Origin of the sequence: Clostridium sp. UBA2485 (genome assembly GCF_002341865.1) — a bacterium.
Classification (GTDB): domain Bacteria; phylum Bacillota; class Clostridia; order Clostridiales; family Clostridiaceae; genus Clostridium_J.
Genome location: NZ_DDOV01000033.1, coordinates 58730 through 105430 on the forward strand (window position 1 = coordinate 58730; position 46701 = coordinate 105430).

Sequence of the window (46701 nt, forward strand, 5' to 3'; positions counted from 1 at the left end):
ATGTTATTCTTTATTTAGTTATAATTAAACATGCTAAGGAAAATAATTTACCTTAATAACAAGAAAAGACCTAATGCAATAGCATAGGTCTTTTAATTTATTTTTCATTCTTTTGTTCTTCTGCTTTCTTTTCTAAAGACAGTGACTTATTTACTTGATCATCCCACATATCTACATACTCACCAGTTGCCCATTCTGCCATTATAACAGTTTCATTTTCTTTTAGTTTAATTTCCTTAATAGGAGTCTCTTCTAATGTATTTCCCGCTATAGGGTAAACTTGTAGGCTTTCATCAGTAACTACAATAGACATATTTTTGTTCGGTGATGAAAATATATCTTTAGCCTGTGGTATTGATTGTTTTATTTGAGACCAAGGTGCAAATATAGAATCATATTTTAATAAACTTTCAGGCATCAGTGTAGGAATTTCAAAATCTCCATAATTATAAGATAAATTATCATTAGAAAAATTTACTCGTCCCTTCATTACCCATTTTCCATTCTTTCTTACAAGCCCAAAACTATTGAACTGCTCTGCATCCTTTAATTCAAATTTTTTATTGCTTTCTTTATTTTTAGTACTTCCTTGAATTGCTACTTTAAGAGCATCTACTCCTTTATCACCTATAGCCTCTGAAATAGTTATAGCACGATCCTCTCCAGAGTAAATCGTATCTATTGGTATAGTATTTAAAAGACTATACTGATATGCTTGAGCTTCATCCTTTTTATTTCCTTCGCCTTTTACATCTAAGGATACATAATCATTTGAAATAAAATTTATACTTTTTTCAGTATAAAACGAGCTATTATTAATAAAATCTTGTGAAGGTGTTTTGGCTTTTGAGGTCTTTCCTATAGGTGCTGCTGAAATCGAATCATAGAAATAGTTATCACCTTTTATCCGTTTAGAATCAACCTTCCAAAATCCATTTTTTCTTACCAAAAGTATATACGGCAATTCTTTTATTTCCTTTACTTTTCCATCATAACTAATCCATAATGTTCTATAAACAGGAGTCTTAGGCTTTTCTTCTTTATTCCCATAAGGATAGTTGTATTCTTCCTCTACATAAGATTTAAGCCCAATTATAACCCCACTTTGATATCTCTTAAATTTATTAGCGGTTATTACTTCACTAGGTTTTACAGTAACTCCTCTATTAAATTCGTGATTATTAACAATACCTTTATCATCGCTTCCTATCCTTGATAAATAATACAAAGTACTATTCTTCTCAAGAATGGCTTTATCCTCATTTAATAATATAAGCTCTATAAAATAATTATTTGAGCATACAATAGTAACTACTTGAATTTCACTTTCTTCTATTCCTAAATTTTCTGGAATAGTATTATATTTGTTATATATATATTCTAATGAATTCACAACTTTTAGCTTGTATTTAGGATTAATAAAAGTATCGCTTGGAGATATTATCATATCTTTATTAAATGTAATCATTTTATCAACCCATAGTTTAATTGAAGCATCTTCTGGTGCATCTGTATTTAAATATTTATATGTTTCAATCTTCCATTTTCCTAATATAGATGGCTCAATTTTAGGAGATGATATTTTATTAGTTGCTACAAATTCATTATAATTACAAGCTACCAAAGCTAACGCAATTAAACTTACTATAAATATTTTAAAGAATCTCTTCATAATCCCCTCCTTCAATCATTATCAATCTACAATGGCAAGGTTATTATAACTTCTGTTCCTTCACCTAATTTGCTTTTTATATCTAAGCTTCCATTATGCATTTGGATAATTTCATCACAAACAGATAATCCTATACCATTACTAGAGTTAGAATTTTTTCCTTTATAGAATTTTTCCTTAACTTTAGATATCTCATCCTGTGAAATACCTATTCCTGTATCTTTAATACTCATTATAATACTATTTTCTATAACATTGGTATTAAAAATAATTTCTCCTCCAGGGGAAGTAAATTTAATAGCATTATCTAAAATATTTATAAGAACTTGTTTTATCCTATTTTTATCTACAATTATATTAGTCAAATTTTCATCAACATTTACCTTCAATGTTAAATTTTCATTTTTAGCTCTTGGTGTTAATTGCTTTGATAGTGCTAAAATTAATGCTGTTAAATTTGCATTCTCTTTTTTAAGGGTTATTTTTCCTGATAATAGCTTTGAGAAATCTAATAAATCCTCTACTAAGTGAGTTAATCTATCTACTTCCTGCTCTATTATATCTAACCCTTCCTTTATTTCTTCTTCATCTTGAAAATCTGAAGCTTTCAGCACAATTGACCATCCCTTTATAGATGTTAATGGCGTTCTAAGTTCATGAGATACAGAAGCAATAAACTCATTTTTAAGCTTTTCATTCTTCATAATCTCATCTGACATATAATTAAGAGTATCTGCTAATTTTCCAAGCTCATCATCAAAGAACTTAGGTATCTTTTCACTAAAATCTCCTGTTGCCATTTTTTCTGCACCGTAACTTATTTTTTTTAGTGGCTTAGTAATACTATTCGATATAAATAAACTTACAATACTTGAAACTATTATAACAAATATTCCTACTAATAGTGCATATTTAGATGCTTTAGCTACAGTTTTATCAACTTCAGCAGTAGATGCTATAAATCTAAGCGCACCATCTATTTTATTATTATGATTAAGAGCAATAGTCATACTTATAGACGACTCTCCATTAATAGTTAATTTTTCTACTACTATTTTTTCTTTACCTTCTATAACATCCATTAACTTTTCTGGCAAATCAATATTTTCTATATCTATCCCTAAAGAGTCCATCAGTACTTTACCATTTTTGTCGATAATTTGCACTTCTGCACTAGTATTTTCCCAAAATAAATCTACATCATTAGCCGTATTAGCTCGTACTCCTTCAGAAGAAAGATAAGTATTATAAAAATTACTGGAAATAATTATTTGGTTCTTTAAGGTATCATTAAGTCCTGTGTAATAGTAGCTTTTAATTGCAGTTATTACTATTACCTCAACAATAACTATAGTTAACACTATAATAAGTAAATAACTGCCTGAAATTCTTCTCTTAATAGATACCAATTTAATTCTCCTTCCATCTATATCCTGTTCCCCAAATAGTCTCTATAAATTTAGGCTCCGATGGATTATCTTCTATTTTACTTCTTATTCTTCTTATATTAACATCTATAATTTTATTTTCTCCTATATAATTATATCCCCACACCATATCTAAAAGCTCGTCCCTACTAAAAGCTTTATTAGGATTTTCCATGAAAATCTTCATAAGCATATATTCCTTAGGTGTTAAATCAATTTCTATATCATTTTTATAAATTTTTTTACTATATAAATCTATTTTAAAATTACTAGAATATAGATAGTTGCCATCATGATTTTTTTTGCTATACTTAATTCTTCTAAGTAGTGAGTTAATTATAGCAATTAGTTCTAAAGGGTTAAATGGCTTTACTAAATAATGATCTGCTCCAAATTCTAATCCCATTATTCTATCAGTATCTTGTCCTCGAGCAGTTAACATTATAATACCTAACTCTTCGTACTCTTTTTTTAATATTTCACAGACTTTAAATCCATCTATTCCTGGAAGCATTATATCTAGAATAACTACATCTGGTGATTCTTCTCTTGCTTTCTTTATACCATCCTCTCCACTTGCTGCTTCTATAACATCAAAGTTCTCTCGCTTTAAACTTATTTTAAGAAATTTTCTTATAGAAGTTTCATCCTCAACTATTAAAATTCTAGCCATTATCTCGCACCTCCTAAATATCGTAAAAACATAACAATTATAAAACTATTTTTTCTCTTAATTATGTTATAGTATAATATTTTAAAATTAAAAACAAGACCACAAAACTGTGGTCTATTATTACTATTTATCTGACTCTTTTTTAGCGTCCTCATATTCAACATCAATAATGGTAGAATTACCATAATCCATATTATTATCCTTTGATTTACTATATGATGTATGAGAACTTGTAGTATTATGCGGATTATTAGTATATCCCTTTTTTTCCTTAAAGTTTTTATTAAACTCCTTTTGTGATTTATTAAATTTATATCTCCAATAAGCCACAGCTAAAACTATAACTAATAATAAAATCATAACTAATGTAAATATCCCACTTATTACAATGCCTAATACACTTAAAATACTAGGTCCCAATACAATAATTAAAACTATTGCCAATACAGCGTATAATATATTTTTACTATCCATGTCGTATTTTTCCCCTCTTTAAGTAATAACTTTTTCTACTAATTTAATTATAATATAATTTCTTTATATTTTCTCTTTACACTTAAAAGTTTAATGAAATTTTAATAAACCTTATAATATTGCACCATCTACATTTATAATTTGTCCTGTTATGTATTTAGACCCATCACCGGCTAGAAAAACTACTGCTTTTGCCACATCTTCTCCTTCTCCTAATCTCCCTAAAGGTATTTCATCCACCATTGAATTTAATTCTTCTTCACTCATCCAAGAATTCATTTCTGTATTTATAATTCCTGGAGCTACGGCATTAACTCTTATATTACTAGGTGCTAATTCTTTTGCTAATGCCCTAGTAAATAAGTTTACTGCACCTTTAGAAGCAGAATATATTACTTCACAGGATGCACCAACATTTCCCCACATAGATGATATATTTATAATATTTCCACTTTCCTTTGTAATCATGTATTTACACACATGATTACACATATTAAAAATCGCCTTCATATTTGTATTCATTATTGAATCATAATCTTTCTCATCCATATCTATAAAGAGACCAACTTTAGAGATAGCTGCATTATTAACTAATATATCAATTTTACCAAAGTCTTCGATAACTTTGGTTACTAAACTCTTACAAAAGTTATAATCTGAAATATCACCTTTTATTAATATGCCATATCCACCTATTAATTTAATTTCCTCTAAAGTTTTTTCTGCACTCTCATCATCATTTTTATAGTTTAAAATTACACTGGCACCTTCTTTCGACAATTCTAAAGCTATACTTTTTCCTATTCCTCTAGTTCCGCCCGTTATTATGGCTACCTTCCCTTTTAAGCTCATACACTTCATCTCCTACAACATTATTAATTTCTATTTTAAAGCACTTAGCTAAGTCTTTTCAATTTTAGATTACTTTAACTACGTAGTAAAATCTTCAAAATCTTACTTTTTTCTCTTTATTACTACTTATATTGCTAATAAATTAACAACTTGTCATTACAATTTTTTCCATTCATTATTAACATTTAAAATCTATTTTTTATATAAATATATATGAATCTATATAATTTTGAAATAGTTTTCTGAATTTTTTTCTATTTAATCCATATAAATCAATTATTTAAATATGTTATATTAATATTTTGAGGTTTATAATCAATAAAATTTAATAATTTAAGATTATTCTTAATTTTCTTAATATTACTTCTTATTTTGATTTAATTCAAAATATTTGTATAAATACTTTATTATTGTTAAAAGTTATGTTATTATATTGTTGAATTAGAAATAAGGGAGGGTTTTTGTTATGGCTTATAAAATAGTTGATGCTTGTATTAGCTGCGGAGCTTGTGAATCTGAGTGCCCAGTTAACTGTATAAGTGCTGGAGACGGATTATATGTTATAGATCCAAACACTTGTATCGAGTGTGGTGCTTGCGCTAGCGTTTGCCCAGTTGGAGCTCCAGTTCAAGAATAATTGAACATATAATATAAAAAGTACAAGCTATTAACTAAATTAATAGCTTGTGTTTTTTATTTTTAGAATAAAATTATGCAATTGAGAATTGAAAATGGANNTATAAAAGAGAAGTATCAATAATTCTCCATTGTCAATCGCCAATTCTCAATTATATAATATAGAAATTTAAATAATTAATAACATAATTATTTAAATATATAGATTAAATTTGAAAGTAGTGCATCTATATATTATTCCTTTAACTCTGTAAACCCATTGCCTAATATTTCATGAACATGATATGTTATAATAAATGCCTTTGGATCAATTTCCTTTATAAAATTCTTAAGTCTTAAAAATTCTTTTTTTCCTAAAACTGTAGTTATAATTTCCTTTTTCTCAAGTGTGTAAGCTCCCTTCGCATCGTATAAAGTTGCTCCTCTTTCTAAATCTTCGATTATAAATCTTTGAATTTCTAGTCCCTTTTCACTTACTATTTCTATTTTTTTAATTACATTAAAGCCTCCTATAACGTAATCAATTGTAAACCCATTGATAATAACTCCTAATAATGAATACATACCTATAAGTGGACCAAAAGCAGCTATTGCTAAAACTGTTATAATAAAATCAGTAATCAATAATCCTTTGCCTATATCTATATGTAAATATTTATTAAGTATTTTAGCTATAATATCTGTACCACCTGTAGAAGCATTCTGATTAAACACTATTGCCATACCAATGGCACTTATTAATATCCCAAAAACTAAATTTAAAAATATATCGTTAGCTATTGGTCCCTTCATAGGAATAAAGGTTTCAAAAGTGGAAATTAATCCAGCTAAAGTTAAGCTGCAATATATAGATTTAACCCCAAAACTTGCCCCTATAAATATGAAGCCTATAATATATAATATTGCATCTAGTCCAAGCATTATTATCCCTACATTTAGCATAGGTATATAGTTATTAATAATAATAGCTAATCCAGAAACTCCTCCAGCAGCTATTTTATTTTGCATTAAGAAAAAGTATAGTCCTGAAGCTAAAAAAATAAGTCCAATTGTTATAAATATAAATTCTTTTAAAAGCTTTTTCTTATTATTCACACTATTACTCCCTTTTTAATTTTAATACTAATTTTTATCATATTTCTATTTAAAATATGATGAAAGCAATTATAAAGTCCCATATAAATAAATTTTTAAGGTATTATATAATCTCTTTTCTTTTATTCACATATATTTTATCCATAAAAACTCCTAATAACCCTATGAATATAATAGTTCTAAAATTAATATATGTGAAAATAATTTATGCTTTTTAATATTTTAATCAGAACTATTAAATTCTCAATAGGCAGTTTACACCTTATAATTAAGGATTATATTTTAAACTAAATCTTTATAAAAATTAATCTGCATATATTTAATTTTATCATCAATTATCAATTAGTTAAAATATTTTTTTATTTTTCTTGCAATAATTTATTTTTTTAAATTTTGTTCATATATCTCTATATACTCTAAGTACAAATTTAGCCATAAAAATAAAAAGCTATGATAAGTTTATGAATTTACATAAATTTATCATAGCTTTTAAATACAGTTTTTAGGTATTCAAATAATACCTATGTTACTATTTTTATTTTAAAAATACATCTTTTATTATTGCAAATACATCTTTACCAATTTGAAGATATTCTGATATATTTTCTTTAGTATCAATAACATCTGCAGTAGTTGATGTAACTACCTCACTTACATCCTTTAGATTCTCAGTTAATGTAACCACATTATCCGATGCTTCTGGTAAAGAACTCATAAGCTTATTTATATTGTGTTCGTTGTTCCCAATAACGCCATCTATTTTACCTATAAATTTAATAGCTTTATTTAAAAATATTATAAGAAAAACTAGAGCAACAGCACCTAATAAGCTAAGTATTATAAAAAATAAATTTTCAACTGAAATATACATTAATATCACCTAGCTTAAATTATTCTTCTATTTTTTCTTCCGCTACTTCTTCTACTTCCTCACTGCAATCACAAGATTCTGTTACTTCTTCACAACAAGGCTTTTTACAAACTTTCTTTTCAGCTATATATTTAGATATTTTATCTTTAGCTTCAAGTGCATTTTCCTTTACTTCAACAGTTTTAACTTTTAAATTTTCATTAACTTCTTTAGCTTTTACTTTTATATTTTCTCTTGTTTCTTTTCCTGATTTAGGTGCTAGCATTAGTCCCCCAACTACACCAGCAACTGTTCCAACTGCAAGTTTTTTAGCAGTATTTAATCTTTCTTTTCTTATTTTTTCTCTCTTTTTTTGTTCTAATTTAGCTTTTAAGCTCATTATATATCCCTCCTAATGATCTTTCATTGCAACCCTTAATTTAATAATGTTTTATCAAATTTTTTAAATTTATTTTATGATAAAAACTTGTTTAAAACAATGAAGTATTTTGTTTATATAAGTATTTTTATATCATAAAAGATAATATTTTGTATTGTAAAAAAAAGACCTAATTATATTTATTAAAGAGTTCTGATGGACAATTACCATAAAATTCTTTGAATTCCTTAATAAAATGTGGTTGGTCATAATATCCATTTTCTAAAGCCAATTCACAAAGTGGCATTTCCTTTAAAGACGTAATATCTTTTAAAGTATTTTGAAATCTTACTATCCTGCAAAATAATTTTGGGCTTATCCCTATCCAATTATTATATTTACGAAATAAGGATTTGCTACTAATATTTAGATTATTGGCAACCTCATTAACAGATACTTGTCCTTTAGCATCATAAATATAATTTAAAGAATTTTGAACTATTGGATCCAATTTAAGGTCCATTTTATTTATAAGTAAACTTTTTATATAAGCCTCAATTAATTCTATCTTGTCATATATAAATATTTTTTTAGATAATTCATCATTAATCTTTAGTAGTATGTCTCCCCAAAAATATTTTAGTGGTATTGTTTTATCTAGAAATTCACTTGCCGGACAATTAAAAATTAGTCCACTAGTACCAGGATAAAGTCTTATACCAAAAAGTTCTCTATGATTTTTTATTACAAAACAAGATGGTTTCTTATTTAATCCTATTAATAGGCTATTATCATCGAAAGGTTTATTATAGTCACTAAATACTAAGTTAATACATCCATCTGGTAATACTCTTATATAATAATCTCCATCTATGTCTTTATTAGTTTTTAAATACCAATAGCAGCATATATAGGGTTTAAGTTCTTCGGAGGGTTTGTATTCTTTATATATAAAATCATTAAAGCCATCAACATTTAATAATGGCATTTGAATAGATTTATAATTATACATGTTCCTCCCTCCAATTACATAGATTAGTATAAATTGCTTAATAATTATTATACTACGTTTTTACAGGTAATTATTACAAAATAAAAACTTTTTAAATAATTAAAGACAAAAATCTCTAAATAAATTATAAAAATAATTAATTAAGATATGTTAAGCAAGTCATTTCTATGTATTCTTAATTTTTTTCCATTTTTATAATTTAAGCAATGGCCTTTTATTGTACAGTATTTACTATTTATCTTCATAAACCATATATAGGTAGATATAGTATAAACATAAACGAGTATCAAACAAATAACCATGCAACATGAGCTAAAATATTTTCTCTATTTTGGTTGAAATTTGTAATTTTTCATTGTACTATTTAAATATGCAGATATATCAAGTAAAATTTTAGATTATTTTACATAATAATTTATATATGGATAAACTAATTAAAAATCCAATATATAGACTAGCAGTTTACGCTATTAAATATTTATCTCTGCACTTTAATCAATAGAAAATTGAAACTAAATGACTTACATACATATTGATTATAAAGCGGAAATTATGAAGGAAATTAGTTTTAATTAAACTAATTTCCTTAATTAATTTTGATTATAATTATAAATTTTGAATTTATGATTTATATATTTAATAATATAGTCTCTTAAATACCTTACCTATGTTTTATTTTAATTTAATTAAAATTTCTACGATATTTATGTAAAGTAATTATTTTAGTTTGCTTTCTTTACAGAATAGCTCTCTTTGGTATATCTATATAATTACTATTGGAGGTGTGAAATGAATAAATTAAAGGTAATATTTTTATCACTATGTATAATACTCTCAAGCTTTAATATGGAAGTATTTGCAGCAAATGATACTAAGGAAATGAGGGCAGTATGGATATCAACAGTTTATAATATTGATTGGCCTAGTACAAAGAATAACGAATCTGCTCAAAAACAAGAATATATAAAATTATTGGACAAGTTTAAAAGCATTGGTATAAACACTGTTGTTGTTCAAGTAAGACCTAAGGGAGATGCCATATATTCCTCTTCTATAAACCCATGGTCAGAATACTTAACTGGAAGTCAAGGTAAAAATCCTGGATATGATCCACTTCCATTCTTAATAGATGAAGCTCATAAAAGAGGTATGGATTTTCATGCATGGTTTAATCCATACAGAATAACAACTAATTCTGCTGATCTTAATTCATTAGCATCTACTCATCCTGCAAGATTACATCCTAATTGGGTGATAAAATATAAAAATGGTGCTTATGATGCATTGATGTATAATCCAGGACTGCCTGAAGCTAGAAAGCATATTGTAGATACAGTATTAGAAGTAGTAAAAAAATATGATGTAGATGGAATACATTTTGATGATTACTTCTACAAAGATGGAATGAATGATGAGGCTGCTTATAATAAATATGGTAATGGAAAAAACAAAAATGATTGGAGAAGAGAAAACGTAAATCTTCTATTAAGTGATGTAAAATCCGCTATAAAAAGCGTAAATCCTAAAGTTGTATTTGGTGTAAGTCCAAGTGGAATTTGGAGAAATAAACCTAACGATCCAACTGGTTCAGATACAAAGGGAAATGAAAGTTATTCAAGCAGTTACGCTGATTCAAGAGCTTGGATACAAAGAGGTCTTGTTGACTATATTGTTCCTCAAATATATTGGACAATTGGATTTGGCATAGCAGATTATTCAAAACTAGTTTCATGGTGGTCAAATGAAGTAGCAAATACTAATGTAGATTTATATATAGGACAAGGTATCTACAGACAAGGTGGAAGCGATAGTCTTAATGTAGCTAAAGAAATAAAACAACAAGTAACTTTAAACAGAAAATATAAAGAAATTAAAGGTAGTATGTATTTTTCAGCTAGAGATATCATAAATAATCAACAACTTCAAAACGATATAAAATCACTTTATACAGATTCAGTACCTAATCCAGAACCTGTGCCTAAACCAGATCCTGTACCTAATCCAGAACCTTTACCTAAGCCAGAGCCTGTACAAAAAATACAAATGGTTAATACAGATTCTCTAAATGTAAGAAGCGGCCCTGGAACAACTTATTCTGTAATTGGCTCTTTAAATAAAGGTATTAAAGTAAAAGTATTATCTGAAGGTAATGGCTGGTCAAAAATTAATTATAATAATGTCATTGGATATGTATCTACTACATATTTGAGTAATATTAATACACCTTCAATACCTGTTAAATCACTTCAAGGTAATAATAGATTTGATACTGCTGTATCAATCAGCAAAGAAGGATGGCCAACTGGAGCAGAGACTGTAATTATAACAAGTGCAAATTCAATAATTGATGGAGTTACATCTACGCCGTTAGCTTCAGTTAAAGATGCACCTATTTTATTAGCCAATAAAAATAATATACCTAGTTCAACTGAAAATGAATTAAAAAGGTTAAAACCCAATAACATTATAATTGTTGGCGGAGATGGTGTCGTAGATAATACTGTATATAAGTATATTCAATCAATTCTACCAAATTGTAAATTAAATAGAATTGGAGGAATAAATAGATATGAAACTTCTCTTAGGGTAGCTAATGAGATATCAAAATATGTATCTATAGATAAGGTATATATTGCTGGTGGCAGTGGCGAAGCTGATGCATTATCTATCGCTTCAAAAGCTGGTTCAGATAAACAACCAATCATATTAACAGAAAAAAATGTTTTACCAAATAATATTTACAATTGGTTAAATGATAAAAATGTAAAAGACTCTTATTTTATAGGTGGAAATGGTGTTATATCTGATGCTGTAATAAATAAAGTAAATTCTATAACTACAAACAATGTTTCAAATAATAGAATTAATGGTGCCAATAGAGAAGAAACTAATTCGAAAGTACTGCAAAAGTTCTACCCAAATTCAAATTATGATTCTCTATTTGTAACAAAAAGCAATCCACTAATAGATGCTTTAACTGCTGGCCCTTTAGCATCAAAAAATAACTCACCTATAATTATACTTGGTGATAATTTAGCAAAGGAACAAGAAAGCATAATTAAAAATAAAAAATTCAGTAAAATATATAAAGTTGGTGGAGATATAAAGCAAGCTAGTTTTAATGCTTTATTAAATACATTAAATTAAAACAATAAAATTATAAGTAAAACCTATTTTCTATAAATTTATTTCAAATATGAAGGATACAAAAAATAAATTTATCCTATTAAAAGCTAGCATTTTTATGCTTAATATATAAGGGGCAAAACCTAGGTTTTGCCCCTTATATATTAAAGTTTTATTAAAATTCAGCAGTTCCTGTAGTTCTTGGGAAAGGTATAACATCTCTGATGTTACTTACACCAGTTACATACATTATCATTCTTTCAAATCCTAAGCCAAAACCTGAATGTTTTGTTCCGCCATATTTTCTTAACTCTAGATACCACCAGTAATCTTCTTTTTTAAGTCCTAGTTCTTCCATTCTCTTTTCAAGAATATCCAGTCTTTCTTCCCTTTGGCTTCCTCCTATGATTTCACCTATACCTGGAACTAATAAGTCCATTGCTGCAACAGTTTTATTATCATCATTTATTCTCATATAGAAGGATTTAATTTCCTTTGGATAGTCAGTAACAAATACTGGTTTTTTAAATACTTCTTCTGTAATATATCTTTCATGTTCTGTTTGTAAATCAGCGCCCCACTCTACTTTATATTGGAACTCTTTATCTGCTTTCTTTAACAGTTCTATAGCTTCAGTATAAGTTATACGAGCAAAATCAGAATTTACTACATTATTTAATCTTGGTTTTAGTCCTTTATCTATGAAACTATTAAAGAATTCCATTTCCTCTGGAGCATTTTCCATTACAAAATTTATGATATATTTTATCATGTCTTCTGCAAGGTCCATATCATCTTTAAGGTCAGCAAAAGCTATTTCAGGCTCTACCATCCAAAATTCAGCAGCATGTCTAGCAGTATTTGAATTTTCAGATCTAAAAGTTGGACCAAAAGTATACACATTTCTAAATGCTAATGCATAAGCTTCAGCTTCCAACTGACCACTAACTGTTAAATTAGTTTCTTTTCCAAAGAAGTCTTCATTAAAGTTTACTGTTCCATCTTCATTTCTAGGAATATTATCTAAATCCATAGTTGAGACTCTAAACATTTCTCCTGCACCTTCAGCGTCACTTCCTGTGATTATTGGAGTGTGTGTATAAACAAAGCCTCTTTCTTGGAAAAACTTATGAATAGCATAAGCTGTTAATGAACGTACTCTAAATACTGCTGAAAAAGCATTGCTTCTTGGCCTTAAATGAGCAATAGTTCTTAAGAATTCAAAACTATGTCTTTTCTTTTGTAGAGGATAATCTGATGATGATTCCCCTTCTATAATAATTTTGGTAGCTTTTAGTTCAAAAGGTTGTTTAGCTTCTGGAGTCAATACAAGTTTTCCTTCTACAGTAATTGAAGAACTTATGGTAAGTTTTGATATTTCTGCAAAATTCTCTAATTCTTCCTCAAATACTACTTGAATATTTTTAAAGAAACTTCCATCATTTACTTCTATAAAGCCAAAATTTTTAGAAGCTCTTAAAGTTCTAATCCAACCACTTATAGAGATCATTTGATCACTATATTTTTCTTTTTCTCTGTAAATTTGTTTTACTAATATTTTTTCCATACAGTTTTCCTCCTTTAAAATTTCATATAAATATAAAAAAACCCTTCATCCCTAATAGGGACGAAAGGTTAACTATTCCGCGGTACCACCCAGATTGTCATAAAATGACCTCTTTACAGTACAGATTATAATCGATACTGTTTAATTTATAACGGTTTAATTCCGTCTAAGCCTACTTTCATAACAATTTCGGTTAGAAGCTCTGAGATGTTCTTCAACATAAGTTTCATATTGACCTCCCACCACCGTCAACTCGCTTAAATTACCTCTCATATCTACTCTTCTCTTCATTGCTTTTAATTTACATTATTTATATTATATGCAAAAATTATTTTTAAATACTAGTAATTATTATATAGCTTAAATATATAGTTGTCAAATATTTTATAAAATATAAATGTAAATATATCTTGTCTTTTTTATAAAACATTATTCTTATTAATTTAAAATAAATTTTACCATAGAAAAAATTAATATAACTATAATATTTTTGTAGATTTTTTAATTCGTCTAATCAATAATTACTCCTATAAAATATATTGGACTTTATTAATCTACTTCAATATTAAGTAACCTATACTTTATAGTATATACAATCCTTCATAATAATTTACTAGTAAAAATAAATTTAATTTTTTAATTCTATAAAATCTTATATATAAAGTTAAGACCATAAGATAAAAATCCTATGGTCTTAACTTTTATTCACTGATCTTTAATATATCTCTTAAACTTTTGTCCTTTAATACTAATTTAAATACAGGTACACCTATTATAGTTACTACCACAAACTCACCTACACCAACTTGAAGTGCGGATAAAACTAATGGTAAATTAAACGCATAATAAAGCATAGCTCCTATCATTATCGCGTTTACTATTGTAGGATATAATGATGCTATAATCATATTTTTACTTTTACTCATAGCAAAAGTTGCTATAAAGGTTGCTGCAGTTCCTACAATTACATCTATAACACCAACAGGGCTGAAAAGATTAGCAATACCGCATCCTAAAGTAAGTGCTGGTACATATAACGGATCTATAAATGCTAACAAAGTCATTATCTCTGATAATCTAAATTGTATTGCCCCAAAGGATATCGGTGCTAAAACATATGTAATAACTGCATATATTGCTGCCACCAATGAAACCTTTAATAGTTTTTTAGTATCCATACCTTTTTCCTCCTAAAAAATATTAAATAATTTCAAAGCCTTTTAACATTAAACTTAACTGCGGCGCAATACTAATAAAGCTATTTATTTCAATAACTTTTCATATCCCTATTTACTTTAGAAATAATATTCCCAACTTTTCACTTTACAATTCACAAATTTCAATATTAAGATTATAAATATTTATATGAGTAAAGCTTTTTAATTTACTTTTAACAAAATAAAAATCATATCTTTATTTTTTAATATAAATTAAAATTAATAGCTAATTTAAAATTGTAAATTGTTTAAGTTATGTAGACTTTTAATGTAATATGCTTTCTAAAAAATAAAATAACGCTGTCATTAGGACAGCGTTTCTACTCTTTTGAGATAACTCTAATAATCCTAATAAAATGTTAGAATTAAAAAGATTGCTGCCGTAGTTTTATTTAAAGACAGGAGGCTTCCGAACTGTCTAATTAATTTTAACAAATAATATTATATATTATAAAACTTTATAAATCAAGGAGTATAGTCTATAAGTAATAAATTAACTTTTTAAAAACTTCTAACATTTTTATTAAATGTTATGTTTTCCGTTAGCAAATATGTTTGCAAAGCTGAAAGTATTTTACAATAACTATACTTTACTAATTCAAATTATAGATAAAAGCAGAAGACCTGATACAAATATTTAATGAATAAATCTTTTAATTAATAACATGCCATTTTATAAATAATACATATAATAAATTATAGTTAAATTTGAAATTAAGCTATAATTTAAAGGAGATTGATAAAATGTTTTATAATGAAGATAACTGTATCAGTATGGTATTTTCTATGACTAATGAATTAGATAATAGCGTTGTTGCCTTAATGAGAGATAGTATGGGAACTCTTTCTTGTCCAAAAGTTTATAAAACAGGAGGAAGCGGGACAGGCTTACAGCAAGTAGATCCCCTAGGATCCCAAGGTTCAATTACTTTATCATCTGATGGCCGGTTTCTCTTTGTAGTTAACGCTGGTAGTAATAGCATAAGCACCTTTCATATATGTGAATGGGGCCTTACTCTTGTTTCTGTAGTACCATCCGGTGGAGTTTTCCCTAACAGCTTAACTGTAAATAACCACAATCTTTATGTAACTAATTCTGGCAATCCGCCTCAAATTCCTGCCAATGTTACTGGTTTTCATATTAAATCAGATGGACACCTTAGTATTATAAGTGGTTCTCAAAAGCCATTAAGTTCAGATAATGCTCAATCAAAATGTATTGTTTCAAGTGTTTTCGGTGATAAACTTGTTGTAAGCGAAGGAGTAACCAATAATCTCAGCGTTTATGAAGTAAATCGCGATGGAAGTCTAGAAGGTCCAATTGTAAATCCTTCTAATGGTATAGGTCCTTTTGGCTCAGCTTATCTCAATAACAATCTTTTGCTAGTTACTGAGGTAACTACAAATGCATTATCATCATATAAGGTTACAGATAATGGTATTCTTAATGTTATTAGTGGTTCTGTCCTAAATAATCAATCAGCAACTTGTTGGGTTTCAGTTACTCCTAATGAGAATCGTGCTTATACCTCTAACGCTGGTAACGGTACAATAACTCTCTATAATATTAATCATGAAGGTGTTTTGACTGTTGTTGAAAGTATACCAAGTACACCTAATAGAACAGGATCTCCAATTGATAGTGGAATAGACCTATGTGGCCAGAACTTTTATGTTTTAAATGGTGGTGAAGGCTCAATCAGTGTATTTGAAATTGAGGAAGATGGACATTTAGTTCTATTACAAATATTCCAAGATACAAGACTACCAAAAATTGGTGCACAAGGAATGGCAATATTCTAGATATGAATAGTTAATATTTTGTCTGTTTAATATCTGACAATTATAACTTATTTAGATTTCCCGGCGAACATTGTTCGCCCCTACATAAACTATGCTTTATTCTATCTTAAATAATAATTAAACTATGTTTTTTAATGTTATCAGTGCATTTAATTTATCATTTGTTTCTTCTATTTTTGCTCCATTTTTTATCCAGATACTTTTAGACGCTATATTATCATCTTTTATAGTAGCTGATAGATATTTTATTCCTTTTTCTCTTGCCAAATTTAATACCTGAGAAAATGCATAACTTGTATATCCATTCCCCCAATATTTACTACTAATCCAATATCCTACTTGTGCCTTTTGTTCTTTAATATCTTGATAGCTTAATGATATTGTTCCTATTGCAATATCCCTTAAAACAATGGCAAATATTTCAGCATTTTTATTTTGACACCATTGTTTATTATAATCTATAAATTCTGATTTAGATATTTTATTTTCACTTGAATCCAAAGCATTTTTTAACTCATGATCATTGTTTAAAATATCTACAAGTTGCATTGCATAATCATCATTTATACTCTTAATAAATATATTGTTACATATTTTCATATAATTTCTACCCCTTTAATTCTACTATTTTTAATATAACAAATATAAATAAAAAACATTGTTTAGATTTAATTATAGCATCTTTATCTATTCTTCAATTCTTCTATAGAATACTTATTATTAATAATATTAAATTATTTTACCTTTATCTCTATTTGATTTATTTTTACTTATATGGTAAAATATCGTCAAAAAAGGGGGATTAATTATTATGTATAATAAAATATTAAGCTTTAAAATTGCTTGTATATGCGATACTGAAATAACTATTACAGAATCTAACTTTGATAATATTGTTGATAATGGGCTAACTTGTCCAGTATGTGACTATTCTCTAACTTTTGACGCTCAAGAAGTAATTTCTAAACTCCAAACATTTAACGAAGCATCAAAAGAACTTGATGAACTTTTAGAGGGATACCCTCAAGTAACTATTTAATCATTATTACAGTAGTCTTCTTGACTCTAGTATTTATATTATTTTAATGTTCTATTATTATATAAGTTAATAAAAACTCCTTTAAGCTATGCCTAAAGGAGTTTTTATTGGTTATATTAAACTACCACTACATTTTTTACATTATTTTTTGTTGCTATATTTTTTAATTTCTCCATGTACTCATTAGATGGAGTATAGGATTTAATCAAATCTTCTCTAACACCTAGCGCTCTATACTTTATAAGTTTATAAATTATATTAGGATTTAATTCTGCTATAAGCTTACTTCCCATTTCTACAGTACGTTCATTATTTAAAATTTCTGGTACTACTACTGTTCTTATTTCATAAATTTTATCCATTTTAGCTAATCTATTTATGTTTTCTATAACAGTTTCATTTTTCATGCCAGTAAGATATTTATTTTCATCGCTATCAAAGGCTTTTAAATCTATCATAGTTTTATCAGTAACCTCTAGAAGTTCTAAGTTATTATATATAGGAAGTGAAGCATTAGTATCTAAAAATGTAGTTAATCCTAATTTTTTAACTTCTCTAAAAAGCTCAATTAAAAAATCACTTTGCAATGTACATTCTCCACCAGATACAGTTATTCCAGATATAAAATATTTAGTTTTATTTAATACCTTTAATATATCCTGAGCAGTCATAACGCTAACTTTAGGACTACTATTGTGCTCGCAAACTGCAATACAACTATCACAGTTTACACATTTATCTCTATTATAATTGACTTTTCCATCTATTATAGAAAGAGCACCATATTCACAATAGCTTACGCATTTCCCGCAATTTATACAGCGATTTATTGTTTCAGGATTATGACAATAGAGGCAGTTATAATTACAACCTTGAAGAAATATGGCTGTTCTATTTCCCTCTCCATCTACTGTACTAAAAGGTATTATTTTATTTACTATGGCAGTTTTACTCATTATGTCTTAATTTTCTCTCTAGTACTTTTTGATTCTTAGCTGCTCCATATCCTAGTACAACTGTATCATTTAATACTTGCTGATTTTTTTCTAATCTTTCTATATCTGATTTCTTAACTAAATAACCTGTAATTCTTATAACATCACAGTCTTCACAGTAAACAGATATATATCTAATATTTAATTTAAAAGCTCCTTTTATAACATCAATTATAGCTTTTGGATTTCTCTTAGACATTTCATCAAACTTAAATATATCACCTATTCCTGATGGGAAGAATTTATGGAATGGAGCACTTTGTATTAAATGCTCATAAATTTCTGGTTCTTCACCTATAGGAATTCTACATCCTGGTGCTACGCCTTCATCACTGTCTAATCCTACTTGTGCATGTAAAAGATATTTTCCATCACTTGCTGAGCAGTGTTTATTACTATGATTATCAACTATTTCTTGCATCTTTTCTATTATTTTCATTCCTAAATCATTTGCATAATCAGAATATCCAAATCTATCTTCTTGCTTGTCTGAATTTATAAAGTAGTTAACAGCATTTGCAAGTCCTACCATACCAAACATAGCAGTAAAGTTATCTTTTGATAATAATCCTTCTCTTACTAAGAAACTTGATTCAAAGAAACCACTTTCTTCTACTATAAATCTTACTCTTTCATCCATAAGATCTATCATAAGCTTCATTGCATGAGGTAGTGCATTATTTATAAAATCTTCTGCATCTTTAGCTTTAGGTGCTAATTTAGCAAGATTTAATCTAACTAAAGTGTAACTTCCTCCACCTATTTTTAATCCATTATAACAACTTGCTATACCATAATTTCCAAGGTCTTTTGTGAACATTTCATGATTAGCAAAACTTGGTTTTGCACAAGATAATGCTGTTTGTACAGCTTCTGTCATAAGTTCTTCAGAAGTTTCATCGCTAACCTTTAAAGTTATATTTGGTGTTGAATTTTGAAGTTCTCTTTCTGCTTTTAATATTAATCTTGCTGCTTTTGTATCTACAGGACCAATATTAGCATGGCAGAAAGAATCTGTTACAGTTCTATCAATATGCATTAAAAATAATTTTATTGCATTATACGCTTCTTCTTCATCTTTTATATAAGGTTCTAAAAGAGTGTCAATATTTCCTACATATACAGGGAAAGTTGTTACAGATGGTACATTTTTATATAACATTAATAAGTTATGAGTTGCTTCCCAAATATTTGTAGCTGGTTTTATTCTTAAAAACTCACTTCCATTTTCCATGAATTTTTCATAGTTAGGAACAATATATCTTGGTCTATAAGGAGCATTTCCTTCAGCTAAATCACAAATTATTCCCTCATCCATATACTTTTTAATGTCATCGCTTATATCTAAAATGTTTACACTATTCTCAGCTAATTTAGCTAGAGATATAACCTTCATTCCATAAGTCAGTGTATTATCTTTAATAATTGAAAGTACTTGCTTCTCCATATAATCACTCCATACACTTATTTATTTTTATTATATCTTTATAATTTTAGTATAATTATATTTCTGTGAAATTTCAATAGTAATTCTCCATTAATATTGTTTATTAATTAACAAAAACATAGAATTTCACTTATTTTAATAATATTATACTACAAAATTCGATATTTTTAAACAAATCCTTATTATATTAATATATGGCTATTTTTGCAAAGGCTATCAATAAAATTACTAGCAAAACAACAATTAAAGAAACTAGTTTTAGTAAAACTAATTTCCACTATAATTGTCAATTTTCACTTCTCACTTCTTTATCAATTACTCTTCCCATTAGATATAAAACTGGCGAACAATGTTCGCCCCTACGGTATTATAGATATGAATTATCAAAAATTCCTCCCTTACATAATTGAAAATTCATGATTAGCAATGAAAAAATTTTGAATTACTTTTTCTATTGTTACACAGCACTTTCTTAAAACTAGCAATTGTATTGCTAGTAAAAAAACATATTTAAGAAATTAATTCATAAAGAATTAATTTCCACCACAATTGCCAATTTTCCATTCTCAATTCTCCATTGTCTTAAGTTGTGAATTAAAATATTTAATCCCACAATTGTTAGTTATACATTATTTTTTAAGGTAGTATATCTATTTACGTTTTGAAAAAAGTAACTCTCTTCCGCTTTTACCCACTTCTTCAATTAATCCCATCTTTTTTAAACTATAAGTCATTTTTCTTATCTTATTAATTGGTATGTTTAAATTTAATGATAATTCTTTATTAGTAAACTTTGAAGGTAAATCCTTAGGTAAAAAACTGTAATAATCTTCTTCACTTTTAAATCTATATTTATCTATTATGTCTATTAATAGTTTATCTCCTATACTAACTCCTCTTCTTCGAAAACTTCCTTTGCCATCTTTAATTCTTATTTCCTTTTCTTTAGTGAGTAAAATTTCTATTTCTAAATTTTTTTCTAAAGCTAAATGGGGAATAGATACTAATTCATCAAAAAAATCTATAACTCTTCCCTTTTTAGGAGATTTTCTTTTACTTATAACTTGTCCATCTTCACTTAATAATATAATAGTCTTTTCTGCAGCAATAGGATGAACTAAAACTATCTTATTATTTACAAGTAAATCCTTCAATTTATTTTGTATATTATAAAAATTTTTACTTTGAATTTCATACAGTATATTATCTTTTACTACATCTACTATATATCCCTCAACCATAACTTCCATTCTTCCACATTCACCACAATAAATGTTCTTTAAGCTTCTATGAAGAGATTTTTCCTTTTGAAGACCTATACCATTAATCTCTATATTCTTATGGTTTATTTCATAATTTTTAATATCTACCTTCATACTTGTCCTCCATAAGTACTTTTCTATAAAAATGCTCTATTTCTAAATAGAAATAGAGCATAATCTCGTTTCTTAATTTAATTATATCAAATATAAAAATATATAAATAGCAATTCTTTCGAATCATTTTTTATAACAATGAAAGTAGATATATAAGACAAAAAAGCTACAGCTATACTTTACTGTAACTCCTATTTTTCATTTTTACTATACAACATTGTCAATAAGGCTATAGAAGCTATTATATTTATTATAGGTATCATAAAATATACAGATACTAAAGAAGTAAGAATAGTTTCTAGCTTGCTATCCTTATTATATTCATCCTTATTATCATCACTACTCATCATCATTCTAAGAATTTTATCATAAAATTTTTCGTTATAGTTAATTGCATAAAATATAAGCATAAGTGTTAATATACTAAACATCACTGTTACTAAATAAAAATTTAAAATTAACATTGCTTCTCTCCCCCATGTCTGTGTATAAATCATACCATAAATAATTTCATAGAACAAAGGGCAAATATATAAATAGAATATAATTCCCAATTTTTCAATTTGGAATTTACAATTAGGAATAATTTTAAAAAATTTTACTAAAACTAATCTTTCCTTAAAGATTACCATTTAATCTTTATCTTAATACCAGTAATCAATTCTAAATACTATTCTAATAATGTTTTATTTAAAATAAAAATTTTATTCTAAATAAAAAATGCTTTTCTTCATAGAATATAGTTAAATTACTAAAATTACAGAGGAGTTAAATTTATGAATAAAAAAAATCTTATCCTTATATTAATATTAACGGTTATTATTATTATTCCTAAAAATATATTTGCTTTATCCACAGAAAATTCTAATAAATCTCCTTATGTTATCATAATAGATTTAACTACAAATAAGATGCAAATATTTAAAAATGATGTATTTTTAGAAGAATTTAGCTGCTCAGGAGGAAAATCTTCTACTCCATCACCTATAGGTACATGGAAAATAGTCAATAAAGGAATTTGGGGCGGAGGTTTCGGTGCTAGATGGATGGGACTAAACATTCCTTGGGGAAAATATGGTATACACGGAAATAAAGATGAAGGGTCTATTGGCTGGAACTCTTCTCACGGCTGTATAAGAATGCATAATAAAGATGTAGCTAAAATCTATGGATATATTCCTATTGGTACTACAGTTATAATTCATGATGGTCCGACTAGAGAGCTTAAAGAATTACGTCCTGGTATGATTGGGTCTGATGTATATAAAATGCAAAAAATTTTAAAAGAAAAGGGATACTTTAAAGGATATCTTAGTGGTAAATATGGAGAGGATTTTAAGCATGCAGTACATAACTTTCAAAAAGATAATGGTCTTAAGGTAAATGACTTTATAACCCCTGAGTTTTATAATGCTTTAGGGATTTATCCTTTTGAGTAAAAATATATACATTATCCCATGTTATAAAGGTAACATATTATGCCATTTATAAATAGAATAAACTATGAAGAGTAAATCCCAATAGCTTTGTTTATTTTAAATATTATCGAGATAGACTTATACAACATTTTAATAGTTTTTCTTAAAGTAATATACAAGTTCTAAGAAAGTATTGGAACTTGTATATCTCTTTGAAAGAAATTATTTATTTAAAGTTGCATTCAAATTTAATAACAACAATTAAAAGTTATTATACTCTTTATATTAAAATAAATAATTTATGAATTAAATTTTAGTGTTATTTAGCATAACGTAAACAATTTACATTTAGGTGGAGATAAAGTATGAAAATAGCAGTGATTTCAGATACTCACGTACGCAAACATATGGATAAAATTGAAAAGTTAATAACAAAATCTCTAAAAGATGTTGATTTAGTTATTCATGCTGGAGATTATACTAGTAATAAAGTTATACCCTATATTGAAAAGCATCATAGATTTATTGGTGTCTATGGAAATAATGATAAAGATGAAACTAGGTCTAAGGTAAAAGAAAAACAAATTATAACTTTAGATAAATATAAAATAGGAATATACCATGGACATGGTTCTAAGAAAAATGCCATTGATAATGTGTATGAAATATTTAAGAATGACAGTTTAGACGTAATTATTTTTGGACATAGCCATAAACCTTTTGTTACAACCAAAAATAAGACACTAATAATAAATCCTGGTTCACCTACTAGCAAAAGAAAAGAAAAATATTATTCCTATATAATTTTAGAACTTGTACCTGAAGGTATAGATGTAAATATTAAGTTTTATTCTTAGTATTGTAAACCTATATATTTTTTATTGTTGACTATTTATTTTAAATCTCATAAGATATTATTGTAAACGAATTTTATTTCTATGTTTACAATAATTTCTTAGGAGGACTTTCATGAAAATTAAAACTAAAGACTTTATACTTGTATCATTATTTGCTGCCTTAACTGCAGTAGGTGCTTTTATTTCTATTCCCTTAGGCGCTGTACCTATAACCTTACAACTATTATTCACTCTTTTATCTGGTATTTTACTAGGAGGTAATTTAGGTGCATTATCCCAAATAGTTTATGTAGTTTTAGGACTTGTAGGTCTTCCTATCTTTGCAGGTGGAAAAAGTGGTGTAGGTATAATATTTTCTCCTACCTTCGGATTTTTAATAGGTTATATTATATGTGCATTTGTTGTAGGTACATTTTGTGAAAAATTAATAACAAAAAAGAAAATTTCACTTTTTAATATACTATTGACTTGTATATTAGGAGTAATACTAGTTTATTTATTCGGAGTGCCATATATGTACATCATATTAACTAAGATTAATAAAGTATCTATGACTTTTATAGGGGCATTAAAAGCTGGTTGTTTAGTATTTTTACCTGGTGACTGTTTAAAAATTTTATTTTCCTCATTATTAGCAGTTAAATTAATACCAGCTATAAAAAACTAAACAAAGTCATATAAATTAGAATCTAAGGATAAAAAATTATGGATATTTCTTAATTGTATAAATTATTTATAACTCATACTCTTTAGAATTATTGAATTCACAACTTTTTCAATTCACAATTCACAATGCATAATGCACAATTGTAGACATTTCTCAGCAGAAGCTGAGAAATTTAGAATTGATTTTTTTCTTAAGTAATCTAGTCACTTCTTATAAAAAAACTAGCANNATTAAAATATTTAATGGTGTAGCTACTATATATTTTAATCTTTTAGGTAGCTTATCTATATTAACTAATTACTTTTAAATATAAATAATTATTAATTAAACATATCCATAAAGTCCTCTTACAGATACCTCTCCTGATATTATTTTACCTTTACTTTTATCTTCATACTCTACTAACAATTCTCCATCTTCATCTAAGTCTAAAGCTTTTACAGTAACTGTTTTCATTCCATTGATTACCCTTACTTCTTTACCTAATAGTAAAGAATTTTTTCTACATATATTTACTGTAGATGCTATATTACCATGGTTTTTAAATTCATCATATAAAATTTCAAAATTATTTAAGATCTTACCAAATAGTTCTTTTCTATTTATGTGCTCATTTTTCTCTATTTTTAGAGATGTGGCCATATTTTTTAATTCATCAGAAAAATCTTCTTCATCTAAATTTACATTTAATCCTATACCCATAACAATATAATTGAGTTTATCCATTTCTCCACTCATTTCTGTTAAAATTCCGCAAAGTTTTTTATTGTTTAATACTATATCGTTAGGCCATTTAATTTTAGCATCTATGTTAATTTCTTCCAAAGCCTTATGAACTGCTGCTGCACCTATTAATGTAACCCTTGAGGCCATCATAGGACTTATGTTAGGTTTTAGTATAATACTCATCCATATTCCTGAGCTTTTAGGTGATACCCAACTCCTTCCCAGTCTTCCTCTACCACTAGTTTGCTCTTCACTTACAATAACTGTACCTTCTTCTATACCTTCTATAGCTAAAGACTTTGCTGCTTTATTAGTTGAGTCAATAGTATTATAATGAAGAATATTTCTTCCTATATATTTAGTTTGTAGATATTCTTCTACTTCTTCATACCTTAATATGTCTGGTGAATTGACAAGCTTATATCCTTTTTTAGATATAGAAGTAATTTCATATCNNTATCCCTCTTCCTTTAGAGCATTCATATACTTCCAAATAGCTGCCCTCGTAATTCCGAAATCTTTACTTAAATTTTCTCCAGAGATAAATTGATTTTTATTATCTTTCAATATTTTTAAAATCTTATTTTTCACCTGTACTGACTTCCCTTCTAAAAACTCTAACTATGTTCTAACTTGTACTTTTTACTTAACTCTAAAAACATTTTAACATTATTTTCTTCTTTTTCAATGAGTTCCTTACTATTATTACCTCTACCTAATCTATCACTTATACCCAAAAGTCCAAGTTCATCTATTGATGCCTCTTTTACCATATTTTCCAGGTCGCTAAAAGGCAAATTTTTAACTACAAATAATATATGCATATGATATCTTACTAATATTCTCACTTTTTCTATAAAATCTTTATCTTCACTAAAACAACTCAAAAATTCCTCACACATTTTAGCTCCTACCTTATCATGATCATAGGATGTGATTCTTCCTTTTCTTACTCTAGTAGTAGGAGCCTTTCCTATGTCATGAAGTAATGCAGCCCACATAAAGACCCTTTTGTCTTCACTTTTATTTCTTCTTTTTGCAGCTTCATCTATAACAAGCATAGTATGATTCCATACCGATCCTTCTGGATGATGTTCTTTAGATTGTTCTGTGTGTATCAAATCACTTATCATATTAAAAGGATACTCTTTAGGAAATAACTTATTATTAACTAAATCATTAAAATAACTAGATGGTTTTTCATCTTCTAATAAGTGCTTTTCAAAATTTATAAAAAAATCCCTATTCATAATTATTCTCTCCTTATTTAAAATAGTCTTTTATAGTATTCCCCTGTATTTTTTTATTTTAAGCATATTAAATAAAATAGCTAATTAAAATCCTTACAATATTTTTTGATATCGTAATTAAAGCTATTTAATTTAACCATAATTGTGAATTTTACCTTGTAAATTGGACATAGCTGATGATATAGTGTAACACATTTTGTCATGTATTAATATAATAATACTGTAAGTGCATACCTATAAAAATTCTCCTTATAATTAAAAGCTATGATGACTTCCATCTAAGTCACTCATAGCTTCCTTTTATTATTCATAAAATATTATTGTATTGTTTTTAAAACCTTTTATTCTCGCTAATGATTCTATCTGTATTCCAATATCTTCTATCTTTCTTCTTCCTTCTTGAAATGATTTTTCAATAGCAATACCAACACCAGCTACTTCTCCACTTCCTTGTTTTACTATATCAACAAGTCCTAAAACCGCTTGTCCATTAGCTAAAAAATCGTCTATTATTAAAATTTTATCTCCTTCATTTATAAATTTTTTAGTAACCCTTACTTTATATGATTTTTTCTTTGTGAAAGAATAAACTTCACTTTCATATGTATCCATATCCATATTCACTGCCTCATGTTTTTTTGCAAAAACTACAGGACAATTATTAAAATATTGTGCTACTATGCAGGCTATCCCTATTCCTGATGCCTCTACAGTTAATATTTTATTTATTTCTTTATTTCTAAACCTTTTTTGAAACTCTTTTCCCATTTCATTGAATAATTCTATATCGATTTGATGGTTTAAAAAATTATCAACCTTTATTACATCTTCTCCAATAAGATTTCCTGCGGATAAAATTTTATCTTTTAATAGTTTCATATATCATTCTCCTTTAACAAAAAAATAACCCCTTATTTTCATAGGGGTTATTTTTTATAATTTTTAAATTTAAAAATTATAAAACAAGTTAAAATTATAAATATCATATTTATAACTTCAAGTTTATTAAAACTCATAGTCTGGTAATTTAAGGTTACCAAGTAGAAACATTTAATCCCTATCATTAAACTTATATGAGCCACTAATATTCTTAAAAATATTTTTTACTTATTCTATAAATATTATAGTTAATATATCACAGTTATTTCTAAAGTCAATAGTTATTTTAAATTTTATAAAATTCTTCAAATACCATAAACATATTTCTAATTTATTTTTATACACAAAAATAGATTCTACATTTAAGTATTTTAAATCTCTGAAATGTAAAATAATGCACAATTCACAATTGAGGTTGAAATTAATTCTTACAAATTAATTTCTTTAACTATTTTTTTACTGGCAATTTCATTGCTAGTTTTTTATAAGAAGCGATTATATCATTTTAAAAATAAATCAATTCTAAATTTCTCAGCTTCTGCTGAGAAATATCTACAATAATTGTGAATTATGAATTCAATAGTTTTAATTATAATACTAAAAAGCGCCAATTATTTTCACTTATACGTTAATTTTAAACTGATATATCTATAAATAAATAGACCTCACTAATAGTTATACTATCAGTGAAGTCTGTCAGAAAAGTATAAAAAAATAATCTTACATCCTTGCTAATTATTTTTTAATTCTCTATATAAAATATAATAATTTCTAGAAAATTATATGGGCCACTAAAACAATTACAGGCAAGGTTATTAGGGTACGTTGAATAAATATTATAAACAAATCCTTAATTGAAACTGGAATTTTTGAACCTATTAATAGCCCTCCAACCTCTGACATATATATGAGCTGAGTTACAGAAACAGCAGCTATAACAAATCTGGTTAACTCACTTTCGATGGTACTTCCTATAATTGATGGTAAAAACATATCTGCAAAGCCAACTATAAAGGTTTGGGAAGCTGCCAATGCTTCAGGAACTTGTAATAATTTAAGTAATGGGTAAAATGGCATTCCTAAAAATTTAAATACAGGAGTGAATTCAGCTACAATTAATGCCAATGTTCCAATTGCCATAACAATCGGAATAACTCCTAGCCACATATCTAAAACATTTTTTATACCTTCTAATAAGAACTCTTTAATACTTGTATTCTTTTCTGCTCTTTCAAGAGCTTGATGAAATCCCCACTTGGTTCTAGTAAACCCCTCTGGAATTATTTCTCCAGCATCTTTAGGTTCAACATAATAGGTATCTTCTTTTCTTGATAATGGCGGCATTCGTGGAACTATAATTGCTGCAATAACTCCTGCTAAACAAATTGTTAAATAATAGGGAACAAAATATTGCTCTAGCTGTACTGTCTGAAGCACAACAAGGCTAAAGGTAATTGAAACTGCTGAGAAGGTAGTACCTATTACTGCCGCTTCACGTTTTGTATAATATCCCTCTTCATATTGTTTACTTGTTAATAAAACTCCTATTGTTCCATCACCGAGCCAAGAAGTGATACAATCTATTGAAGATCGACCTGGTAATTTAAATATAGGTCTCATAACTTTAGTTAATAATGCTCCAAAAAACTCTAATAGTCCGAAGTTTAAAAGTAGTGGTAAAAGCATCCCTGCAAAAAGAAAAACTGCAAATAAAACTGGCAGTAAACTTGTTAAGAGCATTCCCCCTGTAGCATCTGACCATATCCATTCAGGTCCCACTTGAAATAATGCTAAGATTACAAATAACATGCCAAAAATTCTTGCACATAACCATAATGGAGTTATATTAAATAATGAGTCCAAATACTTATTTTCTGTTATAAATTTTGGCTTTACTATTTTAGTAACTATAGCACATATAGCACTAATACATATTATTACTGCTGTAATTGTTGGTAAACTTTCTTCTAGAATATTAATTATTGATTTAGATAATAATGCAACTGGGATTGTAATCTCGCCATTAAAAGGAATTGGTATCATAAATAATACCACACCTATTAATGAAGGAATAATAAATCGCAATACTCTTGATGTTGCTTGAGGTTTTTCCTTTAAATTAGTCATATCTGCCTCCTTATTTTTTCAGAATATTCAATCCATTTTATATAATAATAATACATAAATTACCAATAACCAACCCTTATTCTTTAATTTATTTTTTATGTTTTTATGAATTAATCTGCAAAAGTTTATAGAGATGTTACATTTGATAAAGTTTATTATTAAAGCAACTGTAATATTATGCAAACTTATCTGATAATTATTCATAACATATAAATAATATGGTATAACTATGAATTAAGGGCATACCACCCAAAGTACACCCTACTTAAACCTACATTTAAAATAATATTCATACCGTCTTTTTTATTTTATAATAATAGTACTCTTCTATAAAATAAAAAATTTATATAAACATATTCTTTTCCCTATTAACTTATTATTTACAATTGTGTAATTATATTTTAAATAATATCCACTTACAACTGTTTAGGTCATATTTAATTTCATAAATCTTTTCCTTATTATTAATAATACTTTGGCACCTAAATATGATCATTAAATTTCCTGCTAGTTTCTCTTTTTCCTTGCATATGATTTTATTTATTTTTACTACTTCTGTAGTTTCATCTACAATTCTAAATTTTACAGGATGTATTTCCCCGTCACTATCAAACCATGCAACCATATCAATAGGTTGTGCTACCACCTTCATCTAAAACTCTCCTTATAAATTATTTTTTGAAGATGCCTTAATATATAGCTATACCAGCTCTAAAATTAATATATGTGAAAATAATTGGTATTTCTTAGCATTATAGTTGAAACTATTGAATTCACAGTTCACAGTTCACAATTCACAATTTCGGATATTTCTCAGTGGTAACTGAGAAATTTAGAATTAATTAGCCGTAGCGGCGAACAGTGTTCGCCATATATTATTGAATAAATATTAAACTATAAAACGTATTAAAAAGAACTAGCGAACACTGTTCGCATCTACAATAAAACACTAGCGAATGTAGCCTCTCCATAGTATTAGTTAAATTTATTAGTATTGTTCCGAGCTATACTGCACCTCAGGGGAACCCTAAAGGGCTTCACTACTGTTCCCCAGAGGTGAAAAACTAGCAATTATATTGCTAGTTAAAAAATCCATTAAAGAAATTATTTTGATCAAAAATAATTTCAACCTTAATTGTGAATTTTGCATTGTGAATTGAAATACTCAGATTTGTAGCTATATTCAGATATACATTAATTTTCAAAGTAATTTATCTATATAGTTCTTCCTCCGTTCTTCCACTTATAGGCTTAATGCCAGAATGTAAAAAAGATGACTTCATTATTGATTTATTTCCATATTTATCTCTTATACTATCTATGGTTTTCTCTAATACAATATACTTTTCATCCTCTTTTTTATCAAATAATGAAAGTTGCACACCAAAATTTTCACTAGCTATTGATGTATTCACTGCTAAAAGCCTAATAGGTTCACCATGCCAAAGTTCATCAAAAAGCTTGCAACTTATCTTGTAAAGTTCATTAGTGCTATTAATAGGGTTTATAATTTTTTTCTGTTTTGAGTAATTTATAAATTCACTGTTTCTTATAGATATGGAGATCACATTACAATAATTGTTACTTTTTCTTAATCGCATACCTAAAGTTTCACATAAAGATAATAGAATTCTATGAGCAGTTTCTCTATCTTCTACATCAAAAGGAATAGTAGTTGAGTTTCCCATATTTTTATTTTTATATTTTTTATTAGCATCAATTACTGAAAAATCAATGCCATTAGCATAATTATGAATCATGTTACCATAACTTTTAAAGAAATATTTTAATTTTTCTATATCATATTTTGCTAAATCACCTATAGTGTTTATATTAATTTTCTTTAATTTTGGTAATGTTGCCTTTCCTACCATAAATAGATTTTCTATAGGTAACTTCCACATTTTACTTTCTATCTCTTCTTTAAAAAGAGTATGAACCCTATCAGGTTTTTTAAAATCTGATGCCATCTTTGCTAAAAGTTTGTTAGAAGATATACCTATGTTCACCGTAAATCCCAATTTTTCTTTTATTCTATCTTTAATTTGATGAGCTAGGCTTATATAATCTTCTCTAGTATACTTCTTATTAGTAACTTCTAAAAAACACTCATCTATAGAATACTGCTCTAATAATGGACTATACTCTAAAAGTATCTCTATCATAGCTTTACTGCATTTATTATATAATTCAAAATCTCCATGAACCACTTTTAAATTAGGGTATTTCTGGAAAGCGGAATATAAACTTTCCCCAGTTATAATATTATATTTCTTTGCAGGTATAGATTTAGCTAATACTATACCATGTCGCGATTTTTCATCTCCACCTATCACTGATGGTATTTCTCTCAAATCTATTTTCTCTCCTTTTTGAAGTCTATAAACTGCTGTCCATGATAAATAAGCAGAATTAACGTCTATATGAAAAATACACTTATCATAATTCTCCATCTTTACTACCTCTCTCAATATTCATATAATTTTAATTATATAAGAACGTACGTTCTATGTAAAGTTAAATTTCCTATCACGCTAATTAACTTTACTAGAAATATTAAAAACTTAACAAAGCCCTCAAAGTTATTGAATCACTTAATAATTGCTAAAAACTTTTTGATACAAAAAATTAAAAATATAAAGGAGCTAGAATTTCTCTAACTCCTTTGTATCTTAAATTAAAAAATTCCGTTAAATACCAATGCTGCTACAATTCCTCCTAGTATTGGTGCTACAATTGGTATCCAAGCATACCCCCAATCTGAATCTCCCTTACCCTTTATTGGTAAAATGGCATGAGCTATTCTTGGGCCTAAATCTCTAGCAGGATTTATAGCATAACCAGTGGTTCCACCTAGAGTTATTCCTATTACCCAAATTATTAATCCTACTACCAATGGTGAAATTCCATCTACCATTTTTGTATTTGCAATTCCCAATATAGCAAATACAAGGACGAAAGTCCCTATAAATTCACAAATAAAATTATTTACTGTATCTTTTATTGCTGGAGCAGTACAAAATACTCCTCTCTTAGTGTCTTTATCCTCAGTAGCATCAAAATGATTTTTATAATAAATATAAACTAAACATGCCCCAATGAAAGCTCCTAACATTTGACATAAGATAAATAAAGGAACATCTGCCCAAGGAAATTTTCCTATTGCAGCTAAACCTAAAGTTACTGCTGGATTAAAATGTGCTCCTGATATAGGTCCAAATATAAACACTGGAATTGTTACTGCTAAAGCCCAGCCAGTAGCTATTACTATCCAGCCTGAACCATTGGCTTTGGATTTATCTAAACATACATTTGCAACTACTCCATCTCCTAGAAGAATTAAAAGCATTGTTCCCAATAACTCTGCTAAATAAATTGACATAATATATCCTCCTTAAATTAGATATCTACTCTTATCGCACCAATGATCTATTAACTGCTTCATGCCAACCTTCTAAGAGTTTTTCTCGCTTTTTCTCCTCCATATTAGGCTCAAATCTCTTTGAAATAGCCCAATTTTCGCAAATTTCTTCTTTATTTTTCCAATAACCTACTGCTAAACCAGCTAAATAAGCAGCTCCTAAAGCAGTAGTTTCTATTACTTCAGGTCTATCAACTTGTACTCCTAATACATCTGCTTGGAATTGCATTAAGAAGTTGTTTGCACAAGCTCCTCCATCTACTTTTAATGCCTTTAATGTTATTCCTGAATCCTCTTCCATTGCTTTTAATACATCATAAGTCTGATAAGCTAGAGATTCTAAAGTAGCTCTTATTATATGCTCTTTTTTTGCTCCTCGGGTAAGACCTACAATGGTTCCTCTAGCATATTGATCCCAATAAGGAGCTCCAAGACCTACAAATGCTGGTACCATATAAACTCCATTAGTATCTTCTACTGCTGTAGCATATTCTTCAGAATCTTCTGCTCGTTTTATCATTCTTAACTCATCTCTTAGCCACTGAATAGCTGCTCCTGCTATAAATATACTTCCTTCTAAAGCATATTCTACCTTACCATCTGCCCCCCAAGCTATTGTAGTTAAAAGTCCTTTTTTAGAATTAACAGCCTTTTCTCCCGTATTCATAAGCATAAAACAACCTGTTCCATAAGTGTTTTTTGCTGTTCCCGGTTGGTGACAGCACTGTCCAAATAAGGCAGCCTGCTGATCTCCTGCAACCCCTGCTATAGGAGTTTTAGCTCCTAATAGTGAATGATCAGTATAACCATAAACATGACTAGAAGGTTTAACTTCTGGTAGCATTGATTTTGGTATATTTAAAATACTTAAAATTTCTTCATCCCATTTTAGTTCATGAATGTTGAATATAAGAGTTCTAGAAGCATTAGTGTAATCTGTAACATGAACTTTTCCCTTAGTCAAATTCCATATAAGCCAAGTATCTATAGTACCAAATAAAAGATTGCCTTTTTCTGCTTCTTCCCTTGCTCCTTCTACATTGTCTAATATCCATTTAATTTTCGTTCCTGAAAAATAGGCATCTAAAATAAGGCCTGTTTTTTCTGTAAACATCTTGTCTAATCCTTTTTCCCTAAGCTCATCACAAATTTCCGCAGTCCTTCTACACTGCCAAACTATAGCATTATAAACAGGTTGTCCAGTATGTTTGTTCCAAACTACTGTAGTTTCTCTTTGATTAGTAATACCAATAGCAGAAATATCTGTGGCGGTTATCCCTAGTTTTGCCATAGACTCTGTTGCAACACCCAATTGAGTAGACCAGATTTCTATAGGGTCGTGTTCTACCCATCCTCCCTTAGGATAAATTTGAGTAAATTCTTTTTGCGCCACACTTGCTATAGTCCCTTTTTCATTAAAAATTATGCATCTTGAGCTTGTTGTTCCTTGATCCAATGCCATAACATATTTTGCCATGTTCATCCCTCCCATAAAAGACTTTTGATTATCGTATTATAGTATATTAAAAAAGAGTAGCTAATTATAACCTGTCTAAAAGTTTTAATTTATTACTCTATTTCTAAACTAAAATTTAAAATTCATAAAATAATATCTTTATTATAAACTGTAATTACAATATTGTAAAAAAAAAACTAAGATCATAGATCTTAGTTTCTTGCATTATTGTTCATTAATTGTTATTAAATTATTAATTATTGTTTGATTGTGCATTGTTACTTTAATTAGGCTTATTTTTATCTTTTTCTTTTTCTTTTTCTTTGTCTTTTTCTTTATCTTTATTTTCATCTGGTTTTGAAGGTTTAGCAGCTTCTGCCTTTTTAGTACCTCTTTTAACTATTTGAGGAGTTGGAGCATAAGTATCATTGTTCATAAGCTCCCTTGAAATCTCTACATCATTCTGATAAATTACTCTATAAGCCTTAACCTTATATCCTTCCATACCATATTGCTGAATAACTTCTGTTCCTTCTTCTAAAGTTGAATCCTCTTCAACTTTAGTTTCAAATGGAGTAGTTGCATAAGTCTCACTATAAAACTCGTATCTTTTTCCTGTAAGTAAGGCTGAATTAGAGTAAATATTAAAACCAACACTACTATTACCTGCATATCCCTCAATATACATTGGATATTTTGTGTTATTTGTAAATACATAATCTAACCATCCATAAGCTATAGCTGCATCTAACCCCTTTTCAACATAACCTACAGGAAGATTATGATTAAGTCTTGAATCTGGAAGTATTCCAGCTCTTAACACTGCATTATGAAGAGTTGTAGATACTTGACATACTCCTCCACCATAATCCTTTTCAAACTTATCCCCTATAATTACAACACCTTCTAAATATCCTTTGTCAGGGGTTGTATCACCTACTATAGTATTAAAACTAAAACTATCTCCTGGCATTAATAAAGTTCCATTTATAGTATTTGTACTTATTTCTATATTTACAGCTCTTGCCTGAGTTGAATTTTCGTAGCTTGTACTAAAATCTGATATTTTGGTATTTATCTTTTCAAGTTCTGCTTTTGTTATTGTTGGTTTATCTTCTACAAGTTTTGCTTTAACTTTAACTTCAGCTTCTGTTTCTTTTGAAGAAGTTATTGCTTTAGTTATTTCCTCCTGTAGTGATTTAGAATCTAGCTTCATACCTGTTTGCTCAGGAGTTATGTCAAATCCATCTCCAGCTTTAGCTATTTTAGCATTAACTTTATTTTTATTTAGTTCACTTTCCATAGTCTTAATTTTATTCTCTATTATTTTATTATCATAAGTAAATTTTAGCTGATGATCTTTTTCTGTAGGATTTTTAATCATTTTAAACTTTTCCATTACTCCCTTATCTTTTCCCTCTTCAAATGCAGACTTTACTGTATCCTCTAAATTAAAGTTTAATTTCATATCAGCATAATTAACTACATAGGATTTATCTCCAGCTGTCATAATTAATTTTTTCTGCTCTACACTTTTCTTGTACTTTTCTTCTATTAATTTTAACGCTTCTTCTTTTGTTTTACCGGAAAGGTCAATTCCTTGAATTTTCATTCCTGGATAAATAACACTTTCATAATTATCAACCGTAGTTTTAACGTAGAATACTCCACCAATTGATATCATTAATAAAGCTGCTATTAAAGAAATTATAATTACTCTTCTTTTTTTAGCTTTAGCTTTCTTTTTCTTTTTAGAAGTTCTACTTTTTACTACAGTATTATTTTCTAAGTTTGTGTTCATGTTAAAATTCCTTTCATTGAAAAATTTTCCCTAACCCGAAGTAAATAAATAATTGCTTAAATAAAATAAATTTAATAATAAATACACCTATAGTATATCATAAAATGTTTTAGCTTTCACTTTGTAAAAACCCACATTTTATATGAGCTAAAGCGATTTTAAAAGTTTATTTCATACATTCGATTGATGTTGTTAATTTTTATAAAAGTTTAAAAGAAATATATCTTCATTATATATAGATATTAATTGATTTCAAAATAAAAAGTGTAACAAATCTATTACGATATAATTACACTTTAAACATATTTAAAATAACTATTGCTGTATGTTAATCTATTTTGAATCTTTAACTAGCTACTTTATTTTCATAGCTCTTATTAAGACCATCTAATTCTTATTTAGTTCCCTTAGCTATAACTTTCTTCACCGGTTTATAAAAATCATCATTTAAAAGAATTTTATCTTTTTTTTCTCCATTTTCATACTCTGTTCTATATACCTTCACCTTGTAACCTGCACTCCCAGGATTTTTAATTTTCTCTTTACCTTTTTCTATAGTATTATCATAGACATATTCAGTAGATATAGGATATTTTCCATATATATCTTGAGAAAATTCATAACTTTTACTTTTTAATGATGAGTTTGAATATATATTAAAAATTACATCGTTATCTGTAACAGCACCTTCTATATATATTGGATAATTTAAGTTATTTTTAAACTTGTAATCTACATCACCATAAGCAACAGTTGCATCCATCCCTAGCTCTGTATAGCCTACAGGCATATTATGATTTAATCTTTCTGTGGGTATTATACCTGTTTTTAACACAGCATTATGAAGAGTAGTTGAAACTTGGCATATTCCTCCACCTAATCCTTGTTCTAGCTTATCTCCTATTATAACTGTAGCAGGTAAATATCCTTTATCCGCAGTTGTATCTCCTACTATCTTATTAAAACTGTACTCATCTCCAGGCATTAGTAAAATTCCATTATTAGCATAGGTAGCTATGGATATATTTTTAGTTCTAGCGGGAGTTGAAGGTTTATAGCTGGTTTTAGCAGAAGCAATTAATTGATTTATGTTTTCTAACTTCTTCTTCGTAATCTTGGGTTCTTTAATTTCAAGAGGAATATTATATCTATATGATTCACCAATATGAGAAATAATTGCATCATCAATTTGACTTTTTACTTTTTTCTTATTTATTTCTTCTTTAACAACCTCAGAAGTTATATGAAACTTACCATTTTTTCTAGTAATAGAAGCATTTTTTGCTTTGTTATTTAAAGATTTTTCTGCGGTAGATAATATTTCATCTATAGATTTATTATTATAAGTAAATTTAGCAGTAAACTGTTTTTCTTGTGGTTTTTTTATAGTTAAAAATTTACTACGAGTGTTTTGGTCCTTACCATAGTGAAAAGCCTCTTCTACTATTTCTTCTATGTTATAATTTATATTTAAACTATCATAGGGAATATTGTACTCTTTTCCCTTACATACTAATGTTATGGAATTATTTCCCAAAGGCTTGTCATATCTTTCTTTAATAAACTCTAAAGCTTGTTCTTTAGTCATATTTTCTACATTATATTCTTCAATTTTTACTCCTGGATATATAATATTTTCATATGCACTTACTACACTATAAACGTAGACAAAATAGCTTACTATAACTATTATAAAAATTAAAATTATTGTAATTATTCCATATTTTTTTTTAAAGACATCTCCTTTACTTTTCATATTCTCCTTCCTCTCTAATATTATTTACTTTTAATATAATATTAGAGTGTGTAGTAATTATCAAAATATACTGATAAAAATTAAAGACTCTTTAAATTCTATAGCTACATATATATATCGGAAAATTCTATCTCTATCTTTTTCATATTTATTTCTTTACCTTCAGTACTGATGAATTCTTCATTTTCAATAATAGTTTTAGGAAGTAATATTTTAAACTTACATCCTTTATTATGTTCACTTTCTAATTTTATTTCTCCATTATGCATTTCTACTAAAGATTTCACTAGCGAAAGCCCTATTCCACTTCCTTCATTCACCCTAGTAAAGGTATCAGTTACTTGAGTAAATCTATTATAAATTTTATCGTGCATATGCTTAGGAATTCCTATTCCATTGTCTTTAACAGATATTATTATATTATTTTTATCTTCACTGATGTAAACTTCTATTTTCCCAGTATTTTTAGTAAATTTAATGGAGTTAGATAATAAATTTAGCATTATTCTCTCTATCATTTCTATGTCACAAGCTATAATTTTTTCTTCAAATTCGGTATCGAACTCAACATGAATATTCTTATCACCAGCAAAATCTACTATAGACATTGTTATATCTTCAATTATACTCACTATATTATAATTTCTAAGTTTAACTTCTAAAAATCCAGCTTCTATCTTACTCATATCAATTAAATTGTTAGTAAGTTTAATTAATCTATAACAGTTATTCTTCATATTAGTTAAATAAACTAAGTTCTTATCATTTTCCTTATTATGTGCCTTATGGCAATTTAATTCTAAGAGTTGTACACTACTAAATAAAATATTAATTGGTGTTCTTAACTCATGAGAAATATTTGCTATAAATTCAGTCTTTAATTTATCTAATTCATAAATTTCTTGAATGCGTTTTTGAGTTGAGTTAACTTCTTCTTGTAATCGCTGTACTTTATTATTATAGGATCTCTCTTCTTCAGCTAAAGTTAATAAAATCATACATAGTGAAAAAATAAGAGTTTGAAGAATATATGCTACTATATCAACATAATAATGTTTTTCTAGTATAAAAACCCATGAAAACCCAAAAATCATTTGTATAATTGGAAAAATTATACTAGAAATTCCAAAACAATATGTATTAAAGGAATTATCCTTTTCTTTTATTATTTTAATTCCAAAATATATGTAAATAAGCATTAATACTATTTTGTGTAAGAATACACTTAATGGATGAAAAAAATTTAATGATAAAATATCTATAATTATTAATGACAATGCCCCATATTTAATTTTTTTTGATATATCATTATTTAAAAAATTATTTAATGCTAAAATAGCTGCAAAGTTTCCAAATAAAAAGCATAAAACAGAAATATTATTCAAAATCCATGAATTATTAAAAACATAAAAAGTAAAAGTAAAAATAGTAGTAAGTATTCCAAATATATGACTAATAGACATAAGATTAATATATTTTTTATGATGATTTATATTGAAAACTATAAAAACAAGTGCTAATGTAGCATAAAATAATAATAATATGAGATAAAACGTACTATTATCCATGTAACCCCTCTTTAGATTTATTCTATTACTTTTATATCTTAACAGAATTGGTAAGAATTTTAAATATGTAAAATTTTACAATTATATATTCAATTAAAGTTTTAAATTGACTTCTCTTTGAAATGATAAAGTCAATTTTTATAAAAAATAGCTGTTGAACTTTATCCAACAGCTTAAAATTATATAATTAATATTACAGCTTCACCTAATTCATTCTAATATGCCACTTTTTATTGCTTTTCTCGGACAAGCTTTTACACAATCACCACATCTTATACATTCTCCAGTATTAGGCTTTTTATATACTTCTATATTAAGTTTACAAGATTTTGTACATACTCCACATTTGGTACACTTGTCCTCTTTTATTTTAAGCTTATAAAAACTTATAGGATTCATAAGTGAGTAAAAAGCTCCTAAGGGACAAATATATCTGCAAAATGGCCTAAATATTATGATTGATGCTAAAATTACAATTATTAATATTGCCATCTTCCATGCAAATAAAAATCCTATAGCACTTTTTAAACTTCCATTTGTTAAAACTAATGGAATTCCTCCCATTAATGTGCCTGATGGACAAATATATTTACAGAAAAATGGGTCACTTATCCCCAATTCATCTTGAAATAAAAATGGTAGCAATATGACAAAAACAATTAAAATTACATATTTTAAATATTTTAAAATATTATTGATTTTTTTAGGAACTTTGTATTTTAAAAAAGGTATTTTATGAAGTAAATCCTGCACTAATCCAAAAGGGCAAAGCCATCCACAAATGAATCTTCCTAATAGAACACCAAAAGCACTTATAATCCCTAAAATATATAATGAAAAATCATATCTTATACTTCCTATAACTGCTTGCATGGAACCTATGGGACAAGCACCTAATGCACCTGGGCAAGAATAACAATTTAGTCCTGGAACACAAATACTCTTACTACTTCCTTTATATATGTTTCCTTCTAAAAATCCTTTAAAATATCCATTGGTAGCAATAGTAAAAAGAAATTGTATAGGATGTCTTAACTTATTACTTTTACCCAATTCCTATACACTCCAAACAAATATTAACAGCTTTTTTAAGTACAGTTCTATGCTCCCCTCTCATTGAACCTAACACTATAAGAAATATACTACCAATTAATATTCCATATTTTAAAATTTTATCTTTCAAATTTTCCTCTCCCTTTAAATATTAACTAATAATATATATGTAATAAATTAAAGATTAATGTATATAGCTTTATGGGGATCAATATAAAAAGTTAAGATATACTCTGAAAAATAAATTTTCTATAAAAATAGCTTAATGCTTTAAAAATTGAGTATTAATAATTTAGGATGAAGAATTTAGGTAGAAATTCACCCTTAGTGAATTTCTAAAATAATTATTCAAAAATGTAAAGATATTTTATATTAGTCAAAAATGATACTCCCTATAAAGGCTATCTCAATTTACTCAAATATAAGATATATTGAAAATTTAAAGTTTTATTATAAATAAATATATGCAGCTTTGCTAAAATATCTACTATTTTATTGTAAACCAATAGAATCATAATATAACTTTGTGTTATATTATATATTTTATGCTATAATTTGTAATATTAAGTGTTTTTAATGTAAAACACTTAATGATGGATTTTGCCCTTAAAATAAAAGCAAAAATGGAGTGTTTAAATATGAATTGGAAGCCGATTGAAATCAATTCCTCTAAAGCTAAAATAATAATTTCTATCCTATTGTTATACCATGTAACAGAGTTATTAATCATAAAGGCAGGTGTAAATTTAAATGAAATATCATTTTTTCAGAGAGTTCTTTGTGCTGTTGGTATTTTAATTATTCATGAAGGGATTCATTTTGTTATAGGTGCGATTTTAGCAAAAGATAGAGGAAAAACCCACATTGGATTTATTCCAAATAAATTAGCCTTTTATATGAATGTAGATGGAACTTACAAGTTTTATTGCCTTATATTAAACTTATTAGGCCCATTCTTAATTTTAACCATAATATTGGGTATTTTTTTATTTGCTTTTAAAGTGTACACTCCACTATTATGGATTATAGTATTTTATAATTCATTTATGTCAGCTTCAGATATTTATAATTCAATTTTTATAATAAAAAACTTTTCTCTATCAACAAATTTTAAACTATCTGAATTTATTCTATATTCTAATGATATTCAAAAAACTATAAATCAATAAACTATATTAATAAAATCTAAAAATTTAAAGAACAGGATGATTAAAATGAATATATTTAAAAAAACAGATAACTTTTTCAATAAACTAAATGCAACATCATTTATTACTATTATGACAATAATTACATATGTTTTAAATATTCTTCTTGTTTATATAGTTTTTAAAACTACAAATGTAAGACCTAGAGACTCTTATGGTCCTGTGAAAATATCATTACTTGGTTTACTATCTCCGATTATTATAGGACCTTGGATAGAAACTGTATTATTCCAAGGACTTATCTTTTATATATTTAGTACTACAAAGAATTTAAATCGACCAGTGATTAAAGTTCTTATATCCGCTCTATTTTTTGGATTGTATCATATATTCTATAGTCCTTATTATGCAATAATCTCATTTTTTTCAGGAATTATATTTGCTTATTCATGTTTACTATATGAAAAAAAGAATAGCAGCCCTATTAAAGTAACAGCACTAATTCATGCCGGAAATAATACTCTTGCATTGTTTCTACCTTTACTTATCACTAAACTGTAGATAAGTAATTCGTGAAGTGAAGGTATAGTATGATTGATAACCTACTTTACAGTTTGCATATAATTTTAGTATTATCTTCATTTTCATACTTTATTAAAAATAAGGATAGGATATATATGATATCTTATTTTAGAATTGAATCCGCAGAAAATAAAAGAATAAATTCTTAAAAATTTAAAATAGAATATCCTATACTAAATCATTTTTATTTATAATTTGGGATTATTAGAATTCTTTTTTAAAATCAAATTCTATAACTTTTCAATTGTATTTCCAGTCATCTTTATTTCAAACTATAGATTATTAAAAAAAGATTTTAAAAATATCGAATTCAATTATTTATATAAGTAATTGTATCTCTTTTTACTAGTTATATATTATTAGCATATTGGATATATATTTTTTTATTGGAGTAAGTGTTTGGTTCATTCGGTGTGATGAATTTATTATCTACATTGAAGATAGGAATTAATTTATAAAATTAACTCCCATCTCAATTATAAAGTATACGTTATTTTTATTATTTTAAGTCTTCAATTGCTTTGTTCAATATTTCTTTATAATCTTCTTTACTTCTCGATCCTGTTACAACTTCACCAACAATTTTACCTTCGCTATCCACAAAGAAAGATGTAGGGTATCCTGCTATTGAACTTATAACTTCTTTTTTGAATTTATCGTCTGGAACTAAATTTACAAATTTAACACCTTTTGTTTCTATTATTTTCTTAGCAGCAATTTCATTGTCTTCGTCTGGAGTATCTCCTATTATTCCAATTACACTACCGCCGCTTTCTTTAACTTCTTCAAATAGTGCTTGAAGATCTGGCATTTCATTTATACATGGTCCACAAAATGTGGCCCAAATATTTACCATTGTAATTTTATTGTCTTTAAATAGTTCTTTACTATTAATTTCTTTGCCATCTAAATCTTTAAGCTTAAATTCTATCTTATTTAGAGCAGTAATAGCTTCTTGAGGAGTTATTGGTTTAAAGGTTGTAATAGACTCTTTAATATTTTTAATATCATCATAAAGTTCTTTATAAGCTTTTTTTCCTCCTTCAGATAACTCACTATCATTAAAATCCCCATAACAAATATAGAAAACTAATCCATCATGAGCTGCTATTTTATCATTGTTCTTTTTACCTGTTTCTTCCGCAAACTTTTCTTCTGCTGGTACTTTATCTTCTTTATAAACTATTACATCAAATAAAGGTGTTGCTTTACTAAATATTTCTTTTATTTTATTACTTTTTTCTTTAGGATCTTTTTCTGTTTCACTGACAGTTTCATATTGTTTTATAAGTTCATTAGATAAAAAACTATATCTTAATCCCCCATATATAGGTTCATCAGGATTATCTGGATCTCCTAAACCTCCTAGTAAAATATTATCATCATAATTTTTCCATACATCTGCCATTTTGAATTCTATACCCATGTCATTATATTTTTTCCATCCTTGTTTCTTCTTTTCTTCATCATTCTTTCCATCTGATTGTGTTGTTTCTGGTTTTCCTGTATTCTCTTTCTCGTTATTTTTTGATTTTCCACAGCCTAATAGAGAAAATGTAACTATTGTAGCCATAGCCAATGCAAGAATTTTTTTCTTCACTCTAATCTCTCCTTATTCTCTTTCTTATATAACAATATTCATAAATTTTATATTTAATTCATAAAAATAGATTTCACGACTTTTATTTATGGGAAATTTAGGAACTCTTATTTATACAATTGCAACTGTATATTAATGCATAAAATCATGTTAATATGCATAACATAAAAATATTTTATTAGAATAAAATATGATAAATCCTTGAAAATACTTGATTCAATTAACTTTTTATGATTTAATGAAATATTGTTTTGTGAATATTTTTAAATAAATATTGCATAATTATAAGTTTTTCTGTATAATGATTTTTAATTTATAAAAATAAGGGAGATGATTATTATGAAGGATAAAGTTGTACTAGCATATTCTGGAGGATTAGATACCTCTATAATAATTACATGGCTTAAGGAAAATTATGATTTAGATGTTATAGCAGCCTGTATAAATGTTGGTCAAAACGACAATATGGAAGCGATTAAAGAGAAAGCAATTAAAAGTGGCGCACAAAAAATATATGTGGAGAACGTAACAGATGAGTTTGTAGAAGATTATATATTTAAAGCACTGAAGGCAGGCGCTGTTTATGAAGAAGATTATTTATTAGGTACTGCACTTGCTAGACCGTTAATGTCTAAAAAATTAGTAGAAATAGCACATAAAGAAAATGCTAAATATATTTGTCACGGATGTACAGGTAAAGGAAATGATCAAGTAAGATTTGAAACTGGTATAGCAGCCTTTGATCCAACAATACAAGTTATCGCACCTTGGAGAATATGGGATATTACTTCAAGAGAAGATGCCATAGATTATGCAAATTCTAGAGGAATAGAAATAACAGTTACTAAAGATAAAATTTATTCAGAAGATCAAAATATATGGCATATAAGCCATGAAGGTGGCCATATAGAAGATATTAAAAATGAACATAAATCCGATATATACACCATGTCCGTTTCACCAGAGAATGCTAAGGATAATCCAGATTATGTAGATATATATTTTGAAAAAGGTGTTCCTACAAAAATAAATAATGAGACATTATCTCCTGTTGAAATAGTTTCAACATTGAATAAATTAGGTGGAGAAAATGGTATTGGTATAAAGGATATATTAGAAAATAGACTTGTAGGTATGAAATCAAGAGGTATATATGAAACACCAGGTGGAACTATACTTTATGAAGCTCATAAGGCTCTTGAGAAAGCAACATTAGATAAAAATACAATGCATTTTAAATATATAGTATCTCAGAAATATGGTGAACTTGTGTATAATGGTTTGTGGTTTGATACATTAAAAGAATCTTTAGATAGTTTTGTTGATAAAACTCAAGAAACTGTTACTGGTAACGTTAAATTAAAGCTTTATAAAGGAAATATAATCTTAGCAGGAATACACTCTAAAAATGCACTTTATGATGAAGAAGTATCTTCTTTTGGTGCTAGTGAATTATATAATCATATGGATTCAGCTGGATTTATAAATTTATTTTCTCTTCCAACTAAAATTAAAGCTTTTAAAAAAATATAAACTTTAGAAAGTAGGGATAGCTAATGAATCTTTGGGGTGGACGATTTAAAAAAGAAGAAAGTAAGCTTATGGAAGACTTCAATAGTTCACTAAGCTTTGACAATATATTGTACAAAGAAGACATTGCTGGCAGTATAGCTCATGTAAAAATGCTAATGAAGTGCAATATTTTATTAGAAGAAGAAGGTAAATTAATAATACAAAGTCTTAAGGATATTTTAAAAGATATAGAAAGTGGAGTTTTAAAATTAGAAGGAAATTACGAGGACATACATAGCTTTGTTGAAATAAATTTAATAAATAGAATTGGTGACATTGGTAAAAAACTTCATACTGGTAGAAGCAGAAATGATCAAGTAGCGGTAGATTTAAGATTATATGCAAAAAAGAAAGCTATAGAAATTAAAAATGAAGTAGAAAATCTTAAAAACACTATATTAGAAGTTGGGGAAAAAAATAATTTTATTATGCCCGGATATACTCATCTTCAAAGAGCACAGGTAGTAACCTTTAAATATCATATTATGGCTTATTATAGTATGTTTTCTAGAGATAAAAATAGAATAGAAAATGCTATAAATTTACTAGATGAAAGTCCACTAGGATGTTGTGCACTTGGCGGTACTACTTATGAAATAGATAGAACCTTTACTTGTAAAGAACTAGGTTTTAAAAAGCCAGTAAACAACTTTATGGATGGAGTAAGTGATAGAGATTATGTAATAGAACTCATATCTTCCTTTTCTATAATTATGATGCATTTAAGTAGACTAAGTGAAGAACTTATTCTCTGGAGTAGCAAGGAATTTAACTTTATACAAATAGATGATAAATTTGCGACAGGTAGCAGCATTATGCCACAGAAGAAAAATCCTGATGCTGCAGAACTTATAAAGGGAAAAACAGGAAGAGTTTATGCAAGTTTAATGTCTATATTAACCACTATGAAAGGTATTCCTTTGGCTTATAATAAAGATATGCAAGAAGATAAAGAAGTTTTCTTTGATGCTATTAATACAGTTTTAAGTTGTATTAAAGTAATGAATGGCATGTTAGGTACATTAGAAGTTAATAAAGATGCCATGAAAGAAGCCATAAAAAAAGGCTTTTTAAATGCTACAGAAGCTGCTGATTATTTAGTATATAAAGGCATGGCTTTTAGAGATGCACATAAAGTAATCGGTGAAATAGTATTGTACTGTGAAGAAAATAATAAATC

Annotated in this window: 41 protein-coding genes, 1 riboswitch and 1 other annotated feature; of the genes, 11 read left to right on the forward strand and 30 right to left on the reverse strand. The window is 27.2% G+C overall.

Going from position 1 to position 46701, the window contains the following annotated elements; translation table 11 throughout:
* Positions 1–97 precede the first annotated feature (97 nt).
* From B3603_RS05285 to ymfI, 5 genes are all read right to left on the reverse strand, one after another.
* A complete protein-coding gene (locus tag B3603_RS05285; RefSeq protein ID WP_291561585.1) occupies positions 98–1672 on the reverse strand; it encodes a hypothetical protein in 1575 nt (524 codons plus the stop codon).
* 26 nt (positions 1673–1698) lie between these two features.
* On the reverse strand, positions 1699–3081 hold the full coding sequence (locus B3603_RS05290; protein ID WP_291561587.1) for a sensor histidine kinase: 1383 nt from the start codon (positions 3079–3081) through the stop codon (positions 1699–1701).
* Between the two features lies 1 nt (position 3082).
* On the reverse strand, positions 3083–3772 hold the full coding sequence (locus B3603_RS05295) for a response regulator transcription factor (RefSeq protein WP_291561590.1): 690 nt from the start codon (positions 3770–3772) through the stop codon (positions 3083–3085).
* 123 nt (positions 3773–3895) lie between these two features.
* Positions 3896–4246, reverse strand: coding sequence for a hypothetical protein (locus tag B3603_RS05300; RefSeq protein WP_291561592.1), 351 nt, complete (start codon positions 4244–4246; stop codon positions 3896–3898).
* Positions 4247–4357: 111 nt separating this feature from the next.
* Positions 4358–5098, reverse strand: coding sequence for an elongation factor P 5-aminopentanone reductase (ymfI, locus tag B3603_RS05305; protein ID WP_291561594.1), 741 nt, complete (start codon positions 5096–5098; stop codon positions 4358–4360).
* Positions 5099–5564: 466 nt separating this feature from the next.
* Between ymfI and B3603_RS05310 the strand changes: the two genes are divergently transcribed.
* A complete protein-coding gene (locus B3603_RS05310; RefSeq protein WP_039636582.1) occupies positions 5565–5735 on the forward strand; it encodes a DUF362 domain-containing protein in 171 nt (56 codons plus the stop codon).
* A gap of 233 nt (positions 5736–5968) precedes the next feature.
* Here B3603_RS05310 and B3603_RS05315 read toward each other — a convergent pair whose 3' ends face one another.
* From B3603_RS05315 to B3603_RS05330, 4 genes are all read right to left on the reverse strand, one after another.
* Entirely contained in the window at positions 5969–6829 is an 861-nt protein-coding gene (locus B3603_RS05315) for a YitT family protein (protein ID WP_291561602.1), read from the reverse strand.
* A gap of 535 nt (positions 6830–7364) precedes the next feature.
* Positions 7365–7700: a hypothetical protein gene (locus B3603_RS05320; protein WP_291561603.1), complete on the reverse strand. Its 336-nt coding sequence runs from the start codon at positions 7698–7700 to the stop codon at positions 7365–7367.
* Positions 7701–7719: 19 nt separating this feature from the next.
* Positions 7720–8079: a YtxH domain-containing protein gene (locus tag B3603_RS05325; protein WP_291561604.1), complete on the reverse strand. Its 360-nt coding sequence runs from the start codon at positions 8077–8079 to the stop codon at positions 7720–7722.
* Between the two features lie 169 nt (positions 8080–8248).
* Positions 8249–9070, reverse strand: coding sequence for a helix-turn-helix domain-containing protein (locus tag B3603_RS05330; RefSeq protein WP_291561608.1), 822 nt, complete (start codon positions 9068–9070; stop codon positions 8249–8251).
* A gap of 789 nt (positions 9071–9859) precedes the next feature.
* Here B3603_RS05330 and B3603_RS05335 point away from each other — a divergent pair.
* Entirely contained in the window at positions 9860–12217 is a 2358-nt protein-coding gene (locus B3603_RS05335) for a family 10 glycosylhydrolase (RefSeq protein WP_291561647.1), read from the forward strand.
* A 154-nt stretch (positions 12218–12371) separates the two neighbouring features.
* Here the strand turns inward: B3603_RS05335 and asnS are convergent, their stop codons facing one another.
* The gene (gene asnS, locus B3603_RS05340; protein ID WP_291561650.1) at positions 12372–13763 is read right to left on the reverse strand and encodes an asparagine--tRNA ligase; all 1392 of its coding nucleotides are present in this window, start codon (positions 13761–13763) and stop codon (positions 12372–12374) included.
* A 53-nt stretch (positions 13764–13816) separates the two neighbouring features.
* Positions 13817–14063, reverse strand: a binding site (T-box leader).
* Between the two features lie 401 nt (positions 14064–14464).
* The gene (locus B3603_RS05345; protein ID WP_291561652.1) at positions 14465–14941 is read right to left on the reverse strand and encodes a QueT transporter family protein; all 477 of its coding nucleotides are present in this window, start codon (positions 14939–14941) and stop codon (positions 14465–14467) included.
* A gap of 783 nt (positions 14942–15724) precedes the next feature.
* Here B3603_RS05345 and B3603_RS05350 point away from each other — a divergent pair.
* Entirely contained in the window at positions 15725–16783 is a 1059-nt protein-coding gene (locus B3603_RS05350; protein WP_291561653.1) for a lactonase family protein, read from the forward strand.
* A 117-nt stretch (positions 16784–16900) separates the two neighbouring features.
* Here the strand turns inward: B3603_RS05350 and B3603_RS05355 are convergent, their stop codons facing one another.
* On the reverse strand, positions 16901–17383 hold the full coding sequence (locus B3603_RS05355; RefSeq protein ID WP_291561655.1) for a GNAT family N-acetyltransferase: 483 nt from the start codon (positions 17381–17383) through the stop codon (positions 16901–16903).
* 211 nt (positions 17384–17594) lie between these two features.
* Between B3603_RS05355 and B3603_RS05360 the strand changes: the two genes are divergently transcribed.
* Positions 17595–17822 carry a hypothetical protein gene (locus B3603_RS05360; protein WP_291561658.1) on the forward strand — a complete coding sequence of 76 codons (228 nt, stop codon included), beginning with the start codon at positions 17595–17597 and terminating at the stop codon, positions 17820–17822.
* A gap of 116 nt (positions 17823–17938) precedes the next feature.
* Here the strand turns inward: B3603_RS05360 and B3603_RS05365 are convergent, their stop codons facing one another.
* The 4 genes from B3603_RS05365 to B3603_RS05380 form a co-directional block, all read right to left on the reverse strand.
* Positions 17939–18778: a YjjW family glycine radical enzyme activase gene (locus B3603_RS05365; RefSeq protein WP_291561659.1), complete on the reverse strand. Its 840-nt coding sequence runs from the start codon at positions 18776–18778 to the stop codon at positions 17939–17941.
* Positions 18771–20264 carry a YjjI family glycine radical enzyme gene (locus tag B3603_RS05370; protein WP_291561661.1) on the reverse strand — a complete coding sequence of 498 codons (1494 nt, stop codon included), beginning with the start codon at positions 20262–20264 and terminating at the stop codon, positions 18771–18773. The genes B3603_RS05365 and B3603_RS05370 overlap by 8 nt, the downstream gene beginning before the upstream one ends.
* Positions 20265–20914: 650 nt before the next feature.
* On the reverse strand, positions 20915–21640 hold the full coding sequence (locus B3603_RS05375; protein WP_291561664.1) for a hypothetical protein: 726 nt from the start codon (positions 21638–21640) through the stop codon (positions 20915–20917).
* A 191-nt stretch (positions 21641–21831) separates the two neighbouring features.
* Positions 21832–22104, reverse strand: a complete 273-nt coding sequence (locus B3603_RS05380; protein WP_291561666.1) for a hypothetical protein — start codon at positions 22102–22104, stop codon at positions 21832–21834.
* A gap of 312 nt (positions 22105–22416) precedes the next feature.
* Between B3603_RS05380 and B3603_RS05385 the strand changes: the two genes are divergently transcribed.
* The 3 genes from B3603_RS05385 to B3603_RS05395 all read left to right on the forward strand — a co-directional run bounded on the left by B3603_RS05385 (position 22417) and on the right by B3603_RS05395 (position 24582).
* Positions 22417–23079 carry a L,D-transpeptidase family protein gene (locus B3603_RS05385; protein ID WP_291561669.1) on the forward strand — a complete coding sequence of 221 codons (663 nt, stop codon included), beginning with the start codon at positions 22417–22419 and terminating at the stop codon, positions 23077–23079.
* A 344-nt stretch (positions 23080–23423) separates the two neighbouring features.
* Positions 23424–23915 carry a metallophosphoesterase family protein gene (locus B3603_RS05390; protein WP_291561671.1) on the forward strand — a complete coding sequence of 164 codons (492 nt, stop codon included), beginning with the start codon at positions 23424–23426 and terminating at the stop codon, positions 23913–23915.
* A 112-nt stretch (positions 23916–24027) separates the two neighbouring features.
* The gene (locus B3603_RS05395; protein ID WP_291561673.1) at positions 24028–24582 is read left to right on the forward strand and encodes a biotin transporter BioY; all 555 of its coding nucleotides are present in this window, start codon (positions 24028–24030) and stop codon (positions 24580–24582) included.
* A gap of 324 nt (positions 24583–24906) precedes the next feature.
* Here the strand turns inward: B3603_RS05395 and B3603_RS05400 are convergent, their stop codons facing one another.
* The 13 genes from B3603_RS05400 to B3603_RS05460 form a co-directional block, all read right to left on the reverse strand.
* Positions 24907–25899 (reverse strand): biotin--[acetyl-CoA-carboxylase] ligase, encoded by a 993-nt coding sequence (locus tag B3603_RS05400; protein ID WP_291561675.1) that lies wholly within the window; start codon positions 25897–25899, stop codon positions 24907–24909.
* A gap of 26 nt (positions 25900–25925) precedes the next feature.
* Positions 25926–26558, reverse strand: coding sequence for an HDIG domain-containing metalloprotein (locus B3603_RS05405; RefSeq protein WP_291561677.1), 633 nt, complete (start codon positions 26556–26558; stop codon positions 25926–25928).
* A 303-nt stretch (positions 26559–26861) separates the two neighbouring features.
* Positions 26862–27437, reverse strand: a complete 576-nt coding sequence (locus B3603_RS05410) for a xanthine phosphoribosyltransferase (protein WP_291561680.1) — start codon at positions 27435–27437, stop codon at positions 26862–26864.
* Between the two features lie 116 nt (positions 27438–27553).
* Positions 27554–27655: riboswitch (purine riboswitch) on the reverse strand.
* A gap of 553 nt (positions 27656–28208) precedes the next feature.
* The gene (locus tag B3603_RS05415) at positions 28209–29564 is read right to left on the reverse strand and encodes a YjiH family protein (protein WP_291561682.1); all 1356 of its coding nucleotides are present in this window, start codon (positions 29562–29564) and stop codon (positions 28209–28211) included.
* 394 nt (positions 29565–29958) lie between these two features.
* Entirely contained in the window at positions 29959–30216 is a 258-nt protein-coding gene (locus B3603_RS05420; RefSeq protein WP_291561684.1) for a hypothetical protein, read from the reverse strand.
* 559 nt (positions 30217–30775) lie between these two features.
* Positions 30776–32017 carry a Y-family DNA polymerase gene (locus B3603_RS05425; RefSeq protein ID WP_291561687.1) on the reverse strand — a complete coding sequence of 414 codons (1242 nt, stop codon included), beginning with the start codon at positions 32015–32017 and terminating at the stop codon, positions 30776–30778.
* Between the two features lie 224 nt (positions 32018–32241).
* Entirely contained in the window at positions 32242–32946 is a 705-nt protein-coding gene (locus B3603_RS05430; RefSeq protein WP_291561689.1) for an MIP/aquaporin family protein, read from the reverse strand.
* 31 nt (positions 32947–32977) lie between these two features.
* Positions 32978–34462 (reverse strand): glycerol kinase GlpK, encoded by a 1485-nt coding sequence (glpK, locus tag B3603_RS05435; RefSeq protein ID WP_291561691.1) that lies wholly within the window; start codon positions 34460–34462, stop codon positions 32978–32980.
* A 262-nt stretch (positions 34463–34724) separates the two neighbouring features.
* Positions 34725–36242, reverse strand: coding sequence for a VanW family protein (locus B3603_RS05440; RefSeq protein ID WP_291561693.1), 1518 nt, complete (start codon positions 36240–36242; stop codon positions 34725–34727).
* A gap of 394 nt (positions 36243–36636) precedes the next feature.
* Positions 36637–37998 carry a VanW family protein gene (locus B3603_RS05445; RefSeq protein ID WP_291561695.1) on the reverse strand — a complete coding sequence of 454 codons (1362 nt, stop codon included), beginning with the start codon at positions 37996–37998 and terminating at the stop codon, positions 36637–36639.
* A gap of 104 nt (positions 37999–38102) precedes the next feature.
* Positions 38103–39566, reverse strand: coding sequence for a sensor histidine kinase (locus B3603_RS05450; RefSeq protein WP_291561697.1), 1464 nt, complete (start codon positions 39564–39566; stop codon positions 38103–38105).
* 210 nt (positions 39567–39776) lie between these two features.
* Complete coding sequence (locus B3603_RS05455; protein ID WP_291561700.1) at positions 39777–40619, reverse strand: 4Fe-4S binding protein; 843 nt, start codon at positions 40617–40619, stop codon at positions 39777–39779.
* Entirely contained in the window at positions 40612–40749 is a 138-nt protein-coding gene (locus B3603_RS05460; RefSeq protein WP_291561702.1) for a CD1871A family CXXC motif-containing protein, read from the reverse strand. The genes B3603_RS05455 and B3603_RS05460 overlap by 8 nt, the downstream gene beginning before the upstream one ends.
* Before the next feature lie 508 nt (positions 40750–41257).
* Between B3603_RS05460 and B3603_RS05465 the strand changes: the two genes are divergently transcribed.
* Positions 41258–41788 (forward strand): DUF3267 domain-containing protein, encoded by a 531-nt coding sequence (locus tag B3603_RS05465; RefSeq protein ID WP_291561704.1) that lies wholly within the window; start codon positions 41258–41260, stop codon positions 41786–41788.
* Between the two features lie 45 nt (positions 41789–41833).
* Positions 41834–42328: a CPBP family intramembrane glutamic endopeptidase gene (locus B3603_RS05470; RefSeq protein ID WP_291561707.1), complete on the forward strand. Its 495-nt coding sequence runs from the start codon at positions 41834–41836 to the stop codon at positions 42326–42328.
* A gap of 520 nt (positions 42329–42848) precedes the next feature.
* Here the strand turns inward: B3603_RS05470 and B3603_RS05475 are convergent.
* Positions 42849–43949, reverse strand: a complete 1101-nt coding sequence (locus tag B3603_RS05475) for a TlpA family protein disulfide reductase (protein WP_291561710.1) — start codon at positions 43947–43949, stop codon at positions 42849–42851.
* A 339-nt stretch (positions 43950–44288) separates the two neighbouring features.
* On the opposite strand from B3603_RS05475, the gene B3603_RS05480 reads away from it, so the two are divergent.
* The gene (locus tag B3603_RS05480; protein ID WP_291561712.1) at positions 44289–45482 is read left to right on the forward strand and encodes an argininosuccinate synthase; all 1194 of its coding nucleotides are present in this window, start codon (positions 44289–44291) and stop codon (positions 45480–45482) included.
* Positions 45483–45505: 23 nt separating this feature from the next.
* The coding region (argH, locus tag B3603_RS05485; RefSeq protein ID WP_291561714.1) for an argininosuccinate lyase at positions 45506–46701 on the forward strand (1196 nt) is incomplete at its 3' end.

Excerpts from the sequence above, each read along its gene's own strand:
- B3603_RS05285 (WP_291561585.1), bottom strand. The coding sequence starts at position 1,672 with ATGAAGAGATTCTTTAAAATATTTATAGTAAGTTTAATTGCGTTAGCT.
- B3603_RS05295 (WP_291561590.1), bottom strand. The coding sequence starts at position 3,772 with ATGGCTAGAATTTTAATAGTTGAGGATGAAACTTCTATAAGAAAATTT.
- B3603_RS05300 (WP_291561592.1), bottom strand. The coding sequence starts at position 4,246 with ATGGATAGTAAAAATATATTATACGCTGTATTGGCAATAGTTTTAATT.
- ymfI (WP_291561594.1), bottom strand. The coding sequence starts at position 5,098 with ATGAGCTTAAAAGGGAAGGTAGCCATAATAACGGGCGGAACTAGAGGA.
- B3603_RS05310 (WP_039636582.1), top strand. The coding sequence starts at position 5,565 with ATGGCTTATAAAATAGTTGATGCTTGTATTAGCTGCGGAGCTTGTGAA.
- B3603_RS05320 (WP_291561603.1), bottom strand. The coding sequence starts at position 7,700 with ATGTATATTTCAGTTGAAAATTTATTTTTTATAATACTTAGCTTATTA.
- B3603_RS05325 (WP_291561604.1), bottom strand. The coding sequence starts at position 8,079 with ATGAGCTTAAAAGCTAAATTAGAACAAAAAAAGAGAGAAAAAATAAGA.
- B3603_RS05330 (WP_291561608.1), bottom strand. The coding sequence starts at position 9,070 with ATGTATAATTATAAATCTATTCAAATGCCATTATTAAATGTTGATGGC.
- B3603_RS05335 (WP_291561647.1), top strand. The coding sequence starts at position 9,860 with ATGAATAAATTAAAGGTAATATTTTTATCACTATGTATAATACTCTCA.
- asnS (WP_291561650.1), bottom strand. The coding sequence starts at position 13,763 with ATGGAAAAAATATTAGTAAAACAAATTTACAGAGAAAAAGAAAAATAT.
- B3603_RS05345 (WP_291561652.1), bottom strand. The coding sequence starts at position 14,941 with ATGGATACTAAAAAACTATTAAAGGTTTCATTGGTGGCAGCAATATAT.
- B3603_RS05350 (WP_291561653.1), top strand. The coding sequence starts at position 15,725 with ATGTTTTATAATGAAGATAACTGTATCAGTATGGTATTTTCTATGACT.
- B3603_RS05355 (WP_291561655.1), bottom strand. The coding sequence starts at position 17,383 with ATGAAAATATGTAACAATATATTTATTAAGAGTATAAATGATGATTAT.
- B3603_RS05360 (WP_291561658.1), top strand. The coding sequence starts at position 17,595 with ATGTATAATAAAATATTAAGCTTTAAAATTGCTTGTATATGCGATACT.
- B3603_RS05365 (WP_291561659.1), bottom strand. The coding sequence starts at position 18,778 with ATGAGTAAAACTGCCATAGTAAATAAAATAATACCTTTTAGTACAGTA.
- B3603_RS05370 (WP_291561661.1), bottom strand. The coding sequence starts at position 20,264 with ATGGAGAAGCAAGTACTTTCAATTATTAAAGATAATACACTGACTTAT.
- B3603_RS05375 (WP_291561664.1), bottom strand. The coding sequence starts at position 21,640 with ATGAAGGTAGATATTAAAAATTATGAAATAAACCATAAGAATATAGAG.
- B3603_RS05380 (WP_291561666.1), bottom strand. The coding sequence starts at position 22,104 with ATGTTAATTTTAAATTTTTATTTAGTAACAGTGATGTTTAGTATATTA.
- B3603_RS05385 (WP_291561669.1), top strand. The coding sequence starts at position 22,417 with ATGAATAAAAAAAATCTTATCCTTATATTAATATTAACGGTTATTATT.
- B3603_RS05390 (WP_291561671.1), top strand. The coding sequence starts at position 23,424 with ATGAAAATAGCAGTGATTTCAGATACTCACGTACGCAAACATATGGAT.
- B3603_RS05395 (WP_291561673.1), top strand. The coding sequence starts at position 24,028 with ATGAAAATTAAAACTAAAGACTTTATACTTGTATCATTATTTGCTGCC.
- B3603_RS05405 (WP_291561677.1), bottom strand. The coding sequence starts at position 26,558 with ATGAATAGGGATTTTTTTATAAATTTTGAAAAGCACTTATTAGAAGAT.
- B3603_RS05410 (WP_291561680.1), bottom strand. The coding sequence starts at position 27,437 with ATGAAACTATTAAAAGATAAAATTTTATCCGCAGGAAATCTTATTGGA.
- B3603_RS05415 (WP_291561682.1), bottom strand. The coding sequence starts at position 29,564 with ATGACTAATTTAAAGGAAAAACCTCAAGCAACATCAAGAGTATTGCGA.
- B3603_RS05420 (WP_291561684.1), bottom strand. The coding sequence starts at position 30,216 with ATGAAGGTGGTAGCACAACCTATTGATATGGTTGCATGGTTTGATAGT.
- B3603_RS05425 (WP_291561687.1), bottom strand. The coding sequence starts at position 32,017 with ATGGAGAATTATGATAAGTGTATTTTTCATATAGACGTTAATTCTGCT.
- B3603_RS05430 (WP_291561689.1), bottom strand. The coding sequence starts at position 32,946 with ATGTCAATTTATTTAGCAGAGTTATTGGGAACAATGCTTTTAATTCTT.
- glpK (WP_291561691.1), bottom strand. The coding sequence starts at position 34,462 with ATGGCAAAATATGTTATGGCATTGGATCAAGGAACAACAAGCTCAAGA.
- B3603_RS05440 (WP_291561693.1), bottom strand. The coding sequence starts at position 36,242 with ATGAACACAAACTTAGAAAATAATACTGTAGTAAAAAGTAGAACTTCT.
- B3603_RS05445 (WP_291561695.1), bottom strand. The coding sequence starts at position 37,998 with ATGAAAAGTAAAGGAGATGTCTTTAAAAAAAAATATGGAATAATTACA.
- B3603_RS05450 (WP_291561697.1), bottom strand. The coding sequence starts at position 39,566 with ATGGATAATAGTACGTTTTATCTCATATTATTATTATTTTATGCTACA.
- B3603_RS05465 (WP_291561704.1), top strand. The coding sequence starts at position 41,258 with ATGAATTGGAAGCCGATTGAAATCAATTCCTCTAAAGCTAAAATAATA.
- B3603_RS05470 (WP_291561707.1), top strand. The coding sequence starts at position 41,834 with ATGAATATATTTAAAAAAACAGATAACTTTTTCAATAAACTAAATGCA.
- B3603_RS05480 (WP_291561712.1), top strand. The coding sequence starts at position 44,289 with ATGAAGGATAAAGTTGTACTAGCATATTCTGGAGGATTAGATACCTCT.